This window comes from Pandoraea sp. NE5, assembly GCF_024363545.1.
In the GTDB taxonomy this organism is placed as follows: domain Bacteria; phylum Pseudomonadota; class Gammaproteobacteria; order Burkholderiales; family Burkholderiaceae; genus Pandoraea; species Pandoraea cepalis.
Genome location: NZ_AP025517.1, coordinates 57,672 through 115,342 on the forward strand (window position 1 = coordinate 57,672; position 57,671 = coordinate 115,342).

At 65.5% G+C, this 57,671-nt stretch carries 48 protein-coding genes (2 of these 48 cut by a window edge); 23 read left to right on the forward strand and 25 right to left on the reverse strand.

Annotation, left to right across the window (positions count from 1 at the left end):
* Positions 1–541 carry the 3' end of a 1-deoxy-D-xylulose-5-phosphate synthase gene (gene dxs, locus PanNE5_RS00265; RefSeq protein ID WP_261938916.1) on the forward strand. Its footprint begins 1,376 nt before the window's first position, so 541 of the gene's 1,917 nt are visible here — the last part of the coding sequence; its start codon lies off the left edge, out of view; it ends in the stop codon at positions 539–541.
* A gap of 85 nt (positions 542–626) precedes the next feature.
* Here dxs and PanNE5_RS00270 read toward each other — a convergent pair whose 3' ends face one another.
* Positions 627–3,263, reverse strand: a complete 2,637-nt coding sequence (locus tag PanNE5_RS00270) for an MMPL family transporter (RefSeq protein WP_261938917.1) — start codon at positions 3,261–3,263, stop codon at positions 627–629.
* A gap of 224 nt (positions 3,264–3,487) precedes the next feature.
* Here PanNE5_RS00270 and PanNE5_RS00275 point away from each other — a divergent pair, with 224 nt between their 5' ends.
* The 5 genes from PanNE5_RS00275 to PanNE5_RS00295 all read left to right on the forward strand — a co-directional run bounded on the left by PanNE5_RS00275 (position 3,488) and on the right by PanNE5_RS00295 (position 8,774).
* Entirely contained in the window at positions 3,488–4,135 is a 648-nt protein-coding gene (locus tag PanNE5_RS00275; RefSeq protein WP_150563770.1) for a phospholipid-binding protein MlaC, read from the forward strand.
* Positions 4,136–4,474: 339 nt separating this feature from the next.
* A complete protein-coding gene (gene ispH, locus PanNE5_RS00280; protein WP_017235476.1) occupies positions 4,475–5,434 on the forward strand; it encodes a 4-hydroxy-3-methylbut-2-enyl diphosphate reductase in 960 nt (319 codons plus the stop codon).
* 23 nt (positions 5,435–5,457) lie between these two features.
* Positions 5,458–6,579, forward strand: a complete 1,122-nt coding sequence (gene hpnH, locus PanNE5_RS00285; protein WP_261938918.1) for an adenosyl-hopene transferase HpnH — start codon at positions 5,458–5,460, stop codon at positions 6,577–6,579.
* Positions 6,580–7,575, forward strand: coding sequence for a hopanoid-associated sugar epimerase (hpnA, locus tag PanNE5_RS00290; protein ID WP_261938919.1), 996 nt, complete (start codon positions 6,580–6,582; stop codon positions 7,573–7,575).
* Positions 7,572–8,774 (forward strand): glycosyltransferase, encoded by a 1,203-nt coding sequence (locus PanNE5_RS00295; protein WP_261938920.1) that lies wholly within the window; start codon positions 7,572–7,574, stop codon positions 8,772–8,774. The genes hpnA and PanNE5_RS00295 overlap by 4 nt, the downstream gene beginning before the upstream one ends.
* Before the next feature lie 116 nt (positions 8,775–8,890).
* Here the strand turns inward: PanNE5_RS00295 and PanNE5_RS00300 are convergent, their stop codons facing one another.
* The 4 genes from PanNE5_RS00300 to hpnD form a co-directional block, all read right to left on the reverse strand.
* On the reverse strand, positions 8,891–9,586 hold the full coding sequence (locus PanNE5_RS00300; RefSeq protein ID WP_261938921.1) for a phosphorylase: 696 nt from the start codon (positions 9,584–9,586) through the stop codon (positions 8,891–8,893).
* An 11-nt stretch (positions 9,587–9,597) separates the two neighbouring features.
* Positions 9,598–11,562, reverse strand: a complete 1,965-nt coding sequence (gene shc, locus PanNE5_RS00305; protein WP_261939900.1) for a squalene--hopene cyclase — start codon at positions 11,560–11,562, stop codon at positions 9,598–9,600.
* Positions 11,563–11,791: 229 nt separating this feature from the next.
* A complete protein-coding gene (gene hpnE, locus PanNE5_RS00310; protein ID WP_261938922.1) occupies positions 11,792–13,045 on the reverse strand; it encodes a hydroxysqualene dehydroxylase HpnE in 1,254 nt (417 codons plus the stop codon).
* Positions 13,045–13,893, reverse strand: a complete 849-nt coding sequence (gene hpnD, locus PanNE5_RS00315; RefSeq protein ID WP_017235469.1) for a presqualene diphosphate synthase HpnD — start codon at positions 13,891–13,893, stop codon at positions 13,045–13,047. The genes hpnE and hpnD overlap by 1 nt, the downstream gene beginning before the upstream one ends.
* A gap of 176 nt (positions 13,894–14,069) precedes the next feature.
* Between hpnD and hpnC the strand changes: the two genes are divergently transcribed.
* Together hpnC and PanNE5_RS00325 are read left to right on the forward strand one after the other, a co-directional pair.
* Complete coding sequence (gene hpnC, locus PanNE5_RS00320) at positions 14,070–14,933, forward strand: squalene synthase HpnC (protein ID WP_261938923.1); 864 nt, start codon at positions 14,070–14,072, stop codon at positions 14,931–14,933.
* A 198-nt stretch (positions 14,934–15,131) separates the two neighbouring features.
* Positions 15,132–16,310 carry an NAD(P)H-dependent flavin oxidoreductase gene (locus PanNE5_RS00325; RefSeq protein WP_261938924.1) on the forward strand — a complete coding sequence of 393 codons (1,179 nt, stop codon included), beginning with the start codon at positions 15,132–15,134 and terminating at the stop codon, positions 16,308–16,310.
* Between the two features lie 6 nt (positions 16,311–16,316).
* Here PanNE5_RS00325 and PanNE5_RS00330 read toward each other — a convergent pair whose 3' ends face one another.
* Positions 16,317–16,958, reverse strand: a complete 642-nt coding sequence (locus PanNE5_RS00330; RefSeq protein WP_261938925.1) for a hypothetical protein — start codon at positions 16,956–16,958, stop codon at positions 16,317–16,319.
* Between the two features lie 181 nt (positions 16,959–17,139).
* Positions 17,140–17,871 (reverse strand): SDR family NAD(P)-dependent oxidoreductase, encoded by a 732-nt coding sequence (locus PanNE5_RS00335; RefSeq protein WP_261938926.1) that lies wholly within the window; start codon positions 17,869–17,871, stop codon positions 17,140–17,142.
* A 165-nt stretch (positions 17,872–18,036) separates the two neighbouring features.
* On the opposite strand from PanNE5_RS00335, the gene PanNE5_RS00340 reads away from it, so the two are divergent.
* Entirely contained in the window at positions 18,037–18,990 is a 954-nt protein-coding gene (locus tag PanNE5_RS00340; protein ID WP_261938927.1) for a LysR family transcriptional regulator, read from the forward strand.
* A gap of 21 nt (positions 18,991–19,011) precedes the next feature.
* Here the strand turns inward: PanNE5_RS00340 and PanNE5_RS00345 are convergent, their stop codons facing one another.
* From PanNE5_RS00345 to PanNE5_RS00360, 4 genes are all read right to left on the reverse strand, one after another.
* Positions 19,012–19,452 carry a hypothetical protein gene (locus PanNE5_RS00345; RefSeq protein WP_261938928.1) on the reverse strand — a complete coding sequence of 147 codons (441 nt, stop codon included), beginning with the start codon at positions 19,450–19,452 and terminating at the stop codon, positions 19,012–19,014.
* Positions 19,453–19,560: 108 nt separating this feature from the next.
* On the reverse strand, positions 19,561–21,009 hold the full coding sequence (locus tag PanNE5_RS00350; protein WP_261938929.1) for a short-chain fatty acid transporter: 1,449 nt from the start codon (positions 21,007–21,009) through the stop codon (positions 19,561–19,563).
* A 126-nt stretch (positions 21,010–21,135) separates the two neighbouring features.
* Positions 21,136–22,080 carry an ornithine cyclodeaminase family protein gene (locus PanNE5_RS00355; RefSeq protein ID WP_261938930.1) on the reverse strand — a complete coding sequence of 315 codons (945 nt, stop codon included), beginning with the start codon at positions 22,078–22,080 and terminating at the stop codon, positions 21,136–21,138.
* A 34-nt stretch (positions 22,081–22,114) separates the two neighbouring features.
* Positions 22,115–25,576: a molybdopterin-dependent oxidoreductase gene (locus PanNE5_RS00360; RefSeq protein ID WP_261938931.1), complete on the reverse strand. Its 3,462-nt coding sequence runs from the start codon at positions 25,574–25,576 to the stop codon at positions 22,115–22,117.
* Between the two features lie 98 nt (positions 25,577–25,674).
* Here PanNE5_RS00360 and PanNE5_RS00365 point away from each other — a divergent pair, with 98 nt between their 5' ends.
* Complete coding sequence (locus PanNE5_RS00365) at positions 25,675–26,601, forward strand: LysR family transcriptional regulator (protein WP_261938932.1); 927 nt, start codon at positions 25,675–25,677, stop codon at positions 26,599–26,601.
* A 41-nt stretch (positions 26,602–26,642) separates the two neighbouring features.
* On the opposite strand, the gene pdxA is transcribed toward PanNE5_RS00365, so the two are convergent.
* The 3 genes from pdxA to PanNE5_RS00380 form a co-directional block, all read right to left on the reverse strand.
* Positions 26,643–27,644: a 4-hydroxythreonine-4-phosphate dehydrogenase PdxA gene (gene pdxA / locus PanNE5_RS00370; RefSeq protein WP_150563788.1), complete on the reverse strand. Its 1,002-nt coding sequence runs from the start codon at positions 27,642–27,644 to the stop codon at positions 26,643–26,645.
* A gap of 91 nt (positions 27,645–27,735) precedes the next feature.
* Complete coding sequence (locus PanNE5_RS00375; protein ID WP_261938933.1) at positions 27,736–29,037, reverse strand: four-carbon acid sugar kinase family protein; 1,302 nt, start codon at positions 29,035–29,037, stop codon at positions 27,736–27,738.
* Entirely contained in the window at positions 29,034–30,023 is a 990-nt protein-coding gene (locus PanNE5_RS00380) for a 2-keto-3-deoxygluconate permease (RefSeq protein ID WP_150551945.1), read from the reverse strand. The genes PanNE5_RS00375 and PanNE5_RS00380 overlap by 4 nt, the downstream gene beginning before the upstream one ends.
* A 337-nt stretch (positions 30,024–30,360) precedes the next feature.
* Here PanNE5_RS00380 and PanNE5_RS00385 point away from each other — a divergent pair, with 337 nt between their 5' ends.
* Positions 30,361–31,125, forward strand: coding sequence for a DeoR/GlpR family DNA-binding transcription regulator (locus tag PanNE5_RS00385; protein ID WP_261938934.1), 765 nt, complete (start codon positions 30,361–30,363; stop codon positions 31,123–31,125).
* Positions 31,126–31,179: 54 nt separating this feature from the next.
* Here the strand turns inward: PanNE5_RS00385 and PanNE5_RS00390 are convergent, their stop codons facing one another.
* Genes PanNE5_RS00390 through PanNE5_RS00400 form a run of 3 tightly spaced genes read right to left on the reverse strand, consistent with a single transcriptional unit; the run spans position 31,180 to position 34,387 of the window.
* Entirely contained in the window at positions 31,180–32,505 is a 1,326-nt protein-coding gene (locus tag PanNE5_RS00390; RefSeq protein ID WP_261938935.1) for a dicarboxylate/amino acid:cation symporter, read from the reverse strand.
* A gap of 44 nt (positions 32,506–32,549) precedes the next feature.
* On the reverse strand, positions 32,550–33,464 hold the full coding sequence (locus PanNE5_RS00395; RefSeq protein ID WP_261938936.1) for an ornithine cyclodeaminase family protein: 915 nt from the start codon (positions 33,462–33,464) through the stop codon (positions 32,550–32,552).
* The gene (locus tag PanNE5_RS00400) at positions 33,461–34,387 is read right to left on the reverse strand and encodes a PhzF family phenazine biosynthesis protein (RefSeq protein WP_261938937.1); all 927 of its coding nucleotides are present in this window, start codon (positions 34,385–34,387) and stop codon (positions 33,461–33,463) included. The genes PanNE5_RS00395 and PanNE5_RS00400 overlap by 4 nt, the downstream gene beginning before the upstream one ends.
* 190 nt (positions 34,388–34,577) lie before the next feature.
* Between PanNE5_RS00400 and PanNE5_RS00405 the strand changes: the two genes are divergently transcribed.
* Positions 34,578–35,621, forward strand: coding sequence for an AraC family transcriptional regulator (locus PanNE5_RS00405; protein ID WP_261938938.1), 1,044 nt, complete (start codon positions 34,578–34,580; stop codon positions 35,619–35,621).
* 21 nt (positions 35,622–35,642) lie between these two features.
* Here PanNE5_RS00405 and PanNE5_RS00410 read toward each other — a convergent pair whose 3' ends face one another.
* The 6 genes from PanNE5_RS00410 to PanNE5_RS00435 form a co-directional block, all read right to left on the reverse strand.
* Complete coding sequence (locus PanNE5_RS00410) at positions 35,643–36,395, reverse strand: cupin domain-containing protein (protein ID WP_261938939.1); 753 nt, start codon at positions 36,393–36,395, stop codon at positions 35,643–35,645.
* An 89-nt stretch (positions 36,396–36,484) separates the two neighbouring features.
* Positions 36,485–37,957 carry an NAD-dependent succinate-semialdehyde dehydrogenase gene (locus tag PanNE5_RS00415; protein ID WP_261938940.1) on the reverse strand — a complete coding sequence of 491 codons (1,473 nt, stop codon included), beginning with the start codon at positions 37,955–37,957 and terminating at the stop codon, positions 36,485–36,487.
* A gap of 87 nt (positions 37,958–38,044) precedes the next feature.
* Positions 38,045–38,539 (reverse strand): Lrp/AsnC family transcriptional regulator, encoded by a 495-nt coding sequence (locus PanNE5_RS00420; RefSeq protein WP_130025303.1) that lies wholly within the window; start codon positions 38,537–38,539, stop codon positions 38,045–38,047.
* A 119-nt stretch (positions 38,540–38,658) separates the two neighbouring features.
* Positions 38,659–40,062 carry an aminotransferase class III-fold pyridoxal phosphate-dependent enzyme gene (locus PanNE5_RS00425; protein ID WP_261938941.1) on the reverse strand — a complete coding sequence of 468 codons (1,404 nt, stop codon included), beginning with the start codon at positions 40,060–40,062 and terminating at the stop codon, positions 38,659–38,661.
* A 163-nt stretch (positions 40,063–40,225) separates the two neighbouring features.
* Positions 40,226–41,152, reverse strand: coding sequence for a 2-hydroxyacid dehydrogenase (locus tag PanNE5_RS00430; protein ID WP_261938942.1), 927 nt, complete (start codon positions 41,150–41,152; stop codon positions 40,226–40,228).
* 13 nt (positions 41,153–41,165) lie between these two features.
* On the reverse strand, positions 41,166–42,050 hold the full coding sequence (locus PanNE5_RS00435; protein WP_261938943.1) for a GNAT family N-acetyltransferase: 885 nt from the start codon (positions 42,048–42,050) through the stop codon (positions 41,166–41,168).
* Between the two features lie 333 nt (positions 42,051–42,383).
* On the opposite strand from PanNE5_RS00435, the gene PanNE5_RS00440 reads away from it, so the two are divergent.
* The 11 genes from PanNE5_RS00440 (at position 42,384) to PanNE5_RS00490 (ending at position 55,194) form a co-directional block, all read left to right on the forward strand.
* Positions 42,384–43,862, forward strand: a complete 1,479-nt coding sequence (locus PanNE5_RS00440) for an aldehyde dehydrogenase family protein (protein WP_261938944.1) — start codon at positions 42,384–42,386, stop codon at positions 43,860–43,862.
* A gap of 310 nt (positions 43,863–44,172) precedes the next feature.
* Positions 44,173–44,841: a haloacid dehalogenase type II gene (locus PanNE5_RS00445; RefSeq protein WP_150563799.1), complete on the forward strand. Its 669-nt coding sequence runs from the start codon at positions 44,173–44,175 to the stop codon at positions 44,839–44,841.
* Positions 44,842–44,889: 48 nt separating this feature from the next.
* Positions 44,890–46,167 carry an NAD(P)/FAD-dependent oxidoreductase gene (locus PanNE5_RS00450; RefSeq protein ID WP_261938945.1) on the forward strand — a complete coding sequence of 426 codons (1,278 nt, stop codon included), beginning with the start codon at positions 44,890–44,892 and terminating at the stop codon, positions 46,165–46,167.
* Positions 46,168–46,241: 74 nt separating this feature from the next.
* The gene (locus tag PanNE5_RS00455; protein ID WP_261938946.1) at positions 46,242–47,855 is read left to right on the forward strand and encodes an ABC transporter substrate-binding protein; all 1,614 of its coding nucleotides are present in this window, start codon (positions 46,242–46,244) and stop codon (positions 47,853–47,855) included.
* Positions 47,856–47,970: 115 nt separating this feature from the next.
* Positions 47,971–48,927, forward strand: coding sequence for an ABC transporter permease (locus tag PanNE5_RS00460; protein ID WP_150563802.1), 957 nt, complete (start codon positions 47,971–47,973; stop codon positions 48,925–48,927).
* Positions 48,924–49,868, forward strand: coding sequence for an ABC transporter permease (locus PanNE5_RS00465; protein ID WP_410007553.1), 945 nt, complete (start codon positions 48,924–48,926; stop codon positions 49,866–49,868). The genes PanNE5_RS00460 and PanNE5_RS00465 overlap by 4 nt, the downstream gene beginning before the upstream one ends.
* Entirely contained in the window at positions 49,865–51,751 is a 1,887-nt protein-coding gene (locus PanNE5_RS00470) for an ABC transporter ATP-binding protein (RefSeq protein ID WP_261938947.1), read from the forward strand. Before PanNE5_RS00465 ends, PanNE5_RS00470 begins: the two co-directional genes overlap by 4 nt.
* Entirely contained in the window at positions 51,748–52,122 is a 375-nt protein-coding gene (locus tag PanNE5_RS00475) for a (2Fe-2S)-binding protein (protein WP_261938948.1), read from the forward strand. Before PanNE5_RS00470 ends, PanNE5_RS00475 begins: the two co-directional genes overlap by 4 nt.
* Positions 52,107–53,546, forward strand: a complete 1,440-nt coding sequence (locus PanNE5_RS00480) for an NAD(P)/FAD-dependent oxidoreductase (RefSeq protein WP_261938949.1) — start codon at positions 52,107–52,109, stop codon at positions 53,544–53,546. Before PanNE5_RS00475 ends, PanNE5_RS00480 begins: the two co-directional genes overlap by 16 nt.
* On the forward strand, positions 53,543–54,760 hold the full coding sequence (locus tag PanNE5_RS00485; protein WP_261938950.1) for an NAD(P)/FAD-dependent oxidoreductase: 1,218 nt from the start codon (positions 53,543–53,545) through the stop codon (positions 54,758–54,760). The genes PanNE5_RS00480 and PanNE5_RS00485 overlap by 4 nt, the downstream gene beginning before the upstream one ends.
* Positions 54,761–54,852: 92 nt before the next feature.
* Positions 54,853–55,194: a helix-turn-helix domain-containing protein gene (locus tag PanNE5_RS00490; RefSeq protein ID WP_261939902.1), complete on the forward strand. Its 342-nt coding sequence runs from the start codon at positions 54,853–54,855 to the stop codon at positions 55,192–55,194.
* Positions 55,195–55,220: 26 nt separating this feature from the next.
* Here PanNE5_RS00490 and PanNE5_RS00495 read toward each other — a convergent pair whose 3' ends face one another.
* Positions 55,221–56,597, reverse strand: a complete 1,377-nt coding sequence (locus PanNE5_RS00495) for an MFS transporter (RefSeq protein ID WP_150563808.1) — start codon at positions 56,595–56,597, stop codon at positions 55,221–55,223.
* 127 nt (positions 56,598–56,724) lie between these two features.
* Positions 56,725–57,671, reverse strand: partial view of an AMP-binding protein gene (locus PanNE5_RS00500; RefSeq protein WP_410007601.1) — the 3' portion only. The gene runs 661 nt beyond the window's last position; only the last 947 of its 1,608 coding nucleotides appear in the window; its start codon lies off the right edge, out of view — the gene reads right to left on this strand; it ends in the stop codon at positions 56,725–56,727.

The following is a 57,671-nucleotide window of genomic DNA, read 5'->3' on the forward strand; positions in this document are numbered from 1 at the left end:
GTTGCAGACGGCGCTCGGGATCGACGGCCCCAGCGCCGTGCGTTATCCGCGTGGCACCGGTCCCGGCGTAACGATCGATTCGGGGTTGTCGACGCTGCCCGTGGGCCGGGCTCAGCTACGGCGTCGAAGCGCCGCCCCGGCAGGCCGTCGCGTGGCGATGCTGGCGTTCGGCTCGATGGTCGCACCGGCGGAACAGGTCGCCCACGAGTTCGACGCGAGTGTCGTCAACATGCGCTTCGTCAAGCCACTCGACGACGCGACGCTGCTCCACATGGCGCGCACGCACGACCTCGTCGTCACGCTCGAAGAGGGCACGGTGATGGGCGGTGCGGGCACGGCCTGTGTCGAGGCGCTCAATGCGAATGGCGTGCAAGTCCCGCTGCTGCAACTGGGCTTGCCGGACACCTACATCGATCAGGGCACGCCCGCGCAACAACTCGCGTCGGTCGGGCTCGACGCCCCGGGCATCGCGGCATCGATTCGCCGGGCGCTGGCCGAGCGTCTCGGCGGCAAGGTTGAGGCGGTGCCCTCGACGACGTGAGTACGGCGGTTTATCCCGCTCGATTCAGCGCATCCAAAGCGACAAACGGCACCTTTCGGTGCCGTTTTGCCTTGCGTCGCTGCCGTCAGGTTGTTGGCGGCGGCGCCGGCTTCTTGCGCGGCTTGCCCATGAGCACCGGCTGGAAGAACACGGCGCCGATCAGCGTGCAGACGAGCGAGAGCGCCAGCAGCTTGCCCATGCTCGACGTGCCCGGGTGATGCGACAGCCACAGGCTGCCGAAGGCGATGCCCGTGGTCGCGGCCGACAGCACGATCGCCTGCGTCAGACCCGATGCGAGCAGCCGAGTCTGCCCGTGACGCCACGCGATCACGTAGTAGATCTTGAACGCCACGCCCACGCCCAGCAGCAATGGCAGCGCGATGATGTTCGCAAAGTTCAGCGGCAGGCCGATCAACACGCTGAGTTCGAGCGTGACGCCCGCCGAGACTAGCAGCGGCACCAGTGTGCGCAGCACGTCGCCAAAGTTGCGCAGCGCCAGCCATAGCAGCAAGGTGATCGAAAGCAACGCCAGCGCCCCCGCCTCGATGAACGCGCGAATGATCGTGTCGGCCGAGCGCAGGATCGAGATAGGTCCCCCTACGGCGTCCGGGGTGGTCGCCAGCACGGCGGCACTGAACTTGCGCAGCATGGCGTCGTCGCTCGGATCCGCGCCCTTCTCCACGCGCGGCGAGATGTTCACGAGCGCGCGCCCATCGGCCGCCACCCATTGCGAGGCGATGTCCTCGGGCAGCGACTCGCGCGTCACGGCATGCGGCTGCAGGGCATCGCGCAACTGACCGAGCGCGAGCTTCAACGGCTCGGCGATCGCCCGATCCGCGCGATCGCGTGTCGCGGCGTCGGCCGCGGCGAGCTTGCGCAACGCGGCGGCCAGGCGCTGCGCCGGCTTTGCGCCGTCGCCCGGATGATCGAGCGCGGCGTCCTCCAACTGACCGGCGGCGGTCTTGAGCGCCGACACGCGCGCCGCATCGGCCACCGGTGCCAGCGGCGTTTGTGAAAGCACCGGCAGCAACGATTCGGCCGCCGTGCCGATCAACGCAAGCTTGGCGGGCTGCTCTGCCGGCAGGAACGTCGTGAGCGTGACCACGCGACCGACTTCCGGCACGGCGCGCAGCTTCGCGGCGTCGGCGTCGGCGGCGGCGAGCGTCGGGGCGAGCAATTGCACGTCGTTGACCCCGGCCTCCGGCGAATTGGCCAGATCCCTCAGCGTCGCCATCGACTCCGTGTTCGGATCCTTCAGATGCAACGGGTTGAAGTCGAAGTGCAAATGGGCGAGCAGCGGCAGGCCCGCGACCACGAGGGCGAGCGTGCCGTACAGCAACGGCTTGCGGTGCTTCTCGGTGAATTCGTCGACCGGACCGAGACTGCGAAAGCCCGGCGGACTCGGTTCGCCCTTCGGCTTGAACACACTGATGAGCGCCGGCAACAAGGTGATGGCCGACGGGAATGCCACACACAGGATGCCCACGCCGGCGATCAATCCGAGTTCGGACACACCGCGATAATCGGTCGGCAGAAACGAGAAGAAACTCGCGGCCGTGGCGGCGGCGGCCAGCGACAGCGGCATCGCAATGGCCCGGCCCGCACCCGTGAGCGCGCCGTGGAGCGCTTCGTCGCCCGACGCTCCGGGCTGATGGTCCAGGCGATGGCGCTCCTCGCGATAGCGCACGCCGAACTGAATGCCGAAGTCCACCCCAATGCCGACGAACAGAACCGCGAACGCGACCGAAATCATGTTGAGCGCGCCGACCATCATCAGACCGAGCGCGAATGTGACCGCCAGCCCCGCGAGCAGCGTGATGAACACCGCGAGAATCATCTTGCCCGAGCGCACCGCCAGCCACAGCACGACCAGCACGGCGAGCAGCGTGACGACCGCGTTCGGACCGGCGTCCTGACGCACGGAGGCGAACTCCTCGTCGGACAGCGGGCGCGGGCCCGTCAAACGCACCGTCGCGCCATAGCGCTCACCCAGCTTCAGGTCGGCCACCGCCTCGCGAATGCGCGTCGCGGCATTCGCCCCGGCTTCGAGGGCCGCGTAGTCCACCTTCGGCTGCACCTGGACATAGCTGCGGGCCACCGTGTCGGGCGCGACGAGCGCTCGCCACGACATGGCCGCCGGACGTCCGGCAAGCACCGCCTCGGTCGTCTCGGCCGCATCCCCGAGCAGGTTCGCCATCTCCGGCAGCTTGACTTGCCCGGTGAGAAGCGGCGTTTGCAGCGTCACCGACAGCAGGTTCGACAAACCGGTCAGGCTCGGGTCCTGCGCCAGACGGTTGAGCAGGGGCTTGGCGTCATCCAGCTTGCCCGTGAGCGACTTCACGTCGTCGAGCGGCGCGAAGAGCAGCGCGTTGTGCGCAAAGAACTCCCCCGAGCCGGGACGGCTCACCGCCCGGAACACGTCGGTCTCGGTCACCAGCTTCGCGGCCAGCTCGGCGGCGGCCCGGTCGGCGAACTCGGCGGCCGGGGCCTGCACTACGGCCAAGGTGAGGTCTGTCTTCTGCGGGAAAGCGCGATCGATGGCACGACCGCGCTCGGCGGCGGGCGTATTCAGATCGATCAGACCCGAGATATCCGTGTTGATCGCGAAGTGCTTGGCGACGTACACGCAACTCGCCATCACGAGCAGGAGCGAAGCGAAAATGACCAGGTACGCGTGCTTCGCCGAAAAACGGACGATGCGCACGACGAGCGACGTCAGCATGAAACGGTTCCGGAAGAGAGTAGAGGTCTCCCTGCCCCCGGCCGCCGCGCTCTAAAAAGTCACGAAACGCGATGTACCAAGCGATACCGGGGAACCAATCGCAGACGAAGTCCGTCGATCAGCTCATGGAAGACAAGGAAACGGTGAATTTACGAAATCGCAGCAGTATACAAGGCCGCGTGAACTACACTACGGCCAACCCGATTGAAACCCACGAAGACGGTATGAATAAATTTCTGGTGACGGCGCTCTCGGCCGTCGCATTCAGCGGTATCGGCGTCGCTTCCGGCGCCTGGGCCCAGGCGAGCAGCAACAATCCGAACGACATGGTGAAGACGGCGGTCGAGACCGTCGTCAAGGCGGCCAAGGCCGACGCGGCGGCCCGCGACGGCGATGTCGCCGCCACCGCGCGTGTTGTGGCCCGCGACTTCCTGCCCTATACCGATTTCCATCGGACCACGCGTTACGCCGTCGGCTCGAAGGCGTTCGATGCGGCCACGCCGGCGCAGCAGCAGCAGGTCTTCGAGCAGTTCCAGCAGTTGCTCGTGAACACCTTCGCGCTGCAACTCTCGCAGGTGCGCGGCAGCCAGATCTCGTTCAAGTTCACGCCGGCCAAACTCACGGCGAACAGCAGCGACGTGGTGGTGGGCGCCTCGGTCAGCGGCAATGGCGACAATCTGTCGGTGGCCTATCGTCTGGCCAAGACGGACAAGGGGTGGAAGATCTACGACATCAACATGATGGGCGAGAACGTGGCCAACGCATGGCTCATCCAGTTGTATCAACCGCAATTCAAGGCGCGCATCGCCCAGGGCGGCATCGACGGCCTGATCACCTACTTGCGCGACAAGAACGCGCGTTTCGGCAAGTAAAATCAAAGGCTTGACGGCACCTGCCGCATCCCGTGCCGGCGGGCCCAGGGTGTCCGTGGCGACTTGGCGGCACCTTCGGCGCAAATCCGATCCAGATAAGCGCCGATTCGTCAACATTTACGAAATATGCACTGACGTCTCTCGACTCGGGAGTGGTCAGCAGCATTTGGCGGCGGCGGGTACAATCGTCGCTTGTCAAACGACCGGACGGCGGTCCCCCCAAGGGTGCGCGCGAATTGCCACTGGCACTGGTGCCGCGGGCGCCATGAGGCCATGGCGATCAGGACATGCAACCTCGATGGGAACCGTCATCCCGGCCGACCTGAGCCGGAGAGCTGAATGCAAGTCTTCCTTGCCCAACCCCGCGGTTTTTGTGCGGGTGTCATACGTGCCATCGAGATCGTGGAACGCGCCCTGGAAAAATACGGCGCCCCGGTCTACGTGCGCCATGAGATCGTCCACAACAAGCATGTGGTCGATTCGCTCAAGGCCAAGGGCGCGCGCTTCATCGACGAGCTGTCCGAAGCCCCCGCGGGTGCGGTCACTATTTTCAGTGCCCATGGCGTGGCGCGCGTCGTTGAACAGGAAGCACAGACGCGCGGCCTGCGAGTGCTCAATGCCACCTGCCCGCTCGTGACCAAGGTGCACCTGCAAGGCAAGAATTACGTGTCCGCCGGGCGTGACGTCATTCTGATCGGCCACGCCGGGCACCCGGAAGTCGAGGGCACGATGGGCCAGATCGACGGCCCCGTGCATCTCGTGCAGACCGAGCGCGATGTCGACGCGCTGCCGCTGGCCGTCGACACCCCGGTCTCGTATGTGACGCAGACCACGCTGTCGGTCGACGAGACTCGCGGTATCATTGCGGCGCTGCAAGGTCGCTTTACCGATATTGTCGGTCCGGACACCAAGGACATCTGTTACGCCACGCAAAACCGCCAGACGGCCGTGCGCGAGCTGTGCGAGCGTGTGGACGTGCTGCTCGTGGTGGGTGCGACGAACAGCTCGAACTCGAACCGCCTGCGCGAAATCGGCGCCGAAATGGGGCTGCCGAGCTATCTCGTGGCCGACGGCACCGAGGTCGATCCGGCATGGGTGCGCGGCCAGGCCCGCATCGGCATCACCGCTGGGGCGTCGGCGCCCGAACGCATGGTCGAAGACGTGATCGACGCGCTGCGTCGCATCGACACCGTCGAAGTGACTCTCATGGACGGCATCGAGGAAACCATCCAGTTTCGCCTGCCGTCGGAACTGACCAAAGACGAGCCGGTCGCCGCGCATCACGCGCTGGCCGGCTAACGCAATACGAACAGGAGCCGAACGTGGCCATCCCCTTCCTGCAACAGGCGTATGTTGGCGCCTATCTGATGAAACAACGCTTCAAGGGCAACAAGCGCTACCCGCTGGTGCTGATGCTCGAACCGTTGTTCCGCTGCAATCTCGCCTGCTCGGGCTGTGGCAAGATCGACTATCCGGACCCCATTCTGAACCAGCGCGTCTCGCTCAAGGATTCGCTCGATGCCGTGGATGAATGCGGCGCGCCGGTGGTCTCGATTGCCGGTGGCGAACCGCTGCTGCACAAGGAAATGCCGGAGATCGTCAAGGGCATCATCGCGCGCAAGAAGTTTGTCTATCTGTGCACGAACGCGCTGCTGCTCGAGAAGAAGATCGACGACTACCAGCCGAGCCCGTTCTTCGTTTGGTCGATTCACCTCGACGGCGACCGTGAAATGCACGACGCCGCCGTGTCGCAGGATGGCGTGTACGAACGCGCCGTGGCCGCCATCAAGCTGGCCAAGTCACGTGGCTTCCGCGTGAACATCAACTGCACGCTGTTCAACAACGCCGACCCGGAAAAGGTGGCCAAGTTCTTCGATTCCACGAAGGAAATGGGCCTCGACGGCATTACCGTGTCGCCGGGCTATGCCTACGAGCGCGCCCCGGACCAGCAGCACTTCCTGAACCGCTCGAAGACCAAGCAACTGTTCCGCGACATTCTCAAGCGCGGCAACGGCGGCAAGAACTGGACGTTCAGCCAGTCGAGCCTGTTCCTCGATTTCCTCGCTGGCAACCGTTCGTACCATTGCACGCCGTGGGGCAACCCGACGCGCACCGTGTTCGGCTGGCAGCGTCCGTGCTACCTGCTTGGCGAAGGCTATGCCAAGACGTACACGGAACTGATGGATACCACCGACTGGGACAAGTACGGCGTGGGCAACTACGAGAAGTGCGCCGACTGCATGGTGCACAGCGGTTTCGAAGCCACCGCCGTGAACGAGACGCTCTCGCACCCGTTGCGCGCGCTGGGCGTGGCGCTCAAGGGGGTACGCACGGACGGCGCGATGGCCGATGATGTTTCGTTCGCCAAGCAGCGTCCGGCCGAGTTCGTCTTCTCGAAGCACGTCGAGATCAAGCTCGACGAGTTGCGCCGGGTCAAGGCCTAAATGCCGTCGCGTGTCCTGGTCACCGGCGCCTCCGGGTTCGTCGGGTCTGCGGTAGCACGCGCGGCGCTGGCGCGCGGTCACGAGGTTCGCCTGCTGGTGCGCGGCACCAGTCCACGCGCGAACCTCGCCGATCTTCCTGTCGAGGTCGTGGAGGGCGATATGCGCGACGCGGCGTCGATGCAGCGCGCGCTTGCCGGCGTGGATGCACTGCTCCACGTGGCTGCCGACTATCGTCTCTGGGCGAAAGACCCCAGCGACATCATGCGGGCCAATATCGACGGCACGCGCACGGTGATGGAAGCCGCGCTGCGCGCGGGCGTCGGGCGCGTGGTCTACACCAGCAGCGTTGCCACGCTACGCGTGCATGACGCCGTTGGCCCCGTCGACGAAACCTCCCCGAACGACGAAGCCACGACCATCGGCGTATACAAGCGCAGCAAGGTCGCCGCCGAGCGTCTGGTCGAGCGAATGATCGCCCACGACGGTCTGCCCGCCGTGATCGTCAATCCGTCTACGCCCATCGGACCACGCGACATCAAGCCCACGCCGACGGGACGCATCATCGTCGAGGCTGCGCAGGGCAAGATCCCCGCGTTCGTCGATACCGGGCTTAACCTCGTGCACGTCGACGACTGCGCCGAAGGCCATCTGCTCGCCCTGGAGCATGGCCGCATCGGTGAGCGCTACATTCTTGGCGGCGACGACGTGCCGCTGCGCGACATGCTGGCGGGCATCGCCGACATGGTGGGGCGCCGCGCTCCGAAGATCGCGCTGCCGCGCTGGCCGCTCTATCCGCTCGCGATGGCGGCGCAAGGCGTTGCGCGCTTTACCGGCAAGGAACCGTTCGTCACGGTCGATGGCTTGAAGATGTCGCGGTATCAGATGTACTTCTCGTCGGAGAAGGCGAAACGCGACCTCGGCTACAGCGCCCGTCCCTACGCCGCGGGCCTGCAGGACGCGCTCGCCTGGTTTGGCTCCGCCGGATATCTGACATGACCGTTCTGGCCTGGATCGCCGCGCTGTCGCTGGGCATCTGGATCTACCTGCTCAGCTCACAAGGCGGCTTCTGGCGTGCGCGCGAGCGCGACGATCTGGATGAAGACCGTCTGCCTGTGCCCGACGTCTGGCCTGCGGTGGCGGTGATCATTCCCGCGCGCAATGAGGCGGAATCGATCGGACAGGTCGTAGCATCGCTGTGCCGCCAGGACTATGCCGGGCGGCTGCGCATCGTGGTCGTCGACGACCAGAGCAGCGACGGCACAGCCGATCTCGCGCGCGAAGCCGCCGCGCGGGCAGCGGCGGACGGCTTCACGCGCCGCGTGGATGTGCTCAGCGGCCAGCCCCTGCCCGGCGGCTGGACCGGCAAGCTGTGGGCCGTGAGCCAAGGGGTCGCGTTCGCGAGCGATCCGGGCACGAACGGCGATGGCGTCGCCCCCGACTACCTCCTGCACACCGACGCCGACATTGCCCATCTCCCCGAGAACGTACGCCGTCTGGTCACGCGGGCGGTGAGCGATGACCGCGTGCTCGTCTCGCTGATGGCGAAGCTGCGCTGCACCGCCTGGTTCGAGCGCACACTGATTCCAGCGTTCGTGCTGTTCTTCCAGATGCTTTACCCGTTCGCATGGGTCAACGATCCGAAGAAACGCATGGCTGCGGCCGCGGGCGGATGCATGTTGATCCATCGCGCCTCGCTCGAAGCCGGTGGCGGCATCGAAGCCATTCGCGACGAGATCATCGACGACTGCGCGATGGGACGCCTGCTCAAGCGGCAAGGCGCGATCTGGCTGGGGTTGACCGAGCGCGCCCTGAGCGTGCGTCCGTACGACAACCTCGGCGAGATTCGCAAGATGGTGTCGCGCACGGCCTACGCGCAGTTACAGTATTCGCCGGTGTTGCTTGCGGGCACCCTCGTCTCGCTGCTGCTTACGTTCATCGTGCCGCCGGTCATGACGATCTTTGCCACGGGCATCGCCCAATGGCTCGGCCTCTTTGCGTGGATAGCGATGACGCTGGCCTACGTGCCGATGTTGCGCTTCTACCGGCAGCCGTCGAGCTTCGGCCCGTTGCTGCCGCTCGTCGCTGCGCTCTATACCGTCTTCACGTTCGACTCGGCGCTACAGCACTGGCGCGGTCGCGGTGGCATGTGGAAGGGACGCGCTCAAGCACGCGGCCAGCAATCGTCGGACGCTTGAACCGGCACACGTAATGGCGTATGCCAGAAGGCAAAAATGCCAGCCCGTCTGCAACGACGCGCTGGCATTTTTATTGATTGCCGTCTTGATGAGGCGCGCAAGAAACGACGCGGCGATCAGATCCCCGCGGCCACCGCGCCGAAGCCATCGCCCAGTGTGAGGGCGATGACCTCGCGTCCATGGCGCATGGCCTGTTTGGCACGGCTCGCGTCTTTCCCGACACTCAGCAGCGAGGGCAATTGAAGCGGATTGACGGCGAGCGAGCGCAGCACGCCGAGGATATCGGTGGAGCCGTCGCTGCGAAGTCCGGCGAGCGCCGCCGGGGGGAGCGAGCGCTCCGCCGGGTCGATCACCACGCGGGCGGCGACGAACGGTAGTCCGTGCGCCTGTGCCACGCGTGCGACGATGTGCGACTCCATGTCGGCCGCCGCCGCCCCGCTCTCGCGCCACAGTGCGGCCTTGTCGTCGGCCCTGACGACGGGGGCCGTCACCCCGGCCAGATCGGCGTGCAAGGCGTCGGGCATCGCACGTCGCAGCGCATCGGCCCAGCGCACGCACGACACATACGCGTGCGCCTGCTGCGGCATATCCAATACCCTATGCGCAATCACCCATCGACCGGGCGCCACGCCGGGCCTCAAACCGCCCGCCGTGCCGAAGCTCACCAGCCCGCGCGCGCCGTCGCGTGCCATTGCGGCCTCCAGGTCTGACGCGAGCGTATTGTTTTGCGCGCAGACCACGACCACTCCGTCGCCGCGCGCGATGCGCGCTTCGAAAGGCATGCCGGTCACCACGATGATGGGCGGGGTCATGGCGGGCGCGATCACATCCCGCACGGCACCGGGCAGTCGTTGCGCACCGTCAGGTTGCGGTATCGCGCGAGTGCCCACAGCGGGAAGAACTTGCGATAGCCGTGATAGCGTAGATAGAACACGCGCGGGAAGCCCGTCGCCGTGTACAGGGCTTCGTCCCACAGCCCTTCATCGTTCTGCGTACTCAGCAGATAATCGACACCGCGCTTGACCGCCGGGTCGTCGGCCTTGCCCGCCGCCATCAGGCCGAGCAGCGCCCACGCCGTTTGCGACGCCGTGCTCGGTGCCGCTTCGTAGCCCTGGTAGTCGAGCTTGTAGCTCTCGCCATCCTCGCCCCATCCGCCGTCGGCATTCTGGATCGAGAGGAGCCACTGCGCCGCGCGCGCCATGGCCGGATGCGCCGGCGACACCCCCGCCGCCTGCAGGCCGCACATCGCCGACCACGTGCCGTACACGAAATTCATACCCCAGCGGCCGTACCAACTGCCATCGGCTTCCTGATCGTCGAGAATGTATTTCAACGCCAGATCGGCCGAGGCCTTGCGCTCCGGCGATGGCGGCAATTGCGCGAGCATCGACAGGCATCGCGCGGAGACGTCCACCGTCGGCGGATCGAGCAAGGCGCCATGGTCCGAGAACGGGATGCTGTTCAGATACAGATGCGTGTTCTCGGGCTCGAATGCGCCCCAGCCGCCGTTGCCGCTCTGCATGCCGATGACCCACTCCGTGCCGCGATCGATCGCGTGACGCATCGGCCGCGGGCTCGCGTCGACCGTGTCGTTCCCGAAGGCGCCCACGAGTTTCTCGTAGCGATCCATCGCCATGGCGACCACGGCGGTGTCGTCGACATCCGGGTAGTGCGGATTCGCGAACTGGAAGGCCCAACCGCCCGGACGCACGTTCGGGCGGCGCGAAATCCAGTCGCCGCGCACGTCCAGGATCTGCAGCGGAATGAGCCACTTGAGCCCCTTGCCCGCCTGCTCGATGGCGCGCTTGTCGCCAGTTTCGAGCAGCGCGTGCGCGGCCAGCGCGGTGTCCCACACCGGCGACAGGCACGGCTGCACATAAGTCTCGTGATCGGCGGGTGTCACGAGCTTCTCGACCGACCGGCGGGCCATTGCGCGGCTCGGATGCGCTTCGGGATAGCCAAGCGCGTCGTACATCATGACCGCGTTGGCCATGGCCGGATAAATCGCACCGAGGCCGTCTTCGCCGTTCAGGCGTTCCTCGACGAACGCGACGGCACGCTGGATCGACTTCTCTCGCAGTTTTTTCGGAAAGAACGGATCGAGGGCTCGCAGCACATGATCGACGCCCGAAAAGCACGTGAACCAGAAGCGGCTCTGGTGCGGTGCGCGCCTGGGCGGACCCACGTCTTTGGGACTGCCGATAAACAGTTCGTCGATACCGACACCCTTGGGATTACGGGCGCGCGGGCGCTTGGCTTGCAGCACAAGCAACGGCACGATCACCGTGCGCGCCCAGTACGACACCTTCGACAGATGGAAGGGGAACCACTGCGGCAACAGCATGATCTCGACGGGCATCATCGGCACGGCCTTCCACTCCAGCACACCGTACAACGCCAGCAAGATGCGCGTGAAGACGTTCGAGTTCTGCGCGCCGCCGCGCGAGAGGATGGCCTCGCGGGCACGCACCATGTGCGGGGCGTCAATGGGATCGCCGATCATCTTGAGCGCGAAATACGCCTTCACGCTCGCGCTCATGTCGAACTTGCCCTGGTGGAACAGCGGCCAGCCGCCGTGCTCGCCCTGGATGCGGCGCAAATAGGCGGCGATCTTCGCTTCGAGTTCGGCGTCGACCGGCTCGGCCAGATGGTGACGCAGCAGCACGTATTCCGCCGGAATCGTGGCGTCGGCTTCCAGTTCGAAGAGCCAATGACCGTCGTCTTGTTGCAGGTCGAGCAATGCTGCGATCGAGCGGTCGATACCCGTCTCGAGCGTCTGCGTTGCCATTGCCGTGCTCACCTTCTGGGCAAGCTCGGTATGCAGTTTGAGGTCCACGGCCGTGGCAGTGGCCGTGCGTCGCGCTTCCTTTTCGGAAGCATCGCGTATCGTGTCCATGGCATTCTTGCCTACTCAAAGGCGTGTGATCGGCGCGGCGTACGCGCCGGTTAAACAGTGTCATTGACGATAGGTGCCGGGTTCTGTCGCCCGGCTCATGCGCGAGACGGTTCGACAAGCCTCAGGCGGGGTGCAGCACGTCGGCCGCCCGGTTGCCGCTGCGCAGCGCGCCTTCGATGGTCGCGGGCAGGCCGGTGGCCGTCCAGTCTCCGGCGAGCGCGAGATTGCGCCAGCGCGTGCGCGCGCCGGGGCGACGCTTGTCCTGCGCCGGCGTTGCCGCAAACGTGGCGCGCTTCTCGCGCACCAATTGCCACACCGGCATCGGCGTGGCGGGTACCTGACAGGCGCGCGCGACCTCGTTCCAGATGCGCAGCGCGAGCGCTTCCCGCGATTCGTCGAGCAAATGATCCGCCCCGCTGATCGTCACCGACAACCGGCCGTCGAACGCGAAGATCCAGTCGCTCACGCCGTTCACCACGCCGATCATCGGCGGGCAGCCCGGCGGCGGCGGCACCTGGAAATGGGCGTTGACGATGGCCCGGTATTCGTCGGGCGTCGTCAGATCCGGCACCAGCCCAGCCGCCACGTTTGGCGGCACCGCCAGCACGACGGCATCGTCCGCCGCCAACGCCTGCGGTCCGTCGCCAAAATCGATCGATTCCACACGACTGTCATCCGGCGAAAATCCCAATGCCCGCACGCGATGCTGCATCATCACGCGTGCGCCGTGCGCTTCCAGGAATGCCAGCGCGGGCGTGACGAACGACACGTCCAGGCCCTCGCTCGCGATCAGCGGATGACAGGCCTTGCCGCCCGCCGCGAGCGTTTCGCGAATAACGGCGGCCGCCATCTGCGCAGAGCCTTCGGCCGGATCGGCGTTGAGCACGGCGAGAAACAACGGGTGAATCAGGCGCTGATAAAGCGCGGGCGGACAGCGCATCGCGTCGGTCATGGTCGCGTCGGGTCCGGCGCGCAGCAGCGGCGCGAGCGACAGGTAGTCCAACCACTTCGTGCCCGGCACGCGGGCGTTGCTGTCGAATATCCACCATGGCAGGCGCCCTTCCGACAGACGCACCGTCCAGCGCTCGTCGCTCGTCAGATCGACGAACGCGAATTCCGCACGATCGGGGCCGGTCAATGTGTGTTCGGAGCCGATGGTGCGCGTAAATTCGCGCATCGTTGTATTGCCCGAGAGCACCAGGTGATTGCCGTTGTCGATCACCGCGTTCAACTGCCGGTCGAAGTAGGACCGGCAGCGTCCGCCCGCCTGCGGTGCCGCCTCATGCAGCACGACCGGCACGCCACGCTTCACGAGCCTTACCGCGGCGGCCAGGCCTGCCAGACCGGCACCGATAACGTGAGCCGTGCCCGACATCAGAACGCCATCTGCCGCAGCAGCATCAGCATGAGGCGCCAGCGCGGCACACGCACGCGCTCGCGAGGCACGGCGAAGCCGCGCGCAATGAGCTTGTCGAGGATCGCGCCGTAGGCTTTGGCCATCACAGCGGGCGCAATCACCACGCGGCGCGGGTAAGGCGCCATGATCGCGCGCGCCTTTGCATAATGTTCTCGGGCCTGCGCCACCAGGGGCGCACAGGCGCGGTCGAGCTGGGCGGCAACGACGTTCTGCGGCGTGGCGCCCACGATGCCGGCCTCGGCCAGCGTTTCGCGCGGCAGATAGACGCGGCCGATGCCGGCGTCTTCGTCGATGTCGCGCAGGATATTCGTCAATTGCAGGGCACGGCCGAGGTGATAGGACAGATCGATACCGTCCTGCTCGGGCATGCCGAACACCTTGACCGACAGACGACCGACGGCGCTCGCCACGCGATCGCAATACAGATCGAGCGTGGGCAGGTCGGGCGCGACGATGGGGCCGCAGGCATCCATTTCCATGCCGTCGATCACGGCGAGAAAGTCGTCGTGCTTCAGGCCGAACTGCTTGACCACGCGGGCAAGGTTCGCGAGCGACGGCGCCGGGCGTCCGTCGTACAGATCGGCCAGATCGCGTCGCCACGCGGCCAGACGCGCCATGCGGCTCGCCGACGTGTCATCGCCGTCGTCGGCAATGTCGTCTACGGCACGGCAAAAGGCATAAATCTCGAACATGCCTTCGCGCTGCGCGGGCGGCAGAATGCGCATGGCAGCGTAAAAACTGCTGCCCGACGCCACGCGTGCGCTGCTTGGCTCAGGCGACATTTCGATCGGTTCGGCGACGCTCACGAGGCTCCTCGTCGTGCAGGGGAACGGGGTGACACCACGGAAAAAACTCAGGGGATTCTTGCAAGGAGGGAAGTATACCGGGGATTGGCGCGACTTTCCCGCCAGGATTCGGAACGATAGCATAGAATCTCGGGGCCCTCAGCGCTGCCGCGTTGCCCCATTTGCCCACCCGCCTGATGACTTCCGACGCCAAGATCGAGCATTACGAGAACTTCCCGGTCGCCAGTATCCTGCTGCCGCGCGAGATGCGCGCGCCGGTCGGCGTGATCTACAACTTCGCGCGCACGGCCGACGACATTGCCGACGAGGGCGATGCGCCCGACGCCGAGCGTCACGCCGGCCTCGCGGCGTACCAGGCGGAACTCGACAAGATCGCCGCCGGACAGCCCACGTCGCCCGACAAGCCGCTCTTTGCGGCCCTCGCGCGTGTCATTGCCGAGCATCGGCTCCCGGTCCAGCCGTTCTCCGACCTGCTGAGCGCGTTCGATCAGGACATCGACGTCAAGCGATACGCGACATTCGCCGATCTGCGCGACTACACGCGCCGCTCGGCCGACCCGGTCGGGCGCATCATGCTCGCCCTTTTCAAGCTCGACACGCCCGAGAACATCGCCTGCTCGGACGACATCTGCTCGGCCCTGCAACTCATCAACTTCTGGCAGGACGTGGAAGTCGACTGGCGCAAGGCGCGCGTGTACCTGCCGCAGGACGACATGGCCCGGTTCGGGGTGACCGATGCCGACATCGGCGCGCAGGCGTTCGACGAGCGCTGGCGCGCGCTCATGCGCTACGAAGTCGACTTCGCACGGCGGATGATGCTGCGCGGCGCGCCGCTCGCCAACCGTGTGCCGGGCCGCTTCGGCCTGGAACTATGTTGCGTGGTGCATGGTGGATTGCGCATCCTCGACCGGATTGAAGCCGTCAACTACGACGTCTTCCGTCATCGTCCGCAACTGGGAAAGGCCGACGGGCTGCGCGTGCTCCTGCGTGGCCTCGGCATGAAACTGAGCGGCACGCCGCCCAAAGCCCGCGCGGACTAGCGTCTGCTCACAAGCGGCCACACGCGGGGCCAGCGGCTGCGACGTCATGCCGCAGGCTCCACACCGTCTGAGTGCGCCCGCGCTTGACCCATCGCAAGACCCGTTCGCGGGGCAGGTGCCAGACTGCCCTTTTCGCGTGGGCGCGCCGTCACACGGCGCCATCGCCCGCGCGAGCCCACCTCGATGGACGGAACTGACATGAACGAGCAATGGTTGACGCTGGCCGGCCGCCGGCTGGTGCCGGTAGTGCAAGGCGGCATGGGCATCGGCATCTCCGCGCACCGGCTCGCCGGCACGGTGGCACGGCACAACGGCATGGGGACGATCGCGAGTATCGATCTGCGCCACCATCATCCTGACCTGCTCGCCGAAGTCGACGGCCTTCACACCCCCGAGGGCAAGAAGGCGGCCATCGAGGCGGTCAACCTGATTGCACTGGACCGCGAAATCCACGCCGCCAAGGCGATTGCCGACGGTCACGGACTGGTGGCGGTCAACGTCATGAAGGCGGTGAGCGCACACGCATCGCTGGTACGACAGGCGTGCGAGAGCGGCGCCGATGCCATCGTCATGGGTGCCGGATTGCCGCTCGACCTGCCGGAACTCACGGCGTCTCATCCAAGCGTCGCGCTCATCCCGATTCTGTCGGACTCGCGCGGCGTCAGCCTCGTGTTGCGCAAGTGGATGAAGAAGGGCCGCCTGCCGGACGCCATCGTCATCGAGCATCCAGCACATGCGGGCGGGCATCTCGGGGCGTCACGCATCGAAGAGCTGGGCGACGCACGCTTCTCGTTCGATCGCGTGCTCGCGGAGTGCCGGGAAATCTATGCGACGCTCGGCATCGAATGGTCCCGTGTACCGCTGATCGTGGCCGGCGGGATCCACCGTCACGAGCAGGTTCGGCACTGGCTGGCGCAAGGCGCGGCGGGCGTGCAGTTGGGCACGGCGTTTGCCGTGACCGAGGAATCTGACGCGCATCCGGCGTTCAAGGCGGTGTTGGCGAGCGCGCGGCCGGAAGACATTGCCGAGTTCACCAGCGTGGCCGGGCTGCCTGCGCGTGCAGTGCTGACACCGTGGCTGAAGAAGTACCTCTCGCGTGAGACCGCCCTGCAAGCGAAGGCAAAGGTGCGGCAGTGTCTGGAAGGATTCGATTGCCTGCAGGCCTGTGGGCTGCGCGATGGCGTGGCGCGCATCGGGCAGTTCTGCATCGATCTGAAACTCGCCCAGGCGGTGCGTGGCGATGTGGCGCGCGGACTCTTCTTCCGTGGCCGCGACCCGTTGCCCTTCGGCGAGCGCATTCGCCCCGTGGCCGATCTCATGCGTTACCTGCTGACGGGCGAGCGGCCGGAGGACGGCGACACGGCTGCGGCCGCATAGCCGTGCTCACTTGGCCGGCGCCGCCGGTGCGGGCGGCGCGCTGGCTGCGGCATCCTCCCCCCCGCTCGGATGGCTGGCGCCCCCGGCATCGTCCGCACTGACGGGCGCGGCACGTGCCGCAATTCGCCGGTCGAAGAACGCGGCGAGCGCCGGGTCGTTCACCTTGAGATCGAACTGACGGTCATCCACCGCCGAGAAATAGCCATCGCACAGATCCGCTTTCGCGCTCTCGGTCGGCTGATCGTCGATGCTGCGGGAATAGACGACAAACTGGCGCTCGACAAGCATCGGCAATTGGTTGCGCAGCAAGTCGTCGAAGCGCGCGCGCGCTTCGGGATCGGTATAGGTGGATTGCAATTCGGCACGCACGCGCCGGCCCTCCGCGAGATAGTCGCGGTGCCGCGTCTGCCACGCGCGCAATGCCGCATTCCCGTGCGTTCGGGTGGCCGCGCCATAGAGCCCGCACTTCTGCACGAGCCGCGCGAGCACCTCGCCGACACCTTCGGGGGACGCGATCGCCGCCCCCATCAACTCGGCATCGTTCTTGTACTGCGGCGGCTGCGCCAGCGCCGCGGCCGCGCACACGCTTGCCGCACCCACGATCGCGCAGGCGACCAGGCGTCGCCCACCGTTACCAAATGGCTTCATTGCCGGATTGTCGGAATGGCGGGCTCGAACGGCCTCGCTCTCGGAGCTATCGCATCGGCCACGACGTCGATGCTGGCATCTTAGCCGAAGTGACGTCTGGAGGTGCGCGGCGGTAACGTCTTTCGCCGAACGCTGCACTCGACAGACCGCTGCGGGAGCAGCAATCCGTTGTGGCACATCATCACCATGGCACCGTACGACCGAGATAGTCGACGTAGTGCAGTCCGGCGCGCCCCTCGTGCGCCGTGATGGTGTCGATCAGGTGGGGGATGCTCTCGTCGATGCTCAGACGCGCGTCCGCCCCGCCCATGTCCGTGCGTACCCAGCCGGGGGCCGTCAGCAGCAACGTGCGCGTGTCGTCGCCATGCCGCGCCGCGAAGCTGCGCATCAACATGTTGAGCGCCGCCTTGCTGGCCCGGTAGACCTCGTAGTGGCCGTTCGTGTTGTTCGTGACGCTGCCCTGTCCCGAGGACATCACCCCCAGCGTGCCGCCGGGAGGCACAAGCGACTCGAACGTCTCGATCACCCGCATTGGGCTCAGCGCGTTCGTCACCATAACGCGCACGAACTCCTCGGTCGACACGTCGGCAATCGTCTCACGGTCGTCGTTCTTCACCCCGGCGTTCACGAAGAGCAAATCGACACGGCGCCCCGCCAATCGCTCGCGCAATGCGGTGACTTGCGCCGGTATCGCGATATCGACCGTTTCGACCTCCAGCGCACCGCCGACGGCTGCGCCCAAGCTATCAACCAACGCATCGAGCGCGCCAGACGACCCTTGCCGAGCCGTGGCGATGACATGCCAGCCGCGCCTGAGATACGCCTGCGCCATTGCGAAGCCCAGACCGCGCGATGCGCCGAACAGCAAGACAGTTTTTTGCGGGGAAACTTGGGAGATTGTTTCGTTCTGCATGCGTCGTTCCTCGTATCCAACGTCGCCCGCACGTCCGCGACGGAATGCCGGGAGGCGGTACGACGTGTGCTGTGAGGGACTATAGGTCGATGCAAGACATGGCGGAAGACGCAGCCGTTGCACTGATAACATGCGCGTAACGCCACATCTCGTTCCGTCGCCCCCATGACCGACCCCGATCTGAACCTGCTAATAGCGCTGGATGCCCTGCTCGCCGAAGTCAGCGTGGCAAGTGCCGCACGCCGGTTGGGGCTGAGCGCATCGGCGATGAGCCGTACGCTGAGCCGCTTGCGCGACACCACGGGCGATCCGCTGCTGGTTCGCGCCGGTCGCCGCATGGTGCTCACGCCGCACGCCGAGCAATTGCGCACGCGCAGCCGAGGCGCCGTCGACGAAGCACGCCTGCTGCTCGCGCCCGCCACATCATCGCCTGACTTCGCCACACTGCGCCGCACCTTTACGCTTCGCGCCAACGATGGCTTCGTCGACGCCTTCGGCGCGTCGTTGATTGCCGCGCTCACACAGGCGGCCCCGTTCGTGAGCCTGCGCTTTCTGTCCAAGGCGGAAAAGACCGCGATGCCGTTGCGAGGCGGGGAGGCCGATCTGGAAATCGGCGTGCTGGGGGACATCGGCGGGGCGAGCAACATGGGCCCGGAAATTCGCCTGCAGACGCTGTTCCGCGATCACTTCGTGGGCGTGGTGCGTTCGGGCCATCCGCTCGTCGCGCACGGCGCGCCGGACGCCGAGCGATACGTTGCGTTCGGGCATGTCGTGGCATCGCGGCACGGCGCCGGGCGGGGGCCTGTCGATGTCGCGCTTGACGCGCTGGGTCTGCACCGCGATATTGTCGCGGTGGTGCCAAGCTTTCCGGCGGCGTTGTCCGTAGCGCAGGCGTCCGACTTGATCGCGCTGGTGCCTGCGTCACTCATGAGGCAACGCGCCGCACAGCGGGTCGCAACCTCATCCGCGCCGGTCCACGTGTTCGACCTGCCGGTGACGACAGGACAGATTGCCGTGTCGTTGATGTGGCATCCCCGAATGGACGCGGACCCCGTTCATCGCTGGCTTCGACAACAGGTGCTGTCGGTGTGCCGCCCGGACGATGTCGCATCGCGATAATCGAAAGCGGTAAGACGGCGCTTATCGTGAGGTGGTCGCCCCACATTGCACCTGCCCCGACACCGGATCTCGCTTGCAAGCGGTGGGCCCCTGCTCGTTGAAGTAGACCGCACCCTGCGCGTTCGTCGACGCGCCCGGGAAACGACCTTGCGGCGCGCGTTGCGGATCCGTCAGTTGCCTCATCTGCATATCGTTTGTCGCGGACGACTCACGCTGGCGTTGTGCCTGCCGCTCACCCTCCGCCATGCCCTGCTTGAACCGTGCGCCAACGCCGCCTTCCCTGTCATGTGTCGACGCAGGCGGCGTAAGCCCCACGCCGGGCTGACCACCCGGCGCGGCCTGATTCGACTGGCGGATGCTGTTCAGATCGCCACTCTGCAAGTAGGACTGAGCGGCCGCGCCACCGGCCACCGATATTCCTGCGGTGGCCAGGCAGGCGATCAGCAAGGTTCTGGCTGACATGTTTCGAATTCCCCCGTGAAGTGCGACATGGATCACCTTTTTCGGGGCACAGTGTAGCGCCAATCGCAATCCGCTTCGACCTCCGAAGTTCGCGCGACAACCTACACCTCACGGCATGACCGGCGGGTGATACGTCAATGTCTGCGCGAGCAGCCACAGCATGACAATGACCACGGGGAAGTGCACCAACAACTGCGTGAACGTATATCCGACAATGTCGCGCGCGCGCAGACCTAGCACCCCCAGCAGCGGGAGCATCCAAAACGGATTGATCAGATTCGGCAGCGCTTCGGCTGCGTTGTACACGGTCACCGCCCACCCCAGGTGCACATGCAGGTCGTTGGCTGCCTGCATCACATACGGAGCCTCGATGATCCACTTGCCGCCGCCCGACGGCACGAAGAAGCCCAGTACCGCCGAATACACGCCCATCACGCCCGGGAAAGACGTCTGCGACGAGATCGCCACGAAGAAGCTCGACAGGTGGTGCGAAAGCGTCGCCCCGTCGATGCCCGGCGCTTTGGTCAGCAGATAGGCAATGCCGCCGTAGAGCGGGAACTGGATCAGCACGCCCGCCACGGACGGCACCGACTTCGCGATCGCATCGAGAAACCGGCGGGGACGCCAGTTCAGCAACATGCCCAACATCAGGAACACGAAGTTGTAAGTGTTCAGATTGGAGATCGCCAGCAGCGGATCCTTTGTCGTGAACTCATGTCCGATCCAGAGCACGCCCAGCGCCACGATCAGCACCGTGACTACCGGGCTGTATTCAAGCCAATCTCCTGGGCGTTGCGCACGCACGTAAGGCTTTGCCATATCGTCGAGCGACACACCGAGGTCGGCCGCGATGGTTGCGCGGTCGTCGCGCGGTGCCGAGTAGTAAGCCAGCGCCACCGACACCACCGTCAGCACGGCGGCAATCGCCATCGATTGCGGCAGGAAGATGGTGTCGGCGAACGGAATGACGCCGGTGATCTCGACCAGCGCCTTCGGCAAGCTTGCCGGGTTGGCCTGCAACTGCGCCGCCGACGAACTCAGGCCGAGCGCCCACGTCGCCCCCATGCCCAGATACGCCGCGGCGCCCCCCGCACGGTAGTCCATGCGAATGTCGTCGCGGCGCGCAATCGCGCGCACCAGCAGGCCGGCGAAGACCAGGCTGATGGCCCAGTTGAACAGCGAGAGCACGATACTCACAAATGCCACATACGCCACCGCGCTACGACCGCTGCGCGGCAGCGTGGCCATCTTGCGGATGAGCAACGCCGCGGGCGGCGAGACGGCCACCACATAGCCCGAGATCGCCACGATGGCCATCTGCATCGTGAACGGGATCAGGCTCCAGAAACCGTCGCCAAAGGCCACGCCCACTTTGACCGCCGGGACACCGATGGCGAGCGCGCCGCCCGCGCATACGATGACGGCAAGCGCCGCGAAAAGATAGGCGTCCGGAAACCAGCGCTCGGACCAACGCGTGACCGCCGCCGCCAGACGTTCCAGAAGTCCGCCGTCCTGCGGCGTCTCCGACATGCTCGAAAGTGAATTTCCCGGTTTCATTGCCTGTGTTCCCTTAGGTTTGTCATGATCGGCACCGCCGCACCTCGCGATGCGCGCCCCGTGCCCAGCCCTGCGGCAGCGACCTTTCATCGCCGCCGTCGTCCATCGCCCGCTGCCTGCGTCGCGTCAAGCGTGTTGAGTCGCCTGCCAGACGAGCGTGGCGGCCGCGAGATCTTCCAGCGCTGTCCCTACGGCCTTGAATACCGTGCGCTCACCCCCGCCGTTACGACATCCGCGTCCTGCGCGACACAGGTCGGCCAGCGTGCCGCGCACGTCCGACGCGGTGAACACGCCTCGCGACATCGGTCCGAGCAACTCCCCCGATTTGGCCAGCGCTTCGTCGGTGTCGACGTACAACGAAGCGCCGGCAAAGCAGAGATCGTCGGCTTCGCGCATCTGCGGCGTAAAGCTGCCGATCAGATCCAGATGGACGCCCGGCGCCAACCAGTCGCCCTGCACGACGGGCTCGGTCGCCAGCGTTGCGCAGGTGACGACGTCCGCGCCTTCGACGGCCGACTTCGCGGTATGGCACACGACCGCGTCGAAACCTTGCGCATGCAGGCGCTCGACCAGACGCCCGGACGCCTGCGCATCGCGATCCCACACGCTCACACGTGTGATGGGGCGCACCGCACGATAGGCCAGCGGCACGAGCGCCCCCACGCGGCCCGCGCCGAGCAGCGCGAGATGCGACGCATCGTCTGGCGCCAGATACGAGGCAGCCAGCGCAGAGGCCGCCGCCGTGCGGCGCGACGTGATCTCGTTGCCGTCCATCTGCGCCAGCGGCACGCCCGTCGTGGCGTCATAGAGCAGATAGGTCGAATGCAGACCCGGCACGCCGCGCTGCGCATTGGCCGGTGCGATGTTGACGGTCTTGATGCCGAGATAACCGCCGGGCTGCCACGCGGGCATGATGAGCACGGTCATCGCATCGCGCGTACCCGATTCCGAGATGACGTGCGTGTGGCGCAGCGGCACGTCGCATCCGGTGACGAACAGGCTACGAAGCGCGTCGAGCAACGGGCCGAAAGCCAATGCCTCGCGAGTGGCGTCGGCGTCGATGAATTTCATGAGTACAGCTCCTCGTCGAGGTGGAAATGAGATGTCAGGCGTCGAGCACGATGGCTTCGCGCGGCACGGCCTGACAGGCCAGACACATGCCGGGCTCGTCGAGCGCCACGTCGCCCAGGTGCTCGACCTCGCCAGCCAGCACGCGCACCGCACAACTCTCGCATTGCCCGACACGGCAACCGCTTGGCAGTGCCAGCCCCAGCGACTCGGCAAACGACAACAGGCTGCCGTGCGACGGCATCCAGACAGCCTCGCGGCCCGAGCGAGCGAACGTAACGGGCCACGCGGCCCCGGCGTCCACACGCGGCGCGCTCGGCGAACGGAACGCCTCCTTGAACATGTCGAACGCGGGTACGCCACGCGCCGCCAACCCCGCCATCACGGCCGTCATCATGGGCGCCGGACCGCACACGTAGAAGCGTGCGCGTCGCTTGATCAGGTCGTCGGACACCACGGCCGCAGACAGCCGCTCTGCCGAGGCGTAGTCGCGACCGAGAACATCCGCCTCGCGCGGCGCGTCGTAGTAGTTGAAGACGCGCACGTTGGGCAGGCGCTGCGCAAGCGCCGCCAGCCGATCCCGGAAGGCGTGCGTGGCGCCATTGCGGTTGGCGTAATGCAGCCAGACGTCGGGCAGCGGCAAGGGCGCGCGCTCGGCCTGCTCCGCCAGCGATTCCAGATAGCAGAGGAACGGCGTGATACCAATGCCGCCGGCGAAACACACCACCGGCTGGCGGCTGCGCAGCGGCATGACGAAGCGCCCGGACGGGGCGCCCAGTTCGATCACGTCGCCCACGCGAGCGCCGGTGTTCAGCCAACTCGAGACCAGGCCGTCAAACGGTGTGCCCTCGGACGTGCGCCCCTGCTGATGACGCACGGCAATGCGATAGCCGCGACGGTCGCGCTCGCTGGAGGGCCCGGTGAGCGAGTACGCACGTGTTACGGGCTGCCCTTGCCCGGGAATCGATACGCGCACGGTAACGTGCTGCCCCGGCAGATAGTCGGGTAGCCCCACGTCGTCGAGCGGATCGAGCGCGATGGCGCACACCCCCTCGGCCGCGGCATCGAGCGCGGCAATGCGAAAGCGCGCCATGCCGTCCCATGGGCGGCGGGCCGGATTGCTCGCCGGATCGCGCGCAACGTCGCATCGAAACGAGCGCAACGGCGATGCACCGCTGATCGGATCGATGTCCTGCGTCGTCACCAGTGCGTTGAAGTTGCTCGACTGATCGCCCGCCATCGCGAAACCGTCACGTCCCACGCTGTCGCAAGCCTGCCACCAGCCGTATTCGGCAAGCAGCACGTCGAGGCCCAATCCGGCATCGAACGCCGCGCGAAAGCGCGCGACCCCGGCCGGCGTCGTCACGCGCACCCAATCGCCTTCGGCGATGTGCCTGCGCGCCGCCAGCGTCGGATGCAGATGCACCACGGGATCGGGGGCGCGCATGCGCAGGCTCGCGAGTCCGCGATGCTGACTGTGGCAGTAGTAGCCGTTCTTGGTCGAACCGAGCAGCAACGGGAAGCGCAGCGCCTCATCGTCGCTCACGGCACGGGGCGCCACATGCACCGGTACCGGCGGATATCCGTGACGCAGCAGATGCTCGGAATACAGCTCGACACGCCGCGTTTCGGTGGCGAAGCCGCGCACATCGCCGGCCTCGGTGCGCGCGTATTTGCGCTCATATTGCGGCTGCGGACGCGAAATGCCCTCGGGATGCGCGCGCAACGTCTGCACGTCGAGCCCGAGCGGGGCGAGTTGATGATTCCAGCCGGCATCGAGACTGCCGCCGAAGAAGGCGTCGCCCATGCCCAGGCGCACTGCGAGATCGAACACGATGTCGTTGTCGCTGCGCGACTCACCGCGCGGCGACACCATGCGCTGGCGAAGTTGGATCAGTGCGTCGGCGCGATCGTCGATCTCGAAGCCGGCGCGCAAGCCTTCGCGTTCCCATGGCGTGTTCACCGGTAGCACGATATCGGCGAAACGCGCCGACGGCGTTTCGAACAGATCGCAATGGACGTGAAACTCGAGCGCTTCGAGCGCCTCGCGCGCCATCGCATAATCCGCCTGCGACGCCAGCACGTTGGTACCGAAGCAGAACAGCGCGCGCACACGATAGGGCGTGCCATCGAGAATCGCGCGGTAGGTATCGCGCGCGGTCACCCAGCCGCGCGCAGGCGGTCCCAGCGGACGCGCGTCGAGGCCCAGCGCCCTGGCCTGCTGCTCGGGGCTCAAAAGATCGTGCTGACTGACGGCATTCAACGGTTGACGCGTCATCACGCGATTACCCCCGCGTCTGTCGAAGCTGCCGGTCAGTGCGTACAAGACCGCGATGGCGCGCTCGATTTGCGTCGCGTTCGCGTGCTGCGCGACACCCGACCATGCGTGATAAGCGACGCGCTGTGCCCCGGTGAAGAGGTCAGCGGCGGCGTCGAGCTGCGCAGGAGAAACGCCGCAGAGTGCGCTTACGGTCGCCGCGTCGTAAGCGGCCAGCCCCGCGCAGAGACGATCGAACGCCGGCCGGCAGGCAATGCGCGATCCGTCGCCGGACATCACCGCAAACTCGCCGCGCAGGGCGGCTTGGTTCGCCGCGTCGCGGCTCAGCGCATGGGTCGTCTCGTACGGCTGCGGTGCCGCCGCCGCTTCGTTCCAGATCACGAAGGCTTCCGGCGACACGCCGACGTGCGTCGCAGCCACATCGCGTACGCGCAGGAAGTGCCCGTTGTCGTTGCGCACGAGCAGCGGCGCATTGGTCCACCGGCGCACGAACATCTCGTCATAGCGCCCACTGTCGATCAGACGACGGGCGAGACCGAGCGCCAGCGCCGCATCGGTGCCGGGCCGCACGGGCAGCCAGGCATCGGCGTCGGCGGCAAGCGGTGTCTTGCGCGGGTCGACGACGAGCAACTTGGCGCCACGCGCCCGCCCTCGCCCGATCGCGTTCGCCTGGCTCAACCACGTACTCGTGGGGTTGTGGCCCCAGACCATGATGACGTCTGCCTGCGCGTAATCGGCGGTCGGCATGCCGCACCCGAACGTGAACGCGTGCGCGAAATCCTTGTGCCAGTTGCAGATTTCCGTCGCGTAGATCGTGTTCGGGCTACCGAACACCCGGATGAAGCGCTCGATCCAGTCGATGCTGTCTGATAGCGGCGTGCCGCTTGGGGTCGTCACGCCAAACGCGACGGCATGCGCACCGCTCTCGCGACGGATGTCGCCCAGTCGCGCAGCGATTTCGGTGAGCGCTTCGTCCCACGAGATGGGCGTCCAACCCGGGTCGTCCGCCCCCTTCGGCGTGGTGCGGCGCAGCGGTGTAGTCAACCGGTCGGGGTGATGCACCAGCTCCGGCGCCGCCTTGCCCTTGCGGCACATCGCGGCGCCATTCGGATGCGACGGATCGGGTTCGACCGCGATCAGCGCATCGTTTTCCACGCGAGCCAGCGTGCCGCAGCGGGAGCGGCACAACGTGCAGAACCCGGGCTTGACCTCCTGAACCATGTCTCATGCGTCTCTATAGGAATCGATGTTCCGATGCTATACAGCCGTCACTTTTATTACTAATATAAAAAATATAGTTTGCAATATTGATTTTTTAAATGAAACCAACCCTGCGTCAGATCGAGTATTTCGTGGCGGTGGCCGAGACAGGACAGGTGATGCGCGCAGCCGAGCGATGCAGCGCGTCGCAGTCGTCGCTGACGATTGCCTTGCAGAATCTGGAGGTGATCGTCGGCACACCGCTTTTCATACGACACGCGAAGGGGCTGCGGCCGACCGAGGCCGGCGAGCGATTTCTGCGTCACGCCTACCGTATCCTCAACGCCACCGACGACGCACTGCAAGAGGCCCGCACGCTTCCAGACGATGCGGGTGGCCGTCTGCGACTGGCCGTCACCGAAACGATTTCGGCATATCTGCTGCCTTCGGTGGCCAGCACCTTGTCCAAGCGCTTCCCGAACGTCGAACTCACGTTGATCGAGGGCGACCGCCGCGAACTGGAAGCGGCTGTGCTGGCGGGCGAGGTCGACCTGGCGTTGCTGTTAGTGTCGAACGTCGTGGCTGACGGACTCGTCTCGCACACGTTGCTGCGCTCGACGCGCCGGCTGTGGACCAGCCCCGGACATCCGCTGCTAGACAAGCCAAGCGTCACGCTCGACGATGTGCGCGGACAGCGCTTCCTGTTGCTTGATATGGATGAACACGTGCAGACGGTCGAGCGCTACTGGCACGCCGCGCAGGTCGAACCGGTCGTGCACTTCCGGACTCGCTCGATCGAGGCAATTCGTAGCCTCGTGGCGCAGGGCTATGGGGTATCGATTCTCTCGGACCTCGTCTATCGCCCCTGGTCGATCGACGGTGGGCGAATCCTGCGACGGGATCTGAGCACGGGCGTGCCGTCGATGGATGTGGGACTCGTATGGGCGCAGCGGCGTCCGCCTGAGGGAATGACCGAGCGCATCGTCAGCGCGTTGCGCTCGCTGATCCGCGAAATCAACGATCGCGGACACATGGGGGTGGAATGATCCACTGACGACGACGCGCGAAGCGTCGGCGTCAGCGGCATTCATGCCCGACGCGTCGCCAGTTCGGCCCCTTGGCGCAGCGCTTCGAGCAGGCTGCGCTCGTCGGCAATGCCCTTGCCCGCGATGTCGAACGCCGTGCCGTGGTCGACCGACGTGCGCACCACCTGCAAGCCGACCGTCACGTTCACGCCTGCCTCCAGGCCCAGCACCTTGACCGGGCCATGCCCCTGATCGTGGTACATGGCGACCACGAGATCGAAATCGCCGCGCCCGGCGCGGAAGAACAACGTATCGGCAGGCAACGGACCTTCGATATCCCAGCCGCGCTCACGCAAGCGTTGCACGGCCGGCACGATCTTCTCTTCCTCTTCCCCGTAGCCGAACAAGCCGTTCTCGCCCGCGTGCGGGTTGATGCCGCACACGGCAATGCGGGGATTCGCGATGCCCGCCTTGACCAGCGTAGCGTGACCGCGCTCGATCGTACGCTGAACCAGGCCCGGCTCGATCTTGCGAATCGCATCGATGATGCCGATGTGGGTCGTGACGTGAATCACCCGCAGGTTCGGCGCGACAAGCATCATCGACACCTCTTCGATCCCCGTCAGGTGAGCGAGCATCTCGGTGTGTCCGGGGAACTTGTGCCCCCCCGCGTGCAGCGCTTCCTTGTTCAGCGGTGCCGTGCAGATCGCGTCGATTTCCCCGGCTTCGGCCAGCTTCGCCGCGTGCGCGATGTACCGGTACGCGGCATCGCCCGCGATCGCCGACAGTTGGCCAAACGGCAAGTCCTCGGGGATCAGGCCCAGGTCGATGCACTCGATCACGCCTGGCGTGAAGCGCGCTTGCGCGACCGTCTCGATACGACGCACGCTCAGCGGCATCTTGACGATGGCGATGGCCTGCTCGAGACGTCGCGCGTCGCCGATCACGACGGGGCGGCATTGCTGGTACACGCTGTCGTGCGCCAGGCTCTTCACGATAATTTCCGGGCCGACGCCAGCCGCGTCACCCATGGTGATGCCAATGACGGGGAGATATTGATTCATGGCGTTTGCGTTGATATCCATTTCGTTGGGAGGACGTCCGGAAAGTATTCCGGGATGATGTTCTGTTGTTGCGTTACCGGCTCGCGTTGCCTCAATGGCGCTCGCGCAGGTCGGGCGTCGTGCGCAAATATCGGTAGGCGCTATGCAGCGCCGCTTCGCCGCCGAAAGCGCCGGCCTTCGTCACGATGCGCATCGACGCCCCATTGGCCGGCCGCCCCACGGCGACGCCAGGCTCCACTTCAGCGAGCAGTTCGAGCGCGCCGATACCCACCGCGCTCAACATCGCGCGCGCCGTCTCGCCGCCGGTGACGACAAGGCCCGACAAGCGCGCGAAGTGCGGCGCGATCAACGCCGCCAGCGAGGCCGAAAGCTGCGCACCCTCTGCCGGATCGAAGGCATCGTCACGCCCGATTCGCACCAGCAGGTCGCTTCCCTGCCCAATGGCATCGCCAATCGCCGCACACCAGCGTGCGCTGTCGGGATGCGACGCGCCGGCGCGCAGGACCGCGGGCGGCACGATCCATTCGACCACCGCGTGCTCCGCGCATAGCCGCGCGCACTGCTGTTGCGACACGGCGGACAGGCTGCCCACCAGCGTCAGCAAGGGACCGGTCGTCCCGGCGTCGCTCGTCACGCGCGCATTGTCTCGCGCGTCGCCCATGCCGCCCTTACCGCTCGTATCGCCCGTCCCATCCGTCGGCGCGAACAATGCCGATTGTTCGGCCAGTGCGCGAGCGAGACCGCCCGAGCCGACCCAAAAGATGTCCGTCAGCCCGACGCTCGCGCGCGCCAGCATGACGAGATCGTCATCGGTCTGCGCATCGACGATCAACGCCGTCACGCCGTTGGCGCGCGCCTGCGCAACGACATCGGTCAACGCTGCACGCGCCGCCACAAAATCCTTGCGCAGCAAATCCGAGGACATGATCTGCGCCCTCACGCCCGCCGCCGCCAACATCGGCGCGAGTCGCGCCTCCTGAGCGTCATGCTCCAGTCGCCAGGTGTCGGTCTCGGCCAATGGCACACCGCGCACGAACACTTCTCCGTCTCGCACGACACGCCCCGTGGCAGGGAACGCCGGCGCCACAATGGCCAAGCCCGCGAGCGGCTGCAGCGCAGCGACTTCCGCAACCCAGTTGCCACGCAGTGTCGAGTCGATCTTCTTGTAGAGACGCCGTTCTGGCGCGGCAAGCCGCTGCCACGCCGCGACTGCGCGTGCGGCGGCCTCGTGCGCCGACAGACGGCGCGTGTCGATGTCGATCGCCACCACTTGCGCCGTCGCATTGAAGCCTTCGATATCGAGCGACACGACGCTACGACGACCGGCGTTGGTAAAGCCGATCGCGCAGTCGGCCGCGCCGGACAAATCGTCGGCGACAATGAGCATGCTCACTGCACCGCTCCCTTGGCCGCAGCCCCCAGACCCCGGGCCGCCACACGCTTGGCAACCGCGGCCGTCAGGATCGGCGAGACGATGGCCGTCACCACCACGCAGGCTGCCACCAGCAGCGTTGCGCTCTTGGCGGCGGCCTCGTAGACCGGATTGGCGGCAGCGATCAGCGCGGGCACCGCGGCGGCATTGCCAGCCGTGTTCGCGGCGGCCGTACCCGCCACGCCCGTCCCGCCCGTCAGGCGGTCGACGATGTAAAGCGGAATACCTGTGACGACGACGACGGCAAAGCCGAGCAGGATGCCCAGCAGGCCCGCCTGCCAGACCTTGTGCAGATCAAGCCCCGCGCCGAGCGCCAGCGCGAAGAACGGAATCATCACCGGCACGGCACGGCCCAGAAAATCACGCATTTCACGATCGAGATTGCCCAGCAACATCCCCACGGCCAGCGGCAGGATGCTGCCCACCAGCGTCGGCCACGGGAACGCGGACAAGCCCGCGACACCCAGCGTGACCATCGTCAGGAACGGGCCCGATTCCAGCGACATGATCGTGTAGGCGCCCACGTCTTCCGAGCGACCGTACTGCCCCATCAGCGCCATGTACAGGCCACCATTGGTGTCGTTCATCGCCGCGACCACGGCCAGCGTGGAAATGCCGGCGAACATGCCCGACGCGACCGGTGCCTCACCCAGGAAATGCCCCAGCACGATACCGACCACAATCGCCGCGCCGATCTTGGCCGCGAACAACGCCCCGCCTTTCTTGATCAGGTACGGCGTTGCCTTGACATCGATGCTGGCGCCCATGCAGACATAGAACACCGCGAGGATCGGCAGCGCGCCCGTGAACAACGCGTTGGTAAACGAGCCGAAGAACGTCGGCATCCCCGGCATGAAGGTGGCAATCAACGAACCGATCAGCAAGGGAACGATCATCATCCCCCCCGGCACGCGCTCGATGGCGCGCTTGATACGAATTTGAGCCATGGTTGTCTCCCGACCAATGTGGATATAAACCAATCGATCATTATTTTGATCGATTTGATCAGACTGAAGTCTAATCGCTGCCAGAAAAATGTGCAAATATTGTGAATAATGCGTAATCGCCGAGTGAAATCCACTCCCCACGGGCTTTCATCACGTCGGATTTTCCAAAAAAATGATCGAATCAATCATTTCTCGGCACCCGTCGTGAGGGTATCGTGGTCGTTCGGGGCGGCGCGTTGGACGATGGCTGCACGCGGGGACGCTACACTATGCGCGCCGCGCGGCGAACCCGTCCTTCGCTCGCATTTCTCCCGTTTTGCTCAGCACCGATCCACTCATGAAAGTTGCGAACCGCCGTGAGGCGATTTTCAAAGCCGTCCTGTCAGGCATGACGGATGTCGCTGCCTTGTGCGCCCATTTCGGCATGTCGGAGGCAACGGTGCGCCGCGACCTGCGCGCTCTGGCCGACGAGCGTCGCGTCGTGCGCACCTACGGCGGCGCCGCGGCGCCGATACGCATGCACGAACCAGAGGAATCGTTGGAGCTGCGTCGTGAGAGCTTCCGCGAACAGAAAGATGTCATCGCACGCGCCGCCGTGGCACACGTCACCGACGGCGATACGATCTTTCTCGATGGGGGGACGACCACCGAAGCGATGGCGCGTTTTCTTGCCGGGCGTGAGGGGGTGCACGTCGTCACGAACAACTTGCTCGTCGTCGGTGCGCTGGCGGCCAACAAGGTGCCTGTGACGCTGATCGGCGGCGACGTGCGACCGTCGAGCATGAGCGTACTCGGGCCGTTGGCACAACTCGCACTCTCCCGCGTGTCGGTCGACAAGGCATTTCTGGGTGCCGACGGCGTCGTTGCCGGACGCGGCCTGTGCGAGGCCTCCGCCGAGCAGGCGTGGCTCAAGGAGTGCATCGTCCGCCAGTCGGCCGACGTGTATGTGCTGGTCACCGCCAATAAGCTCGATCGCGCGAGTCAGCAGCACTGGACGCCGCTGGAACGGCTCTGGACGCTCATCACCGAAGCGCGCGCCGACGATGACAGACTGGTGCAATTCCGCACGCATCCCGAGATCACGATCGAGTCCGCAGACTGACGCACGGCTGACTTGAGAGGCCGCCGAGCCGATTCACGCCCATGCCCGACGTGGTCAAACGCGACTGGGCTCACTTTCCAACGGCAAGTCGAGCCCGGCCGATTCACGCGGCTCATTGCGTGCGAGGCGCGGCGAAGGCGCCAAGTCGTCTTGTGTTGACGAGGCAAGCACCCCTTCCCATTTGGCCACGGCCGCCGACGCCACCGCGTTGCCTAGCACGTTGGTCGCCGTGCGCCCCATGTCGAGAAAGTGATCCACGCCCATCACCAGCAACAGTCCTGCCTCCGGGATATTGAACTGGCTCAACGTAGCAGCGATCACCACAAGCGAGGCGCGCGGCACCGCCGCCATGCCTTTGCTCGTCAACATCAAGATCGCCAGCATCGACAACTGCTGGGCAAACGACAGGTGTACGCCATAGGCCTGTGCGATAAACAGCGTCGCGAACGTGCAATACATCATCGTGCCATCGAGATTGAATGAATAGCCGATCGGCAGCACGAAGCTCGCGATCCGCGTCGGCACGCCAAACCGCTCCAGCTGTTCGAGCGTCTTTGGATAGGCGGATTCGCTGCTCGCGGTACTAAACCCCAATAGCATCGGTACGCGCATATAACGCACAAGCGAAAATACACGTCGACCGAACATGACACCGCCCGCCAGGACAATCAGCGTCCAAAGCAGTAGCAACCCGCCGTAAAACTCGCCCATGAAGCGACCGTACGTCGCGAGGACCGACAGCCCGCGCGTCGCAACCACATTCGCCAGCGCCCCAAAGACTGCGAGCGGCGCGGCGGCCATCACGTAGGACGTGACCCGCAGCATCACGTGCGAGGTCTGGTCGAGCAAGCGTACGATACTCTCCCCTTTGTCGCCCAACGCCAACAGGCCGGCACTGAAAAATGCGGCAAATACGACGATCTGCAGAATCTCGTTGCTCGACATGGCCGCAACGATGCTGCTTGGCACGAGATGCACGACGAATTGATTGAGCGACAATCCGCCGGCATTCAAGCCGGTTGTCACATCAGCGGGCGGCAGCGGCAGATCCAGCGCGGCGCCCGGCTTCAGCCAGTTCGCCAGACCGGCACCCAGTGCCAGCGACAGAAAGCCCGCCGCGAGAAACCACGCCAAGGTGCGCAGGCCAATACGCCCGGCGGCGCGTACATCCCCGATTTTCGTCACGCCGATCACCAGCGTACAAAAAACCAGCGGCGCGATGATCATCTTGATGAGTCGAAGGAAAAGCTCGGCCAGCAGGGAGAAATAACCACCGGCACGCGCGGCTTCATCTGCCGGCAGCCACGTGTGACAGGCATAGCCAACGGCGATGCCAAGCAGCATCCCGATCAGTATGCGAAAGGTGAGGGGAAACTTCATGATGGATTCCTTGACTTCAGCCGGCATTGCCGGCGAATGGTGCGTTACGCGATGAGGCGCAAGTAGGCAAGATAGGCGACGGCGGCATCCTGCAAGGCGATGCCGACGGCTTTATAGATCACGATGTCCGTAGCGCCGGCATTACGGTGCTCGTCTGCGGAAATCACCGTTGAGAGATCAATGAGCGCCGACGATGCCAGCCATGTTTGCGTCGGCATACATAGGTCGCCGGTTTCGTGCGGCGTTTGCCCGGTCCAGTCGACGACGATGCGTGACGCGCGTCGCAACGATGCATCGTCCATTTCGCGTTGATCCGGGCGCGTCGCACCGATGCTCGCCACGAAAGCTCCCTCGCTCAGCCACGCCCCTCGGATAACCGGCATCGACGCACGCGTCGCAAGCACGACGAGGTCGGACGAGGCGGCCGACCTGGCGTCGGTGACCTCCGCAGCCAGGCCGTGGTCACGCTCGATGTCGGAGGCGAGCGCCTGAGCGCCGGAGGCGTCGTGACTATGGATTCGGACCTTGCGCAGGTTAGGACGGCTCGCAAACGCCAAGGCATGCGCCCTCGCCTGAATGCCACTTCCGAAAAGCCCCAGCGTGCGACTGTCGGGACGTGCCAGATGGGCAGCCGCGAGCAGCGTCGTCGCGGATGTGCGGAACCCCGTGATCGCGTCGCCTTCCAGTAGAGCGATCAACTCGCCATCGTCGAGCGAGAGCAGCGCGACGTAGAATCGAAAACGACCGTCAATCGTCGTATAGAGTTTGCTCGCCGCGATGCGCTGCGAGCCGAGCATCGCGCTCATCGCACTGAATTTGACGTCATCAAGACCCATTCGCGCGCGCGGTTGCACCGCTGCAGCACCACTCGCCATATCGCGATAGGCCGCGCGAATGGCTTCGACCACCGACGGCACGTCGAGAACACTGGCCACTTGTGCATTGCTGAAGGTCTTCATGTCGTCGGCTCCAGCATGGCAAACTCCACCGCGCCACTGATCCAGCAGCCCGCCTCGATATGATCGGCATCACGTAATGCCACGCGGATACACGACGGACGCCCCATCGCGAAGCCCTGATAGACCCGCATCGACGATTCGCCTTCGCTCAGCAAACCATAGTGAATCGCGCCGTACAGCGTCGCCGCGGCAGCAATGCCGGTGGCCGCGTCTTCCGGATAACCCGACAACCGTGGAAACTGGCGCGCATGCAGCGTCAGTGGCCGCGCTCGTTCGAGCGCGAACGGATACAGCCCCGTCGAGTCCAGTGCGTCGCACAACGTGCGCACGTCGTCCAGAGCAGGCGACAACGCATTGAGCACCTGCACAGACCGGACCGGGATCAGCGTTTTCGTGCGACTCGTTCGAGCATTGACGATGCCCAGGGACGCAAGATCGTCCGCGTCGATTCTGAGCACCCGACATACGGCGTCCACGAGTGCCCGATCGCCAATGGGCTCGACAATGCCACGCGGCTGGCCGACATCGATACGCCGCGACGTCTCGTCGTAACGTACGTCAACGAGGCCGCTTAGCGTCTCGACGGTAGCATGGGGTGTCGTCCACCGACCGGCTTGGCGCAACAACCACATCGCGCCGAGCGTCGCATGACCGCACATCTCCATTTCGTGCGCCGGCACAAAAAAGCGGAGCCGAACGGTGTGGCGCGGGTCGCGGCTTTGGCAGACGAAGGCGCTTTCGTGACCATAGCGCGATGCGATGGCCATCATCTCATCGGATGACAAGTCGTCCGCATCGAACACGACAGGCGCAGGATTACCGCCGCCCGCACCTGCGGAAAACACGCTGACGAAACGCAAATCCGGCGCATCGTGGCGGCGCACGGGCAAATCGGTTGGGGGGTAAGTGTCTTCCAAGTTCATCGGGGCGTTCCGGGAGTCAAGTAGCGCAAGCATGCCGAAGCCTTGAAAAACCGTCGCGCCCGATCGGGCCACTCGGCACGCCCTATCCGGCCAAAGGCGGGCGGCGCCCCGTATTTTCGCCCCCCAGGATTCGACGGTCGCCCTGCAGGGATCCGGCAGCCGTTGCCGTTTTCCGTCACCCGGCAGCCTGATGCCGCCGCGCCTCTCCCGCGCCTCTCATCGCTCTTCGCCAAGCGTTATACTGAGCCTCGACTGCCAACACGCCATCCACCGCGTTGCGTTCACGGCCGTCTGCGCGGGCTGCAAGTGTCCCGTCACGCAAAGGAAGCGCCTGGTGAAACCCTATCCGACTGCCCCTCGTCATCTCGATGGCGACCGCGTCGCCGATGTCCGGCATGTCTCGGTCGGTGAATACCGCACGCGGCCGCATCGACACGACGATGAATTCATGTTCCTGCTCCCCAGGACGGGACAACTCGTACTCAACGTCGAATCGAATGTCGCGCCGGTACGCGTTGCGCCGAAATCGTTCGTCGTCGTGCCGCCTCAACGCCTGCACGACACGCGAGGCTACCGCTCCGATCAGGCGCATGTGGCGGTGTACGTCGCGAGCGATTTCGTAGTCTTTTGCGAACGCAAGGCGCGACGCAAGCTATCGTGCGCGCGCATCTCGATCTGGTCGGCGCCATTGCTGTTGCTCGACGCAGCACGCGTCGCCACGGGAACGGTGCGCTCAAGTGAGGGCCCGACGAGCGAGCTTGCGGAATTTCGCGCGGAGCTTGCCGCCCGCACCTTGGCCGCAAGCTGTGTGCAAGCCGGCTTGATGGCCGCCGCGTTGCCATCAAATCGCGCCGATGCGCGTGCCGAAATCGTGCGCGACATCTGCGCATTTCTCGATGAAACGCTCGATCAGCCGATCTCGCTGGAACGTATCGCCTACGAATTCGGGCTATCGCAGCGTTCTCTGACGCGAGTCTTTCGCGAGGGCACCGGCGAGTCCGTCGTCGACTATCAATCCCGGCGACGCGTCGAAATCGCGGCCACGCTTCTGAACTCGCCCGGTATGACGGTGCTCGCGGCCGCGGCGGCCGTCGGCCTGGAGTCGCCGTCGTATCTCGCGCGGCTATTCAGAAAGTATGGTTATGGGCCGCCGAACGGTTATAAGGGCGACGCCACGCCGATCGGGTCTGCCGCCTCCCTTGCGGCGATCACGCGCGGCGTGCCGACGTCGTAGCGACACCGTCGGCGGGAGGCGTCAGGTGGGGCGGTAGATCGCGTACACCTTTGCCACGTTGCCCCGACTTTCCCAGCTGCACTGCGCGCGCTGTTCGACGAGAAAGATGTCGCCGCGCGAGAACGTGCCGCTGCGTCCGGTTTCGTCCACGAAGGTCACGCTGCCTTCGAGCAGATGCATGAGTTCGTAGTGGGCGTAACGCATCGCGATGCGATGATAGGGCGTCGAATCCCACGTGCCGCACGTGAATGTCGCATCCGATGAACGAAAGTCAGTGAAATTGCGGCACACGGGCGCCGGCGTGAGGAGCAGTTCAGCGGCAGGCGCCCCCGAGGGCGCCAACGACGGGCTCGGATCGATCGGCACGAGACTGTGATCGGTAACATTCCCGCCCTCGCAGCGCATGAAGACGATCGATGTGGAACCCTGCGTCGACCACATGAATGCCGAGCCCCGAGGGAGCACCGCGCTGCCCCCCGGCCCGAGCGTGAATGCGCGCTCCCCCTGCTGGAACATGATCGCGCCTTCGGAGACGATGACGAATTCGTCCGCTGGGTGAGACGACACCGCGCCGTTCGCCGCGTCGAGGGCAATGACGCCGACCGTCACAGGGCCCGGCAGCAGATCCGCCAGACGGCGGCTTGCCAGAAAGCGGTCGTCGCTTGCCGACGTCGCCGGGGCAGTGCCTTGGCGCGCATCCGACGCAAAGGCCTTGAGGTCCAAAAACGATCGGGGGCGATCACACGGCGCCATGGCGCGTTGCAGTTCGGGCATTTTGTCTTCCAGCGAGGTTCATTGGGTGAGCGCGGTTGCCGCCCGGGACTCGGGGACGGCACCGAAAGTCATCGTGCAGGCAAATCCCGTCAGCCCAGATTGCCCTGACAGAGATACTTGATGGCGAGATAGTCGTCCAACCCGTACTTCGATCCTTCCCGACCGTATCCCGATTCCTTGATACCGCCGAATGGCGCCGCCTCGCTCGCGAGCGCGCCCTCGTTGATACCGACAATACCGGCTTCGAGCGCGCTCGCCACCCGCTCGATGCGCCGCAGATTCTCGCTGTAAAAGTAAGCCGCGAGGCCGAAAGGCGTATCGTTGGCGCGCGCAATGCCCTCGCCTTCCGTCTCGAACCGGAACAGCGCCGCCACCGGCCCGAAGGTTTCCTCGCATGACAGCGCCATGGCTTCATGGGCGTCGCACAACACGGTGGGTGCATAGTAGTTCGGCCCCAGGGCCGCAAGACGTTGCCCGCCGGTCATCACGCGCGCCCCCTGAGCGAGCGCGTCGTCCACGTGACGCGCAATCTTCTCGACCGCTCGCGCATTGATCATCGGGCCGATCTGCGCGAGGGCATCCGTCGCGGGTGCCACCCTGAGCGAGGCCACGGCCTCGGTCAGCAACCCGGCAAAGCGGTCGTAAACGCCCGCCTGGACATAGATCCGATTCGGGCTCACACACGTCTGACCGCCATTGCGGAACTTGGCCGCCATCAGCCCGGCGACGGCCGCCGGCAGATCCGCATCGTCGAAAACAATGAACGGCGCATTGCCTCCCAGCTCCAGCGACAGCTTCTTGAGCGTGGCCGCCGACTCACGCGCCAAATGCTTTCCGACAGGTGTCGATCCCGTGAACGTCACCTTGCGCACACGCGGATCGGCGAGCCACTGCGCCACGGCATCGACCCCCTGCTCTCGCGACGCGACAATCATATTGAGTACGCCGGCCGGCAGACCCGCCTCGTGCGCGAGATAGGCCAGTGCCAGCGCAGTGAGCGGTGTGTCCTCGGCGGGTTTGGCAACCACGGTGCAACCGACGGCGAGCGCCGGGGCGATCTTTCTCGCAATCATCGCGAGCGGAAAATTCCACGGCGTGACGGCCGCGACGATCCCGATCGGTTCTTTCACGGCGCTCATGCGCTTGCCACGCGTCTGAGTCGGGAGTAGATCGCCATACACGCGCGTCGCTTCGTCGGCAAACCACGCGACATACGACGCGCCGTAGTTGACCTCCCCAAGTGCCTCGGCCAGCGGCTTGCCCTGTTCCCGCGAAATGAGGCGAGCAAGATCGTCGCGATGCGCCACCATCGCCGCATGCCAGCGCCGCAGGAATGCCGCGCGCTCGGCGGGTAACGTCGCTCGCCACGCCGGCAGCGCACGTTCGGCGGCGTCTACCGCCTCTCGCGCATCGGCCGGTTGCGCGTCGGATACCATCGCAACGGTATCGCCCGTTGCCGGGTCGACGACCGTGAAGCGCTGCGCGGTGGCAGCGCCCCGCCATTGTCCAGCGATCCATTGTTGCGTGCGCAGCAAATCGCCACGCGTGAGGTCAAGCGTCATGATGGGTTTCTCCGACTTGCGGGATAGGGTCGCACGTCAGCCGCCCCGCCATCGGGGGGCAGACGATTGCGCAAGCCGACGACGATGTCAGCCTTGCGGCGGGAAAAGGGTTTCGAGCGGGTAGTGCGTCTTGACGAAGGGTGACTTGATGATCACGAAGCTGAAATACTTCTCGATGCCGATATCGCGTTCGAGCAGCCCCTCGATGATGCTTTGATAATGACTCACGCTGCGTGTGACGAACTTGAGCAGGTAGTCGTAGCCACCACTGGCGAGATGGCATTCGACGATCTCGTCGACGTCTCGGATGGCATCGACAAAGCGGATGAAATCCTCCCGTCGATGGTCGGCGAGCGTCACCTCGGTAAACACGATCTGAATGTCGCCGAGCTTTTCGAGTTGAATCCGTGCGCCGTAGCCGACGATATAACCCGCCTTCTCCAGGCGCTTGACGCGAATCAGGCAGGGGCTGGGCGACAAGCCCACGGCGTCGGCCAGTTCCACGTTCGTGATACGCCCGCGCTTTTGCAGTTGGCAAAGAATGCGCAGATCGATGCGGTCGAGTTTGCTGTCCGTGCCCATCGTAATTTCGAAGCGCCAACAAGGGCGCGGTCAATCGTGAATCGTGAACGATCTTAACACAGCGGATTGGCCGCACAGGCGGGATCCTCACCGTACCGGCTATCACGTCAACCTCCTGTTTACGCGGCTTTCCGGGCACCTAACGCGGCGCGCCGAGCGGCGCTGACCGCATCGTCCGCCAGCACTTCGTCGAGCGTCGCTCTCACACGCTCGACCATGAGGGCCACGTCGTGCTCGGTGAAACACAGCGCCGGCGCAAATCCCAGAATGTTGTCGGCGAACGCTCGGAAGATCACGCCGTTCCGATACGCCGCGGCCGAAATCTTGTCGGCCAGTCGCAGCGACGGATCGAAACGCGCCTTGCTTGTCTTATCCGCAACGAGTTCCAGGGCACCCAGCAATCCGCGATGCCGCGAGTCGCCGACCAGCGGATGATCGAGCAGCGAATCCAGACCGGCCCCAAACGCGTGGGCCACGGCCTGGCCGTTGGCAATCAGACCGTCTTCGTACAGGCGAATCACCTCGAGCGCCACGGCGGCACTCACGGGATGCGCAGAATAGGTCTGGCCATGCCCCACCACCTGCCCCTGCTCGCCGTCGGCGATCGCCTGATAGATGGCGTCGCTCATGAGGACTGCGCCCATCGGCGCGTAGCCCGCGGTCAACCCCTTCGCGATCGTCATCATGTCGGGCTCGACGTTCTCTGCCTCGCACGCGAACATCGGCCCGGTACGACCGAAGCCGGTGATGACTTCGTCGGCGACGAACAGGATATCCAGGCGGCGGCAGGCATCGCGCATCGCCTTGAGCCAGCCCACGGGGGGCACGATCACACCACCGGAACCCTGTATCGGCTCACAGAAGAATGCGGCAACGTGATCGCTGCCGCCCAGTTCGGCAACCTTCGCTTCGAGCGCGGCCACACTTGCCGCGATGAGCGCCTGCCCGTCGCGCCCGAGCGGGTCGCGATACGCATAGGGCGACGGAAGGTAGTGTTGCGTTGGCAACGGCACATCGAAGCCGCGATGAAACGACGCGATGGCCGTCAGACCCGCGCCGATCGACGACGACCCGTGGTAGCCGCGTTCAAGCGAGATGAAATGCTTCTTCTGTGGGCGGCCCGTCACATTGCAATAGTGCGTGATGAAGCGCAGCGCTGCGTCCACGGCATCAGAACCACCGAGCGAAAAATACACATGCTGCAGCGAGCGCGGCGTAATCGACACCAGCTTCTCGGCGAGTTGCGCGGCCGGTGCACTGCCGAAGTGAAAGTAGCCCGTGGCATACGCCAGTTTCGCCATCTGGGCCGAGGCAGCGTCGACCACACTCTGCTGTCCATACCCCACGTTGACGCACCACAACCCGGCAAAGGCATCGAGCAACTCGTTGCCGTCGATGTCGCGCAGATAAACACCGTGCCCGGATTCGAGCAACGTGGCCCCTTGCTGCTCGTGGGCGCGAAAGCTGACGACGGGATGGATGAGATGCCGGCGGTCGGCATCGAGGAGTGATTGCTTGGACATGGGATCTCTCGGCGTGTCGGATGGGACGGGGGATGAACCTGTGTCCATACTAAAGAGCCGGCAGCGCAGATGCGTCGCCAAATTAAGCCGTAAAAAAAACGCGCGCCGCGAAATTGCGGCGCGCGCAGCATTTTGTGCTGCCGGTGTGGGCACCCCGGCGCGCTCAGTACCCCTGTGTGCGATCGATCTGCCCGACCATCGGTACGCCGGCGCGATGCCTGCGCAGGTTTTCCAATACCACTTCCACCGCAGTCTCCGGTCGCGTGGCGCTGGCGATATGCGGGGTGATGCGCACCTTCGGATGCGCCCACAGCGGATGCGACGGCGGCAGCGGTTCGGGGTCGGTGACATCGAGAATCGCGCCCGACAGATGCCCGCTGTCAAGCAACGCCATGAGCGCGTATTGATTGAGATGAGGGCCACGTCCGACATTGATCAGCCAGGCGCCGCGCGGCAATCCGCTCAGCAAGCGCTTGTCGAGAATGCCACGGGTCGCCGACGTCAGCGGCAACAGGCAGACAAGTATGTCGGTGCGGGCAAGGAAGGCGCCGAGCGACTCGTATCCCGCGTAGCAATCGACCCCATCCACCTGCCGCGGCGTTCGGCTCCACCCTGCGCAGTCGAACCCGAAAGCATGCAGGCGCGACAGCACTGCCTGCCCGAGCATGCCGAGTCCCAACACCCCCACACGGCGCTCGCTTGCCGGTTCCACGCTCAGTTCCGTCCACTCACGCATGGCTTGCTGCCGTGCGTAGGTAAAGATGTCGCGGTGAATCGAAAGGACCGCCTGCGTCACATACTCGACCATGCCTTCGACGATGCCGGGCTCGACCATGCGAACGACCGGAATATGATCCGGCACCCGCGACAGGTCGAACTGGTCGATGCCAGCGCCCGTCGAGAATACGACTTCCACGTTCGGCAGCAGCGTGACGAGATCTTCCGGCGGCTTCCAGGCAGCGAGGTAACGCACCTCGCGCGCGTCGCCAACATCGGGCCACAGTCGGAACGCCGTCTCCGGCGCCCGCTGGGCGAACAACCGCGCCCACACCGCACCGCGTGCCGGATCGGCCTTGTAAAGAAACGACATCTGCGCTCCCGCGTCAGCCGATGGCTTGATTGATGATGGCGAATTGCCGAACCTCGTCGTCGACGACCGGCGTGCCGTTACGGGCCATCTTCACGACCGTGTCGACGCGTTCGAGCCCAAGCACCTCGAGCCACTCGGTCAGTCCGCTGTCGGAGGGCGTGTCGATGCGCACAAAACGGCCTTCATGCAACGTCAGCCAGTGGGCAATCATGGCCTCGGCACGCTGACGGGTGAGTGACTCGGCGTCCGCGCCGCTGACAACGACCACCGGGCCGATCACAAAACCGCGGCCAAAGCGCCTGAACAACGAGAAGCCGAGCAGCTCGCCGTCGCGCTCGATGGCAATGCCGTCGGCGATATCGAGAAGCGCGGGCAGAATGCGCCCCCTGTCGAATCCGCTCGCGCGGCTGGCGAGGGTGACCAGCCGCTCGGGATCGTTGGTACTCAACGGCCGCAAACGTTCGCCAGGCGGCAGCTCCATGAGCGGCGGGCGACGAGCCGTTCCCTGGTGCTGGTCGATGCTGCCCATCGCATTGAACCCGAGCTTTTCATATAGCGGCTGTCCGGCCGGGGTGGCATGCAACAGCGTCAGGCGGGTTCCGAGTTGATCGAGCATGCGCTCCATCAACGCGCGCCCGATGCCGCGCCCTTGCTGCTCCGGCGAGACGATCACCATACCGAGCGAGCCGCCGGCCTCACCGTGCTGCCAATACAGTGCGGTACCCACGACATCGTCGCCATCCAGGGCGACGAAGCCTTGTCCCTGGCGCGCCAGAAATCGCCAGTCATCGGGTTTGTGCGGCCAGCGCACGGCGCTGGATAGACGATAGCCAGCCGCCACATCTGTGGCGGTAAATGGCCGGTAGACGAGTTGGGAAGATGCATGGAATTCGGACACGCCGAGCCTCCTTGGGGCATTGCCGGATGCGAAACAGTGGGCCACGCCCACCACGACTGCACTATGGCGACCTGAGCAGACGCTGCATAGGACGATTCTGTTGTTCGCCCGCACGATCGAAGGCCGCAGGACAAACGGCGCATTCATGCCGCCATCGCCCGCAAAAACCCATGCCGCGTGCGGTCCACGTCATTGTTTCGATGCAATCTGCCAGCCCGCTGCCCCTACCATGAAGCGCGTCGCCATGCTCAGGCGGCCACGATTACCCGTGTCCTTCCCCTTTGTCGATTGCCCGCCCCGGCGCGTGCGCCGTAGCGGCTCCGGAGAATCATCATGGACAGTTTCGATCCCGCGCAGGTGGATATTCCCACCGGTCATTTCATCGACGGAAAGTTAGTGGAAGCCGGTGGCACCCCACTGGACGTCATCTGCCCGTCGAGCGGTCGCCCCTACGCCGACCTCTCGCTCGCCTCACCCGACACGGTAGCCCGCGCGGCAGACGGCGCATGGCACGCCTTTCGCCACAGCGGTTGGGCCACCTGCGCACCGCGCGAGCGCGCGCGCGTGCTGCGTCGCCTCGCCGATCTCGTCGAGTCCGACGTGCGCACACTCGCGCCGCTGGAGGCCATCGGCTCTACGCGCCCGGTCCGCGAAACGGCAGCCTGGGACGTGCCCTACACCGCCGAGTGCCTACGCTTTTACGCGGAGCACGCCGACAAACATGGGGGCGAGCTGGCGGCCACCGACCCGGCACACCTCGGCATGACGATCACCGAGCCGATCGGCGTCGTGGCGGCCATTGCACCGTGGAACTTCCCGCTTGTCATGGCCGCCTGGAAGATCGCCCCAGCGCTGGCGGCCGGCAACGCGGTCGTGCTCAAGCCGTCGGAGATGACACCGTTCTCGGTACTGCGTCTTGCCGAACTGGCCATACAGGCGGGTGTCCCGGCCAATATCTTCAACGTCGTGCAGGGAGACGGCAGGACGACCGGCGACGCACTCGTACGCCACCCACGCGTCGGAAAAGTCACCTTTACCGGATCCACGCGGACCGGGGCCGCCATCATGGCGGCCTGTGCCCAATCGGGGACCAAGCCCGTGACGCTCGAACTGGGCGGCAAGAGTCCACAAGTGGTCTTTGCCGATGTGCCCGATCTCGACGCAGTCGCACGACGCGTTGCCATGGGCATCACCGGCAATGCGGGCCAGGTGTGCAACGCAGGCTCCAGGCTTGTGGTCGAAGCGGGCATCGCCGACGCACTGCTCGAAAAGCTGCGCGCCATCTTCGCGTCACTGCATCCGGGCGCCACGTGGTCGGCGGGCACAACGCTATCGCCCATCATCAGCGAAGCCCAGGTGCAGCGCATCGACGCGCTTGTCGCGCGGGCACGCGACGCGGGCGCCAGCGTGTACTGCGGCGCCGAGCGCGCGACCGCTTATCAGGATGGCGCTTGGTATACCCCCACCGTCTTGACCGGCGTTACGCCGCACGCTGAGATCGTGCGCGAGGAGGTGTTCGGCCCGGTGCTCACGGTGCAGACGTTCACTTCAGAAGAAGAAGCATTGCAACTGGCGCAGCACGACGACTACGGACTGGCGGCGGGCGTTCACACGGCCAACCTGGGGTGCGCCTTGCGCATGGTGCGCGGCATCGACGCGGGCAACATCTGGGTCAACCGTTACGGCCGGTCGTCGGACTTCGTGCTACCCACGGGCGGCTTCAAGCGCTCCGGCCTGGGCAAGGATCTTGGCCGTCAGGCGTTCGAAGCCAATCTGCGAAGCAAAGCCGTCCTCATCGACTTGAACGGATGAGCGTCTGGTGTTCGCGTTTGCCGCAGCGCCTTGTCGCCCAGCGTTGATGCGGGTTAACACGGCATCGGAAAAGCACAAAGCATTTCGTGCTGTTCATGCCCCCCAAAACGCATCGAATTCTATTTTTGCCTCGGATATTTCAACGCCAAGCCGAGATTTTGACCTGATTTAATTTTTCACAGGGACGTCGCGGATCGCGCATCAGGCCGCAAGCCCGTTTCGCCATTCTCGACCCACGCCGGACCGCTTTAACGCAATCCCTTTTGCCCAAGAATCCCCCGGGATTCGCCCTACACAGAGGATAAAGATCATGATCGACTTCGAGCCGAAATTCATTACCTTCGACTGCTACGGCACGCTGGTCAAATTCCGCATGGCCGACATGGCCCGCGAGATTTACGGCAACCGTCTGCAGGGCGAGGCGCTCGAGAATTTCGTCAAGGTGTTTGCCGCCTATCGTCGCGATGAAGTTCTCGGCGCATGGAAGCCGTATCGCGACGTCGTCGTCGATTCGGTGCGCCGCACCTGCGAACGCACCGGCGTGGTGTTCAACGTCGACGAGGCCGAACAATTCTATCTGGCCGTGCCGACCTGGGGTCCGCACCCTGATGTGCCGGAAGGCCTCTCGCGCCTGGCCAAGAAGTACAAGCTGGTGGGCCTGACGAACGCCGCGAACGAACAGATCATGAGCAATATCGAGAAGCTGGGGGCCCCCTTCCACGCCGTGATCACCGCCGAAGAGGTCGGCGCTTACAAGCCTCGCATGCAGGGCTTCGAGTACATGTTCAAGAAGCTCGGCGTGCAACCGCACGAAATTCTGCACGTCTCGTCGAGCCCGCGCTACGACCTGATGACGGCCCACGACCTCGGCATCAAGCACAAGGCCATGGTGCTGCGCGGCCACGAACCCGAAGCGCCGTTCTACGAATACACGCCGGTCAAGGACATCATCGATCTTGCCGTGCAGCTCGGGTTGTAATCGACGCTTGCGTTGCCCTTCCCTGCGGCTTTGGACCCTCGCCCCGACATGAAACTCGAATCGTACTGGCTCGACACCGTTGCACGCTTTACCGGTACCCAGGAGGGTCCGGTGGAGGGTCGCGCCGACGTGGTGGTGATCGGCGCGGGCTTCACGGGACTGTCCGCTGCGCTGGCGCTGAGCCAGCGCGGTGCAACGGTCACCGTGCTCGATGCGGGCGCTGTCGGCGCGGGGGCATCGGGTCGCAACGGCGGCCACTGCAACACCGGCGTGGCGCAGGACTACGTCGCGCTCACGGCGCAACTCGGTGCCGAGCGTGCGCGGGCCTGCTATCGCGCCTATGCGGCGGCCGTCGACACCGTGGAACGTGTGATCCGGGAGGAAGGCATCGACTGCGACTACAGCCGTCGCGGCAAACTGAAGCTGGCCGCCAAGCCTCACCATATGGCGCATCTGGCGGCGACCGCCGAGTTGATCGCGCGCGATGTCGATCCCGACGTTCAACTGATCGACCGCGCCGGCATCGGCGCCGAAATCGCCTCGGACGCCTTCCACGGCGGCCTGCTGCAACGCCATGGCGGACAGATGCACATGGGCAAGTTTGCGGCAGGTCTGGCGTCGGCAGCCGTCCGTCACGGCGCTCGCCTCTACGAACATGCGCCGGTGACACAGATTGCGCGTCATGGCGACGGGACGTATCGGGTCAAATCGGATCGCGGCGAGGTGGTCGCCACGCAAGTCCTCGTCGCCACCGGCCCGTCCCGTCATGGCCCATTCGGTTGGTATCGCAGGCGCATGGCACCGATCGGTTCGTTCATCATCGTGACCGAGCCGCTGGGCGCCGCAACGCTCGACCAGCTCCTGCCGAACCGCCGCGCCTACGTCACCAGCCGCCTGATGCACAACTACTTCCGCACCACCCCGGATCACCGGCTCGTACTCGGCGGGCGAGCCCGCTTCACTGCGTCGGAGCAACCTTCGGACGAGCGCAGCGGACGCATATTGCGCGCCAACCTCGCCACGCTGTTCCCGTCGCTCGCGCAGGCACGCATCGACTATTGCTGGGGCGGACTGGTCGACATTACCGCCGACAGGCTGCCGCGCGCCGGACAGCACGACGGCATCTATTACTCCATGGGTTACAGCGGTCATGGCACGCAGATGGCCACGCACATGGGGCAAATCATGGCCGATGTGATGAACGGCCGCGTCGAGGCCAACCCCTGGCGTGATTTCGACTGGCCCGCGATCCCGGGACACACCGGCAAACCGTGGTTCCTGCCGCTTGTCGGCGCGTATTTCCGCATCAAAGATATTTTCTATTGATTGACCCGGCGCGCAATCGCCGATGAAGGCTGGCAGTCCCGATCCCTCGGCAACCCCACAAGTGGAGATGTGCAATGAATTCAGATAAAACGGTCAACGGTGTCGACCTGAGCGCAGCACCGGACGAGAACCTGAGTCAGCGCGGCGCGCAGCGCCGGGATCTGCTGCGCGCGATGGCCGCCAGCGGGCTGCTGACCCTGACCGGCACGGGCCTTCTGAGTGTGAGCGGTCAGGCCTTTGCCCAGACGCCGAAGCGCGGCGGCAAGATTCGCGTCGCCACGCAATCGGCGTCGGCCGCCGATACGCTCGATCCGGCCAAGGGCGCACTCGCTACCGACTACGTCCGTGCCAACATGATCTACAACGGGTTGACCGAACTGGATTCGAAGCTTGGCGCCCAGCTTGCACTCGCTCAGTCGATCGATACGAAGGACGCCAAGGTCTGGGTGATCAAACTGCGCAGCGGCGTGCAATTCCACGACGGCAAGCCCCTGACGCCGGCCGACGTCACGTATTCGATCCTGCGACACAAGGACCCCGCGACCGCGTCCAAGGCGAAAACGCTGGCCGACCAAATCAAGGAAGCGAAGGCGACCGGGCCCAACGAGGTGACCATCACGCTCGAAGGCCCGAACGCCGACCTGCCGGTGATTCTCGCCACCTCGCACTTCCTCATCATCAAGGACGGCACCAAGGACTTCACGACGGCCGTGGGTACGGGACCGTTCAAGGTGAAAGAGTTCTCGCCAGGGGTACGCACCGTCGGGGTGCGCAACGAGAAGTATTGGAAGTCCGGACAGCCTTATCTCGACGAGATCGAGCTGATCGGCATCGGCGACGAATCGGCCCGCGTGAACGCCCTGCTCTCCGGCGACGTCCAGTTGATCAACGCCGTGAGTGCGCGCTCGACCGAGCGTATCAAGACCACACCGGGATACACGGTGCTCGAAACCAAGACGGGGCAATACACCGACCTGATCATGCGTGACGAGGGCGGCATCACCGGCAACATGGATTTCCGCCGGGGCATGATGCATCTGTTCGACCGCGAGCAGATCCGGAAGACCGTATTCCGCGGCTTTGGTGCGATCGGCAACGACCAGCCCATCGACCCGAGCAACAAGTACTACATGGCCGGACTGCCGCAACGGACCTACGACCCCGAGAAGGCGGCCTGGTACTTCAAAAAGGCCAACCTGCCCACGGCGCCGCTTCAGGTCTACGCCACGCCCGCCGCCGAAGGGTCGGTTGAAATGGCGATGATGCTTCAGCAAATCGGCCCGAAGGCCGGCCTGAATCTGCAGATCACCCGCGTACCGGCCGACGGCTATTGGTCGAACCACTGGATGAAGCACCCGCTCACTTTCGGTTCGGTGAATGCTCGCCCGAGCGCCGACGTACTGCTCACACAGTTCTTCCGCTCGGATGCCCCGTGGAACGAAGCGAACTGGAAGAACCCCAAGTTCGATCAGTTGCTCCTTGCCGCGCGTGGCGAACCCGACGATGCGAAACGCAAGGCGCTCTATGGCGACATTCAGACGCTGATTCACCAGGACGGCGGCATCGGCATCCCCATGTTCCTCTCGTCACTCGACGCCCACACCACCAAGCTCAAGGGATTGGGGTCGATCCCGCTGGCCGGTCTCATGGGCTTCGCCTTCGCGGAACATGTCTGGCTCGACGCCTGAGATTGACCGAGCGCTGCAGCAGTAAGCGGGCGATGCGCGCCGCCAGGCACGGCGCGCATCGGTCTGACACCGTCGTTTCCCCACGAACGGCGTCGTATAACGGGAGAGGTTTCCGATGAAATCCCAGGTGCAACGACTTATCGCGGCGCGCTTCGGCCTGGCCTTGCTGACACTGGTGCTGGTGTCCGCAATCGTATTCACGATCACGGCCCTGCTGCCGGGCGATGCCGCCCAGATGGCGCTCGGTCAGGCCGCGACCCCCGAAGCCGTCACCGCGCTGCGCCACCAGCTCGGCCTGGACCAGCCAGCGGTGACCCGCTACTTCCAGTGGCTCGTTCACATGAGCGCGGGCAACTTCGGCGAATCGATGTCGAACAATCTGCCGGTCGCGCAACTCATCGCCAGCCGTCTGCCCAACTCGCTCGTTCTCGCTGCCCTGACCACGCTCGTCTCGGTGCCGCTGGCGCTGGCCATCGGCATCGCCGCCGCCATGTGGCGCGGCTCGCTGCTCGATCGGGTCCTCAATATCCTGACGCTCTCGGCGGTGGCCGTGCCGGAATTTCTGGTCGCCACCATCGCCGTGCTGATCTTCGCCGTCAAGCTGCGCTGGCTGCCGGCACTGTCGTATTTGTCGTCCGTCAATTCGTTCGACGATCTGGTCCGGATCTACGCCATGCCGGTCATGACCCTGTGCTGCGTGATCGTGGCCCAGATGGCGCGAATGACACGCGCCGCGGTGATCGATCAGTTGAGTTCGTCATACGTGGAGATGGCCATCCTCAAGGGGGCGTCGCCCATGCGCGTCGTCTGGCGACACGTGCTTCCGAACGCCATCGGCCCAATCGCCAACGTGGTCGCCCTGAGCCTGTCGTATCTGTTCGGCGGCGTGGTGATCGTCGAGACGATCTTCAATTACCCGGGCCTCGCCAGTTTGCTGGTCGACGCCGTCACCAACCGCGATCTGCCGCTCGTTCAAGGCTGCGTCATGGTCTTCTGCGCGGCCTATCTCTTGCTCGTGTTGATCGCCGATCTGTGTGCGGTCGTCTCCAATCCGAGGCTGCGTCAACGATGAATCCGATTTCTCGCCCACCTGTCAGCCCCGCGGAAGCCCTGCCGCCCGCCCTGCCCGCCCCTGCGGCGCCCGACGCCGTCACCTCGCCTGCGGCCCCGCGGTCAAGCCGCTTCGCCGGTCTGCGCGAACGGGTCTCCTGGCTCGGCATGATCGGTGCAGTACTGGTGTTGTTCTGGCTGGTGATCGCCTGCATCGGCCCGCTGATCGCGCCGCATCCGGGCGGCGCCTTCACGTCGGCCGATGTCTTCGCGAGCTACAGCGCAGCGTATCCGCTCGGTACCGACTACCTCGGGCGCGACATACTCAGCCGAATTCTTATCGGCACGCGCTTTACCGTCGGCATCGCCCTGGCGGCCGCCGTGCTCGCCAGCACGGCGGGCACCTGCTTCGGCCTGTGTGCGGCGGTCGCGCCGCGCTGGGTGGACGAGGTGCTCTCGCGCGTGTTCGATGCGCTGGTGTCCATCCCGAGCAAAGTGCTGGCGCTCGTCGTCATCGCGGCGTTCGGCTCCGGCAACACGCTCCTGATTCTGGTCACCGCGTTTGCCTATATTCCGGGGGCATTTCGCATCTCGCGTTCGCTGGCGGTAAATCTCATGACGCTCGAATACGTGCAGGTCGCCCGCGCTCGCGGTGAAAAACTGCTCTACATCGCCCGTGTGGAAGTACTGCCGAACATGATTCATCCGATGCTGGCCGACTTCGGGCTGCGCTTCGTGTTCATCGTGCTGCTGCTCTCCGGCCTGTCGTTTCTCGGCCTCGGCGTGCAACCGCCAAACGCCGACTGGGGCTCGCTGGTCCGCGAAAACATCGGCGGCCTGGCCGAAGGCTCTCCCGCCGTGCTCATGCCGGCCCTGGCGATCGCCTCGCTGACCATCGGGGTGAACCTGCTGATCGACAATCTTCGCCGGCGCGGTGCGTTCGGCACCGGAGCACCGAAATGACGATGCAGCCCGCAGCAGGCACCTCGTGCCCACCCGTGATGATCGACGTTCGCGCTCTGCGCGTCGTGGCCCGCAGCCGAGGGGTCACCACGGAGATCGTCCGCGGCGTCGATTTTTCGGTGCGGCGAGGCGAAGTCCTCGCGCTCATCGGTGAATCCGGTTCCGGCAAAACCACCATCGCGCTGTCCTTGTTGGGGTATGCCCGCAACGGCTGCGACATCGCGGGGGGGCAGATCCGGATCGGCGACGTCGACGTGCTCTCGCTCGACGACCGGGGTCGGCGTGCGCTTCGCGCTCGCACGGTCGCCTACGTGGCGCAAAGCGCCTCGGCGGGCTTCAATCCGGCCCGCACGATCATGGATCAGGTAATCGAACCCGCCCTGCTTCATAAAACCGCCACGGCGGCGCAAGCGCGCGTGAAGGCCGTCGAGTTGTTCAGGGCGCTGGCGTTGCCGTCACCGCAGACCATTGGCGAGCGGTATCCGCACCAGGTCTCGGGTGGGCAGTTGCAGCGATTGATGGCCGCCATGGCGCTGATCACCGATCCGGCCGTGGTGGTGTTCGATGAGCCGACCACCGCGCTCGACGTCACGACCCAGATCGAAGTCCTCGCCGCGTTCAAGAAGGTGATTCGCGAGTTGGGCACCACGGCGGTGTATGTCTCGCACGATCTCGCCGTCGTGGCGCAGATGGCCGATCAGATCGTCGTGCTCAACGGCGGCACGGTCCGCGAGATCGGTGCGACCGCGAAAATACTGCGCAGCCCCGACGATGCCTACACCCGCGAGTTGCTCGCCGCACGCCGCCACGACGATCTGTCGGTCGCAAGCGCGGCACGCAGCGACACGCCCGCCCCGCCGCTGCTCGAAATTCGCGGGCTGCACGCGGGATACGGCAGTCGCGACCGGCATGGCCTGCCGGCGACGCGCGTGCTCGACGATGTCAGTCTTCGCATCGCCAAAGGCAGCGCGCTGGGCGTGATCGGCGAATCGGGTTCCGGAAAAACGACGTTGGCCCGCGTGGTCGCGGGCCTGGTGCCCCGCGCGCGCGGCGAAGTGTGGTTCGACGGCCAGCCGCTGCCCGATTCGTTGAGCGAGCGCAACGCCGAGCACTATCGTCGCATCCAGATCGTCTTCCAGAACGCCGACACTGCGCTGAATCCGAGTCACACCATCGCCGACATTCTGGCGCGTCCGCTCAAGCTGTACCACGGCCTGCGCGGCAACGCCGCGAAGCAGCGAACGTTGGCGTTGCTCGACCGGGTCCGGCTGCCGGCCGCGCTGCTCGATCGCACACCGGGCGGCTTGTCCGGCGGGCAGAAGCAGCGCGTGAATCTGGCGCGCGCGCTGGCGGCCGAGCCGTCGCTGATCCTTTGCGACGAAGTCACCTCGGCGCTCGATACAGTCGTGGGCGCCGCGATCATCGATCTGCTTGCGGAACTTCGCCGGGAACTGGGGCTGTCGTATCTCTTCATCAGCCACGATATTTCGACGGTGCGGGCGATCTGCGACGAAGTGATGGTGTTGTATGCGGGCCAGCGAGTGGAATCGGGGGCGCGCGAAGTCCTGAGCTCGCCTCCCTGGCATCCGTATACCCGGATGCTCGTCGAGTCGGTACCGGACTTGCGTCAGGGCTGGCTCGACGAGCGTCGCGCGTGCGTCACGAAGCCCCTCCCGCCCTTGGCAGCCAGCGCCGACGTGGCGGAATTGTGCGCGTTTCGCGATCGCTGCCCGGTGCGTATCGACGGCAAGTGCAACGTAACGCCCCCGTCGCTCAAATGGCTCGATAACGGTGCCGCCATTCTTTGCCACCATGCGAGCGGCGACCTCGATGCGCTGCAGGTTGCGCATCGCATGCCACGCGAACCGGAGCTGAGCGCATGAGCCCCTCGCGAGATCCCTCGCAAGCACGCTTCGTGCGCGTTGCCGAAACCGGGCGCGCGACGGTGTCCTTGCGCGTCGATGCCCGTCCCGTGCAAGCCTACGAAGGCGATACCGTCATGGTCGCCATTCTGACGACGCAGGGCGGCCTTCGGGATGCCGAATTCGGCCCCGAGCGCCGCGCCGGCTTCTGCGTCATGGGCGCGTGCCAGGACTGCTGGGTCTGGACCCGTACCGGGCAGCGGCTACGCGCCTGCACGACGCCCGTGAGGGCCGGCATGGACATCGTCACACGGCTCGTTCGCGGGGACGACGACACCGCTCCCATGCGCGCGACGACCGGCGGCGAGGAGGCACTATGGCCGCTCGCGTGATCGTCATCGGCGCCGGCCCGGCCGGGGTCCGCGCGGCCGAAGCGCTGGTCGAGGCGGGTGTGCGGCCGCTCGTGATCGACGAAGGACGCCGCGACGGCGGCCAGATCTATCGCCGTCAGCCGGAGGGCTTTCGCCGCACCTACGCTGCCCTTTACGGTACGGAAGCCGCACGCGCCCAGCGCCTGCACCATCGCTTCGACGCGCTGCGTCCCCACATCGACTATCGGCCGGAAACGCTGGTATGGAATATCCGAGAAGGCGTCGTCCATCTGGCCAATGCGCAAGGCGCGAGCCATGCCCCCTTCGACGCGCTGCTCGTATGCACCGGCGCCACCGACCGGCTCATGCCGGTTCCGGGTTGGCAGTATGCCGGCACCTACAGTCTCGGCGGTGCCCAGGTCGCCCTCAAGTCGCAGGGTTGCGCCGTCGGCGAGCGAACGGTCATGCTTGGCACCGGACCGCTGCTGTATCTGCTCGCCGCCCAGTACGTAAAGGCCGGCGTGACGCCCGCCGCCGTGCTGGATACCTCTCCCACGCGTGCGCGCCTGCGCGCATTGCCGCAATTGCTGGTCAAACCGGCCGTTCTGCTCAAGGGCGCGGCCCTGCTGCGCACGCTGCGCGCGGCAGGCGTACCGATACATCGTGGCGTCACGCCGGTACGCATCGACGGCGATGACGAGCTGGGCGTGCGCGGCGTACACGTGCGATTGGCCGACGGCACGGCGCTCGACGTGCCGGCCAACGCCGTCGCGATGGGCTTTCACCTGCGCCCCGAAACGCAGATCGCCGATCTCGCCGGTTGCGCATTTGCCTTCGACGACGCAGCAGGACAGTGGCTTCCCGAGATCGACGAAGACGGTCGCAGCAGTGTCCCGGGCGTCTACCTTGCGGGGGATGGCGCCCGCGTACGCGGCGCCGACGCCGCCGAGTGCGCAGGGCGGCTTGCCGCGCTGGCCGCGTTGCGCGACGCAGGCGTCGAACCGAAACACGACGACGCCGCGCGACTGCGTGCCGAACTGGCTCGCTTCTCTCGCTTTGCGGCCGGGCTGCGTGCGGCATTTCCCTGGCCGGCCCACCATGCGCGGCAATTGCCCGACACGACGGTGGTCTGCCGCTGCGAGGGCATCACGGCCGGAGAATTGCGCCGCGTTTGCACGCAGGATGGCGCCGTGGAGGCCAATCGGGCGAAGGCGTTCTCGCGTGTGGGCATGGGGCGATGCCAGGGCCGTTTTTGCGCGCACGCGGGGGCAGAGGTGATGGCCGCCGCGCTGGCAGTGCCATTGGCCGACGTCGGCCGGCTGCGCGGTCAGGCACCGGTCAAGCCGCTCTCGGTCGCGCTCGACCCCGCGCCGTACGCAGACGTCACCGTCGCAACACAAGACAACGCGGCGAGCGCAACGCCCCGCAGCATGGAGCTTTCATGAGCACGCATGCTTCGCACACGGCACATGCCGACGTCATCGTAATCGGTGGCGGCATCATGGGCTGCAGTACCGCCTACTTCCTGCGCCGGCACGGGTTATCCGTGGTGCTTCTTGAGCGCAACTTGACCGGGCAGCAGGCCAGCGGCACCAACTTCGGCGGCGTACGCAGGCAAGGCCGGGCGCTGCCGCAGTTGGCCATGTCCAATCGCGCGTTGCGGATATGGCGAGCTTCCCGCGAACTGCTCGGCAGCGACGTCGAGTTTCTGCCCTCCGGGCACACGCGCGTGGCCTATCACGCGCACGATGCCGAGTATTTCGACGACTACGCCCGGCAGGCGCGCGACTACGGGCTCGACCTCGAGGTGCTGCACGGTGCAGCGATGCGCCGCCGCTTTCCGTTTCTCGGACCGGACGTGCTCGCCGCCTCGATCTCGCCGCTCGACGGGCACGCCAACCCACGCCTGGCCGCGCCCGCTTTCGCGCGCGCGGCGCGCGCACTAGGGGCCGACATTCGGGAAAATGCGTCCGTACGCCGGGTCGAGCGAACCGCGACGGGGTTTCGCGTCGAGACCGTCGCCGGCGAGTCCTTGGTGGCCGAACGCCTCGCCATTTGCGCAGGCGCATGGACGAATGCGTTGGCATCGCAGTTCGGCGAATCCGCGCCGCTGACCGTGCGCGGTCCGCAAATGGCCGTCACCGAACCGGTGCCCTACGTGTTTCGCTCGTCGATGGGCGTCTACACATCGATCAAGGAAGAGAGCATCTATTTCCGGCAGATCCCCCGCGGCAATCTCATTCTGGGCGGGGGCCCGCCGGGTCCGGCCGACGCGGCAACGTCGCGCGCTGCCGTATTGCCCGAGAACACGCTCGGTCAGTTGCGGCAGTTCAGACGGCTGGTGCCGGGCGTTGCGCCGCTGCACATCATTCGCGTCTGGAGCGGCGTCGAAAGCTATCTGCCCGACGGCGAGCCCGTCATCGGCAAGAGCGGCACGACCGACGGACTCTATTACGCGTTTGGGTTCAGCGGCTCCGGCTTTCAGATCGGCCCAGGCGTGGGCGAGACGCTGGCAGAACTGATTGCCACCGGCCGATCGGAGATTGATCTGCAACCGTTCCGGATCCAGCGCTTCGACGCTCCCGGGCCAAGTACGCCGCCATTGGCGCCGATCATGGCGCAAGGCGGCCCGCCCTCCCCCACGGTAACCTCGTCATGAACGCGAACTCACCTTCGTGCTCGTCGGCCTCAAGGGCTGTGGCGTATCGCAAACCCGCGCCGACCGGCACGCTCGACGACGCACGCGCCTTCATGGAATCTCATTTCAACGAAGCGCTCTCCGTACCGCAGTTGGCCGAGATGTGTGCGCTGTCGGTGTCGCGTTTCGCCACGGCGTTTCGACAGCGATTCGGCGAGGCCCCCCATCGTTATCTATGCAGCGTGCGCGTTGCCGCTGCGCAGCGACTCCTGCTCGCGGGGGTGCCGGGCTCGCACGTGGCCACCGATGTCGGGTTCTTCGACCAGAGTCATCTGTCACGCCACTTCAAGCGCCTGTGCGGCGAGACCCCGAGTGAGTTCGTTCAGCGGCATCGAACTCACGAACGGCACCGCCCACGCTTGAGGTGGGCGGACACGTCCCTGCCTTTAGGGTGAAGCCGGCGGCGGCGCCGCCGCCCCCGTTACCGGCGCCACCGCAACGGCCGGCGCAGCGGATGTCGCTGCGGTCCGACCCCGACCCAGGCCGGCGCGGCGTCGGCCGCGCCAGCGCTCGCTTCGCGCTCCGCCGCTTCCTCATCCTTCTCGACGGTCTTGCTCGTGTCGATGAACAGTGCAGCAATCACGCCCACCCCGAGCAACGCGGCCGAGATCGCGAACGGCACGTTGTAGCTGCCGGTCGTCTCGATGAGATACCCGAACGCCACCGGCGAAATCATGCCGGCTAGGCCGAAGCCGGTGTTCATCATTCCGCCCGCCGTGCCCGCATATTTGCCCGCAATGTCGAGCGGCAGCGTCCAGAGCACCGGGTTGGTGATTTCGAGGAAGAAGAACGATGCCGAGAGCAGCAGCACCGCCACCATCGGATCGGACACCCTCGTCATCGGCAACAGGAACGCCAGCGAACCGCCCATGCCGACCACCATCACCGATACCCGCGCGAGGCGCAGCCGGCCGGTCATCTTGTACAGCTTGTCCGAGACCACGCCACCGAGCGTGTCGCCAATGACCCCGGCGAGCAACGGCAGCGACGTGAACAACGCGAGTTGCTTGAGATCGAAGCCCTGCGATTCACGCAGATAGGAAGGCATCCACGTGAGGTACACCCACAGCAGCCAGCCATAGCAGAAGTCCACGAACGTCACCAGCCACATGCGACGCACGAGCTTGCGCCACGGCGTCGACGCACGTTTCGCCCGTTCGCAATCGCCCGCGCGGTAGCCGATCTCGGCCGTCTCCTCGGGCGTGATGCGACGATGTTGCTCCGGCGTGTTGGTAAACACCTTCATGTAGAGCATCGTCCAGGCGAGGCTCACCACCCCGAGCACGATGAACGCCTCGCGCCAGCCGAACGCCACGACGATCGCCAGCACCACGGGCGGCGTGATGGCGCCCCCCAGGCGTGCGAAGCTGTGCGTGATGCCCTGCGCGAAACCGCGTTCGCTGACCGGCATCCAGTACGTGAAGGCGCGCGTGGCCGTCGGAAACGCGCCGCCCTCGCCCACGCCCAGCACGAAGCGCAACGCCACCAGCGTCGCGATGCTGCCGGCAAACCCGGTGGCCAGCGTTGCCGCGCCCCAGATCAGCGAAAGCACCGTGAGCACCAGCTTCGGCCCGAAACGGTCAGCGAGCCACCCGCCAAAGATCTGCATCGCGGCATACGGATAGGCGAACGCGGAAAACACGAGTCCGAGTTGCACCGTCGTCAGCCCCATCTCCTGTCGGATGAATGGGCCGGCGACGGCGATGTTGACACGATCGATGTACGAGATGAAATACATCAGGCACATGACCGCCAGGATGATGTGGCGCGTCTTCACGCGACCGGTGCGCTTGTCCATGTTGTCTCCTATGTATTTACGTCACACGCGTCTTGCGCATGCGATCGTGTCCTGCACAGTGAAGCGGGGTGCCCTCGCCGGCTTTGGGCCCGGGGGCCTTGAGCTTTCTGCCTTGCGCTGTCGGGCGTTAGCTTTTCAGCAGCTTGAGGCGTTGCACCTTGCCCGACGGGCCACGGGGCAAATCCGTCACGAAACGAAATTCCTTTGGCGTCTTGTAGCGCCCCAGCGTTTGCAGGCAGTGTTCGCGAAGCACCCCCGCATCGGGTGGCGCGCAGTCGTTGCCGTTGTTGTCACTGCATCGCTCGCGGACCACGACGAACGCCACGATGTCTTGTCCATACGCAGGATCCGGCACCCCCACCGCAGCCGCCTCCAGCACCCCCGGATGGCGCATGAGGGCTTCGTCGATCTCGCGCGGTGCAATGTTTTCGCCGCCCTTGATGATCAATTCCTTGGCACGTCCGGTGATATAGAAATACCCGTCGCTGTCGCAGTAGCCAAGGTCGCCGGTACGCAGCCAACCATCGGCCGTGAAGGTGGCCGATGTCTCGTCCGGGCGCTTGTAGTAACCGCACATGACCTGTGCGCCGCGCAACACCAGTTCGCCGGTCTCGCCGGGGGCCGTCTGTGCGCCGTCGCGCCGGATCACCTTCGCCTCGCCGCCCGACGGCAAGCCGATGCTGCCCACCCGTCGCCGGGTCGCATCGAGCGGATTGCTGAACACTGGGGCCGCCGTCTCGGTCATGCCCATCGTCTCGATGATGCCGATACCGAAGCGCGCCTCGAAGGCTCGATGGTGATCCGCCGGTAGCGCCGCCGAGGCGCTTCGGCAAAATCGCAGCGCCGCCAGCGCGGTACGTTCCGGCACCTCGCCTTCGAGCAGATAGGCCACGATGGTCGGCACCACGTTGATCCACGAACATTGCACGGCCGTCACGTCGCGCCAGAACGTGCGCGCCGAAAAGCGCGGCGCCATCGCGACCGAGCCGCCGTGAAACAGCGGCGCGAGCAGCGTGACCACGAGTCCGTTGATGTGATAGAGCGGCAGCGACGCGAGCACACGGTCGTCCGGCG

Coding starts and splice junctions, on each gene's coding strand:
- PanNE5_RS00270 (WP_261938917.1), bottom strand. CDS start 3,263: ATGCTGACGTCGCTCGTCGTGCGCATCGTCCGTTTTTCGGCGAAGCAC.
- PanNE5_RS00275 (WP_150563770.1), top strand. CDS start 3,488: ATGAATAAATTTCTGGTGACGGCGCTCTCGGCCGTCGCATTCAGCGGT.
- ispH (WP_017235476.1), top strand. CDS start 4,475: ATGCAAGTCTTCCTTGCCCAACCCCGCGGTTTTTGTGCGGGTGTCATA.
- hpnA (WP_261938919.1), top strand. CDS start 6,580: ATGCCGTCGCGTGTCCTGGTCACCGGCGCCTCCGGGTTCGTCGGGTCT.
- PanNE5_RS00295 (WP_261938920.1), top strand. CDS start 7,572: ATGACCGTTCTGGCCTGGATCGCCGCGCTGTCGCTGGGCATCTGGATC.
- PanNE5_RS00300 (WP_261938921.1), bottom strand. CDS start 9,586: ATGACCCCGCCCATCATCGTGGTGACCGGCATGCCTTTCGAAGCGCGC.
- shc (WP_261939900.1), bottom strand. CDS start 11,562: ATGGCAACGCAGACGCTCGAGACGGGTATCGACCGCTCGATCGCAGCA.
- hpnE (WP_261938922.1), bottom strand. CDS start 13,045: ATGTCGGGCACGGCTCACGTTATCGGTGCCGGTCTGGCAGGCCTGGCC.
- hpnC (WP_261938923.1), top strand. CDS start 14,070: ATGACTTCCGACGCCAAGATCGAGCATTACGAGAACTTCCCGGTCGCC.
- PanNE5_RS00325 (WP_261938924.1), top strand. CDS start 15,132: ATGAACGAGCAATGGTTGACGCTGGCCGGCCGCCGGCTGGTGCCGGTA.
- PanNE5_RS00330 (WP_261938925.1), bottom strand. CDS start 16,958: ATGAAGCCATTTGGTAACGGTGGGCGACGCCTGGTCGCCTGCGCGATC.
- PanNE5_RS00335 (WP_261938926.1), bottom strand. CDS start 17,871: ATGCAGAACGAAACAATCTCCCAAGTTTCCCCGCAAAAAACTGTCTTG.
- PanNE5_RS00340 (WP_261938927.1), top strand. CDS start 18,037: ATGACCGACCCCGATCTGAACCTGCTAATAGCGCTGGATGCCCTGCTC.
- PanNE5_RS00345 (WP_261938928.1), bottom strand. CDS start 19,452: ATGTCAGCCAGAACCTTGCTGATCGCCTGCCTGGCCACCGCAGGAATA.
- PanNE5_RS00350 (WP_261938929.1), bottom strand. CDS start 21,009: ATGAAACCGGGAAATTCACTTTCGAGCATGTCGGAGACGCCGCAGGAC.
- PanNE5_RS00355 (WP_261938930.1), bottom strand. CDS start 22,080: ATGAAATTCATCGACGCCGACGCCACTCGCGAGGCATTGGCTTTCGGC.
- PanNE5_RS00360 (WP_261938931.1), bottom strand. CDS start 25,576: ATGGTTCAGGAGGTCAAGCCCGGGTTCTGCACGTTGTGCCGCTCCCGC.
- PanNE5_RS00365 (WP_261938932.1), top strand. CDS start 25,675: ATGAAACCAACCCTGCGTCAGATCGAGTATTTCGTGGCGGTGGCCGAG.
- pdxA (WP_150563788.1), bottom strand. CDS start 27,644: ATGAATCAATATCTCCCCGTCATTGGCATCACCATGGGTGACGCGGCT.
- PanNE5_RS00380 (WP_150551945.1), bottom strand. CDS start 30,023: ATGGCTCAAATTCGTATCAAGCGCGCCATCGAGCGCGTGCCGGGGGGG.
- PanNE5_RS00385 (WP_261938934.1), top strand. CDS start 30,361: ATGAAAGTTGCGAACCGCCGTGAGGCGATTTTCAAAGCCGTCCTGTCA.
- PanNE5_RS00390 (WP_261938935.1), bottom strand. CDS start 32,505: ATGAAGTTTCCCCTCACCTTTCGCATACTGATCGGGATGCTGCTTGGC.
- PanNE5_RS00395 (WP_261938936.1), bottom strand. CDS start 33,464: ATGAAGACCTTCAGCAATGCACAAGTGGCCAGTGTTCTCGACGTGCCG.
- PanNE5_RS00400 (WP_261938937.1), bottom strand. CDS start 34,387: ATGAACTTGGAAGACACTTACCCCCCAACCGATTTGCCCGTGCGCCGC.
- PanNE5_RS00405 (WP_261938938.1), top strand. CDS start 34,578: ATGCCGCCGCGCCTCTCCCGCGCCTCTCATCGCTCTTCGCCAAGCGTT.
- PanNE5_RS00410 (WP_261938939.1), bottom strand. CDS start 36,395: ATGCCCGAACTGCAACGCGCCATGGCGCCGTGTGATCGCCCCCGATCG.
- PanNE5_RS00415 (WP_261938940.1), bottom strand. CDS start 37,957: ATGACGCTTGACCTCACGCGTGGCGATTTGCTGCGCACGCAACAATGG.
- PanNE5_RS00420 (WP_130025303.1), bottom strand. CDS start 38,539: ATGGGCACGGACAGCAAACTCGACCGCATCGATCTGCGCATTCTTTGC.
- PanNE5_RS00425 (WP_261938941.1), bottom strand. CDS start 40,062: ATGTCCAAGCAATCACTCCTCGATGCCGACCGCCGGCATCTCATCCAT.
- PanNE5_RS00430 (WP_261938942.1), bottom strand. CDS start 41,152: ATGTCGTTTCTTTACAAGGCCGATCCGGCACGCGGTGCGGTGTGGGCG.
- PanNE5_RS00440 (WP_261938944.1), top strand. CDS start 42,384: ATGGACAGTTTCGATCCCGCGCAGGTGGATATTCCCACCGGTCATTTC.
- PanNE5_RS00445 (WP_150563799.1), top strand. CDS start 44,173: ATGATCGACTTCGAGCCGAAATTCATTACCTTCGACTGCTACGGCACG.
- PanNE5_RS00450 (WP_261938945.1), top strand. CDS start 44,890: ATGAAACTCGAATCGTACTGGCTCGACACCGTTGCACGCTTTACCGGT.
- PanNE5_RS00455 (WP_261938946.1), top strand. CDS start 46,242: ATGAATTCAGATAAAACGGTCAACGGTGTCGACCTGAGCGCAGCACCG.
- PanNE5_RS00460 (WP_150563802.1), top strand. CDS start 47,971: ATGAAATCCCAGGTGCAACGACTTATCGCGGCGCGCTTCGGCCTGGCC.
- PanNE5_RS00465 (WP_410007553.1), top strand. CDS start 48,924: ATGAATCCGATTTCTCGCCCACCTGTCAGCCCCGCGGAAGCCCTGCCG.
- PanNE5_RS00470 (WP_261938947.1), top strand. CDS start 49,865: ATGACGATGCAGCCCGCAGCAGGCACCTCGTGCCCACCCGTGATGATC.
- PanNE5_RS00475 (WP_261938948.1), top strand. CDS start 51,748: ATGAGCCCCTCGCGAGATCCCTCGCAAGCACGCTTCGTGCGCGTTGCC.
- PanNE5_RS00480 (WP_261938949.1), top strand. CDS start 52,107: ATGGCCGCTCGCGTGATCGTCATCGGCGCCGGCCCGGCCGGGGTCCGC.
- PanNE5_RS00485 (WP_261938950.1), top strand. CDS start 53,543: ATGAGCACGCATGCTTCGCACACGGCACATGCCGACGTCATCGTAATC.
- PanNE5_RS00490 (WP_261939902.1), top strand. CDS start 54,853: ATGGAATCTCATTTCAACGAAGCGCTCTCCGTACCGCAGTTGGCCGAG.
- PanNE5_RS00495 (WP_150563808.1), bottom strand. CDS start 56,597: ATGGACAAGCGCACCGGTCGCGTGAAGACGCGCCACATCATCCTGGCG.